Source organism: Variovorax sp. UC74_104 (assembly GCF_044055375.1).
In the GTDB taxonomy this organism is placed as follows: domain Bacteria; phylum Pseudomonadota; class Gammaproteobacteria; order Burkholderiales; family Burkholderiaceae_C; genus Variovorax.
Map to the genome: position 1 here is coordinate 449190 of NZ_CP171979.1, position 55424 is coordinate 504613.

Annotated in this window: 56 protein-coding genes and 1 pseudogene (2 of these 57 cut by a window edge); 24 read left to right on the plus strand and 33 right to left on the minus strand. The window is 64.4% G+C overall.

The window, feature by feature from the left end:
• The 9 genes from ACHMXA_RS32780 to ACHMXA_RS32820 form a co-directional block, all read right to left on the minus strand.
• On the minus strand, positions 1 to 70 hold the 5' end (the start) of the coding sequence (locus ACHMXA_RS32780; RefSeq protein ID WP_176666518.1) for a GNAT family N-acetyltransferase. It extends 269 nt beyond the left edge of the window; the window shows 70 of its 339 coding nt (coding positions 1–70); the start codon lies at positions 68 to 70; the stop codon falls past the left edge of the window.
• 27 nt (positions 71 to 97) lie between these two features.
• Entirely contained in the window at positions 98 to 751 is a 654-nt protein-coding gene (locus tag ACHMXA_RS32785) for an AraC family transcriptional regulator (protein ID WP_395321493.1), read from the minus strand.
• Positions 752 to 869: 118 nt separating this feature from the next.
• Entirely contained in the window at positions 870 to 1445 is a 576-nt protein-coding gene (locus ACHMXA_RS32790) for a Dps family protein (protein ID WP_395321495.1), read from the minus strand.
• Positions 1446 to 1492: 47 nt separating this feature from the next.
• On the minus strand, positions 1493 to 3106 hold the full coding sequence (locus tag ACHMXA_RS32795) for an MFS transporter (protein ID WP_395321496.1): 1614 nt from the start codon (positions 3104 to 3106) through the stop codon (positions 1493 to 1495).
• Positions 3099 to 3497, minus strand: a complete 399-nt coding sequence (locus tag ACHMXA_RS32800; protein ID WP_395321498.1) for a DoxX family protein — start codon at positions 3495 to 3497, stop codon at positions 3099 to 3101. The genes ACHMXA_RS32795 and ACHMXA_RS32800 overlap by 8 nt, the downstream gene beginning before the upstream one ends.
• Positions 3498 to 3508: 11 nt before the next feature.
• Positions 3509 to 5404 (minus strand): amidohydrolase, encoded by a 1896-nt coding sequence (locus ACHMXA_RS32805; protein WP_395321500.1) that lies wholly within the window; start codon positions 5402 to 5404, stop codon positions 3509 to 3511.
• 104 nt (positions 5405 to 5508) lie between these two features.
• Positions 5509 to 5802 (minus strand): DUF1427 family protein, encoded by a 294-nt coding sequence (locus tag ACHMXA_RS32810; RefSeq protein WP_176666512.1) that lies wholly within the window; start codon positions 5800 to 5802, stop codon positions 5509 to 5511.
• Between the two features lie 25 nt (positions 5803 to 5827).
• Positions 5828 to 6481: a hydrolase gene (locus tag ACHMXA_RS32815; RefSeq protein ID WP_395321502.1), complete on the minus strand. Its 654-nt coding sequence runs from the start codon at positions 6479 to 6481 to the stop codon at positions 5828 to 5830.
• Positions 6482 to 6614: 133 nt separating this feature from the next.
• Positions 6615 to 7334 (minus strand): pirin family protein, encoded by a 720-nt coding sequence (locus ACHMXA_RS32820; protein ID WP_395321504.1) that lies wholly within the window; start codon positions 7332 to 7334, stop codon positions 6615 to 6617.
• A 179-nt stretch (positions 7335 to 7513) separates the two neighbouring features.
• On the opposite strand from ACHMXA_RS32820, the gene ACHMXA_RS32825 reads away from it, so the two are divergent.
• The gene (locus ACHMXA_RS32825) at positions 7514 to 8431 is read left to right on the plus strand and encodes a LysR family transcriptional regulator (protein ID WP_395321506.1); all 918 of its coding nucleotides are present in this window, start codon (positions 7514 to 7516) and stop codon (positions 8429 to 8431) included.
• Between the two features lie 25 nt (positions 8432 to 8456).
• On the opposite strand, the gene ACHMXA_RS32830 is transcribed toward ACHMXA_RS32825, so the two are convergent.
• Together ACHMXA_RS32830 and ACHMXA_RS32835 are read right to left on the minus strand one after the other, a co-directional pair.
• Positions 8457 to 9374, minus strand: a complete 918-nt coding sequence (locus ACHMXA_RS32830; RefSeq protein ID WP_395321508.1) for an AraC family transcriptional regulator — start codon at positions 9372 to 9374, stop codon at positions 8457 to 8459.
• Positions 9375 to 9859: 485 nt separating this feature from the next.
• Positions 9860 to 10381 carry a helix-turn-helix domain-containing protein gene (locus ACHMXA_RS32835; RefSeq protein ID WP_395322664.1) on the minus strand — a complete coding sequence of 174 codons (522 nt, stop codon included), beginning with the start codon at positions 10379 to 10381 and terminating at the stop codon, positions 9860 to 9862.
• A gap of 329 nt (positions 10382 to 10710) precedes the next feature.
• On the opposite strand from ACHMXA_RS32835, the gene ACHMXA_RS32840 reads away from it, so the two are divergent.
• Positions 10711 to 10950, plus strand: coding sequence for a helix-turn-helix domain-containing protein (locus ACHMXA_RS32840; protein WP_395322666.1), 240 nt, complete (start codon positions 10711 to 10713; stop codon positions 10948 to 10950).
• 345 nt (positions 10951 to 11295) lie between these two features.
• On the opposite strand, the gene ACHMXA_RS32845 is transcribed toward ACHMXA_RS32840, so the two are convergent.
• The 5 genes and pseudogenes from ACHMXA_RS32845 to ACHMXA_RS32865 form a co-directional block, all read right to left on the minus strand.
• Entirely contained in the window at positions 11296 to 12120 is an 825-nt protein-coding gene (locus ACHMXA_RS32845; RefSeq protein ID WP_395321510.1) for an SDR family NAD(P)-dependent oxidoreductase, read from the minus strand.
• An 81-nt stretch (positions 12121 to 12201) separates the two neighbouring features.
• Positions 12202 to 13203, minus strand: coding sequence for an NADP-dependent oxidoreductase (locus tag ACHMXA_RS32850; RefSeq protein ID WP_395321512.1), 1002 nt, complete (start codon positions 13201 to 13203; stop codon positions 12202 to 12204).
• A gap of 49 nt (positions 13204 to 13252) precedes the next feature.
• A complete protein-coding gene (locus ACHMXA_RS32855) occupies positions 13253 to 14083 on the minus strand; it encodes an alpha/beta fold hydrolase (protein ID WP_395321514.1) in 831 nt (276 codons plus the stop codon).
• Positions 14084 to 14135: 52 nt separating this feature from the next.
• On the minus strand, positions 14136 to 14924 hold the full coding sequence (locus ACHMXA_RS32860) for an SDR family NAD(P)-dependent oxidoreductase (protein WP_395321516.1): 789 nt from the start codon (positions 14922 to 14924) through the stop codon (positions 14136 to 14138).
• 56 nt (positions 14925 to 14980) lie between these two features.
• Positions 14981 to 16076 (minus strand): annotated as a pseudogene (locus ACHMXA_RS32865) (alkene reductase).
• A 189-nt stretch (positions 16077 to 16265) separates the two neighbouring features.
• On the opposite strand from ACHMXA_RS32865, the gene ACHMXA_RS32870 reads away from it, so the two are divergent.
• A complete protein-coding gene (locus ACHMXA_RS32870; protein WP_395321518.1) occupies positions 16266 to 16850 on the plus strand; it encodes a TetR/AcrR family transcriptional regulator in 585 nt (194 codons plus the stop codon).
• Positions 16851 to 17102: 252 nt separating this feature from the next.
• Here the strand turns inward: ACHMXA_RS32870 and ACHMXA_RS32875 are convergent, their stop codons facing one another.
• Positions 17103 to 17531 carry a Bug family tripartite tricarboxylate transporter substrate binding protein gene (locus ACHMXA_RS32875; RefSeq protein WP_395321520.1) on the minus strand — a complete coding sequence of 143 codons (429 nt, stop codon included), beginning with the start codon at positions 17529 to 17531 and terminating at the stop codon, positions 17103 to 17105.
• Positions 17532 to 17652: 121 nt separating this feature from the next.
• Between ACHMXA_RS32875 and ACHMXA_RS32880 the strand changes: the two genes are divergently transcribed.
• On the plus strand, positions 17653 to 18468 hold the full coding sequence (locus tag ACHMXA_RS32880) for a DNA-binding transcriptional regulator (protein WP_395321522.1): 816 nt from the start codon (positions 17653 to 17655) through the stop codon (positions 18466 to 18468).
• A 216-nt stretch (positions 18469 to 18684) separates the two neighbouring features.
• Here ACHMXA_RS32880 and ACHMXA_RS32885 read toward each other — a convergent pair whose 3' ends face one another.
• Positions 18685 to 19773: a helix-turn-helix domain-containing protein gene (locus ACHMXA_RS32885; protein ID WP_395321524.1), complete on the minus strand. Its 1089-nt coding sequence runs from the start codon at positions 19771 to 19773 to the stop codon at positions 18685 to 18687.
• On the opposite strand from ACHMXA_RS32885, the gene ACHMXA_RS32890 reads away from it, so the two are divergent.
• The 3 genes from ACHMXA_RS32890 to ACHMXA_RS32900 all read left to right on the plus strand — a co-directional run bounded on the left by ACHMXA_RS32890 (position 19741) and on the right by ACHMXA_RS32900 (position 22826).
• A complete protein-coding gene (locus tag ACHMXA_RS32890) occupies positions 19741 to 20610 on the plus strand; it encodes a fumarylacetoacetate hydrolase family protein (protein WP_395321526.1) in 870 nt (289 codons plus the stop codon). The genes ACHMXA_RS32885 and ACHMXA_RS32890 overlap by 33 nt on opposite strands.
• 11 nt (positions 20611 to 20621) lie before the next feature.
• A complete protein-coding gene (locus ACHMXA_RS32895; protein ID WP_395321528.1) occupies positions 20622 to 21410 on the plus strand; it encodes an alpha/beta fold hydrolase in 789 nt (262 codons plus the stop codon).
• Between the two features lie 75 nt (positions 21411 to 21485).
• The gene (locus tag ACHMXA_RS32900) at positions 21486 to 22826 is read left to right on the plus strand and encodes an amidohydrolase family protein (protein WP_395321530.1); all 1341 of its coding nucleotides are present in this window, start codon (positions 21486 to 21488) and stop codon (positions 22824 to 22826) included.
• A gap of 232 nt (positions 22827 to 23058) precedes the next feature.
• On the opposite strand, the gene ACHMXA_RS32905 is transcribed toward ACHMXA_RS32900, so the two are convergent.
• Together ACHMXA_RS32905 and ACHMXA_RS32910 are read right to left on the minus strand one after the other, a co-directional pair.
• A complete protein-coding gene (locus ACHMXA_RS32905) occupies positions 23059 to 24294 on the minus strand; it encodes a Bcr/CflA family efflux MFS transporter (protein ID WP_395321532.1) in 1236 nt (411 codons plus the stop codon).
• A complete protein-coding gene (locus tag ACHMXA_RS32910) occupies positions 24291 to 24728 on the minus strand; it encodes a helix-turn-helix domain-containing protein (RefSeq protein WP_258350071.1) in 438 nt (145 codons plus the stop codon). Before ACHMXA_RS32910 ends, ACHMXA_RS32905 begins: the two co-directional genes overlap by 4 nt.
• 103 nt (positions 24729 to 24831) lie before the next feature.
• Here ACHMXA_RS32910 and ACHMXA_RS32915 point away from each other — a divergent pair, with 103 nt between their 5' ends.
• Both ACHMXA_RS32915 and ACHMXA_RS32920 read left to right on the plus strand, forming a co-directional pair.
• Entirely contained in the window at positions 24832 to 25635 is an 804-nt protein-coding gene (locus tag ACHMXA_RS32915) for an SDR family oxidoreductase (RefSeq protein WP_395321534.1), read from the plus strand.
• 11 nt (positions 25636 to 25646) lie between these two features.
• A complete protein-coding gene (locus ACHMXA_RS32920) occupies positions 25647 to 25943 on the plus strand; it encodes a YciI family protein (RefSeq protein WP_395321536.1) in 297 nt (98 codons plus the stop codon).
• Positions 25944 to 26331: 388 nt separating this feature from the next.
• Here the strand turns inward: ACHMXA_RS32920 and ACHMXA_RS32925 are convergent, their stop codons facing one another.
• The 6 genes from ACHMXA_RS32925 to ACHMXA_RS32950 form a co-directional block, all read right to left on the minus strand.
• The gene (locus ACHMXA_RS32925) at positions 26332 to 26679 is read right to left on the minus strand and encodes a hypothetical protein (RefSeq protein ID WP_395321537.1); all 348 of its coding nucleotides are present in this window, start codon (positions 26677 to 26679) and stop codon (positions 26332 to 26334) included.
• 193 nt (positions 26680 to 26872) lie between these two features.
• On the minus strand, positions 26873 to 27778 hold the full coding sequence (locus tag ACHMXA_RS32930; RefSeq protein WP_395321539.1) for a LysR substrate-binding domain-containing protein: 906 nt from the start codon (positions 27776 to 27778) through the stop codon (positions 26873 to 26875).
• Between the two features lie 38 nt (positions 27779 to 27816).
• Complete coding sequence (locus ACHMXA_RS32935; protein ID WP_395321541.1) at positions 27817 to 28623, minus strand: oxidoreductase; 807 nt, start codon at positions 28621 to 28623, stop codon at positions 27817 to 27819.
• 41 nt (positions 28624 to 28664) lie between these two features.
• Positions 28665 to 31742, minus strand: a complete 3078-nt coding sequence (locus tag ACHMXA_RS32940) for an efflux RND transporter permease subunit (RefSeq protein ID WP_395322668.1) — start codon at positions 31740 to 31742, stop codon at positions 28665 to 28667.
• An 8-nt stretch (positions 31743 to 31750) separates the two neighbouring features.
• Positions 31751 to 32875 carry an efflux RND transporter periplasmic adaptor subunit gene (locus tag ACHMXA_RS32945; protein ID WP_395321543.1) on the minus strand — a complete coding sequence of 375 codons (1125 nt, stop codon included), beginning with the start codon at positions 32873 to 32875 and terminating at the stop codon, positions 31751 to 31753.
• An 82-nt stretch (positions 32876 to 32957) separates the two neighbouring features.
• Positions 32958 to 33575 (minus strand): TetR/AcrR family transcriptional regulator, encoded by a 618-nt coding sequence (locus ACHMXA_RS32950; RefSeq protein WP_395322670.1) that lies wholly within the window; start codon positions 33573 to 33575, stop codon positions 32958 to 32960.
• A gap of 106 nt (positions 33576 to 33681) precedes the next feature.
• Between ACHMXA_RS32950 and ACHMXA_RS32955 the strand changes: the two genes are divergently transcribed.
• Together ACHMXA_RS32955 and ACHMXA_RS32960 are read left to right on the plus strand one after the other, a co-directional pair.
• Complete coding sequence (locus ACHMXA_RS32955) at positions 33682 to 35139, plus strand: efflux transporter outer membrane subunit (RefSeq protein WP_395321544.1); 1458 nt, start codon at positions 33682 to 33684, stop codon at positions 35137 to 35139.
• 50 nt (positions 35140 to 35189) lie between these two features.
• A complete protein-coding gene (locus tag ACHMXA_RS32960) occupies positions 35190 to 35384 on the plus strand; it encodes a hypothetical protein (RefSeq protein ID WP_395321546.1) in 195 nt (64 codons plus the stop codon).
• An 83-nt stretch (positions 35385 to 35467) separates the two neighbouring features.
• On the opposite strand, the gene ACHMXA_RS32965 is transcribed toward ACHMXA_RS32960, so the two are convergent.
• Complete coding sequence (locus ACHMXA_RS32965; protein WP_126472218.1) at positions 35468 to 36163, minus strand: Crp/Fnr family transcriptional regulator; 696 nt, start codon at positions 36161 to 36163, stop codon at positions 35468 to 35470.
• 149 nt (positions 36164 to 36312) lie between these two features.
• Between ACHMXA_RS32965 and ACHMXA_RS32970 the strand changes: the two genes are divergently transcribed.
• Complete coding sequence (locus ACHMXA_RS32970) at positions 36313 to 37848, plus strand: tannase/feruloyl esterase family alpha/beta hydrolase (protein ID WP_395321548.1); 1536 nt, start codon at positions 36313 to 36315, stop codon at positions 37846 to 37848.
• A gap of 151 nt (positions 37849 to 37999) precedes the next feature.
• Here ACHMXA_RS32970 and ACHMXA_RS32975 read toward each other — a convergent pair whose 3' ends face one another.
• From ACHMXA_RS32975 to ACHMXA_RS32985, 3 genes are all read right to left on the minus strand, one after another.
• The gene (locus ACHMXA_RS32975) at positions 38000 to 38491 is read right to left on the minus strand and encodes a DUF421 domain-containing protein (RefSeq protein ID WP_395321550.1); all 492 of its coding nucleotides are present in this window, start codon (positions 38489 to 38491) and stop codon (positions 38000 to 38002) included.
• An 11-nt stretch (positions 38492 to 38502) separates the two neighbouring features.
• Positions 38503 to 39045 carry a DUF421 domain-containing protein gene (locus ACHMXA_RS32980; protein WP_395321552.1) on the minus strand — a complete coding sequence of 181 codons (543 nt, stop codon included), beginning with the start codon at positions 39043 to 39045 and terminating at the stop codon, positions 38503 to 38505.
• Positions 39046 to 39423: 378 nt separating this feature from the next.
• Positions 39424 to 40359 (minus strand): LysR family transcriptional regulator, encoded by a 936-nt coding sequence (locus ACHMXA_RS32985; RefSeq protein WP_176666493.1) that lies wholly within the window; start codon positions 40357 to 40359, stop codon positions 39424 to 39426.
• A gap of 92 nt (positions 40360 to 40451) precedes the next feature.
• Here ACHMXA_RS32985 and ACHMXA_RS32990 point away from each other — a divergent pair, with 92 nt between their 5' ends.
• From ACHMXA_RS32990 to ACHMXA_RS33015, 6 genes are read left to right on the plus strand one after another with little or no spacing between them, the layout of a single operon-like run.
• A complete protein-coding gene (locus ACHMXA_RS32990; protein ID WP_395321555.1) occupies positions 40452 to 41105 on the plus strand; it encodes an RraA family protein in 654 nt (217 codons plus the stop codon).
• A 13-nt stretch (positions 41106 to 41118) separates the two neighbouring features.
• Complete coding sequence (locus ACHMXA_RS32995; protein ID WP_395321557.1) at positions 41119 to 42363, plus strand: aminotransferase class I/II-fold pyridoxal phosphate-dependent enzyme; 1245 nt, start codon at positions 41119 to 41121, stop codon at positions 42361 to 42363.
• Positions 42356 to 43177 (plus strand): ABC transporter substrate-binding protein, encoded by an 822-nt coding sequence (locus tag ACHMXA_RS33000; RefSeq protein ID WP_395321558.1) that lies wholly within the window; start codon positions 42356 to 42358, stop codon positions 43175 to 43177. The genes ACHMXA_RS32995 and ACHMXA_RS33000 overlap by 8 nt, the downstream gene beginning before the upstream one ends.
• Positions 43178 to 43202: 25 nt before the next feature.
• The gene (locus ACHMXA_RS33005) at positions 43203 to 43898 is read left to right on the plus strand and encodes an amino acid ABC transporter permease (protein WP_176666489.1); all 696 of its coding nucleotides are present in this window, start codon (positions 43203 to 43205) and stop codon (positions 43896 to 43898) included.
• A 6-nt stretch (positions 43899 to 43904) separates the two neighbouring features.
• Complete coding sequence (locus ACHMXA_RS33010) at positions 43905 to 44654, plus strand: amino acid ABC transporter permease (RefSeq protein WP_395321561.1); 750 nt, start codon at positions 43905 to 43907, stop codon at positions 44652 to 44654.
• A 20-nt stretch (positions 44655 to 44674) separates the two neighbouring features.
• A complete protein-coding gene (locus ACHMXA_RS33015) occupies positions 44675 to 45403 on the plus strand; it encodes an amino acid ABC transporter ATP-binding protein (RefSeq protein WP_395321563.1) in 729 nt (242 codons plus the stop codon).
• 51 nt (positions 45404 to 45454) lie between these two features.
• Here ACHMXA_RS33015 and ACHMXA_RS33020 read toward each other — a convergent pair whose 3' ends face one another.
• On the minus strand, positions 45455 to 45916 hold the full coding sequence (locus ACHMXA_RS33020) for a tetratricopeptide repeat protein (protein ID WP_395322672.1): 462 nt from the start codon (positions 45914 to 45916) through the stop codon (positions 45455 to 45457).
• A 51-nt stretch (positions 45917 to 45967) separates the two neighbouring features.
• On the opposite strand from ACHMXA_RS33020, the gene ACHMXA_RS33025 reads away from it, so the two are divergent.
• Positions 45968 to 46867: a hypothetical protein gene (locus ACHMXA_RS33025; protein WP_395321565.1), complete on the plus strand. Its 900-nt coding sequence runs from the start codon at positions 45968 to 45970 to the stop codon at positions 46865 to 46867.
• Between the two features lie 27 nt (positions 46868 to 46894).
• On the opposite strand, the gene ACHMXA_RS33030 is transcribed toward ACHMXA_RS33025, so the two are convergent.
• A complete protein-coding gene (locus ACHMXA_RS33030; RefSeq protein WP_395321566.1) occupies positions 46895 to 47812 on the minus strand; it encodes a LysR family transcriptional regulator in 918 nt (305 codons plus the stop codon).
• 120 nt (positions 47813 to 47932) lie between these two features.
• Here ACHMXA_RS33030 and ACHMXA_RS33035 point away from each other — a divergent pair, with 120 nt between their 5' ends.
• From ACHMXA_RS33035 to ACHMXA_RS33050, 4 genes are all read left to right on the plus strand, one after another.
• Positions 47933 to 48637, plus strand: coding sequence for a type 1 glutamine amidotransferase domain-containing protein (locus ACHMXA_RS33035; protein ID WP_395321568.1), 705 nt, complete (start codon positions 47933 to 47935; stop codon positions 48635 to 48637).
• 190 nt (positions 48638 to 48827) lie between these two features.
• Positions 48828 to 50042: an L-dopachrome tautomerase-related protein gene (locus ACHMXA_RS33040; RefSeq protein WP_395322674.1), complete on the plus strand. Its 1215-nt coding sequence runs from the start codon at positions 48828 to 48830 to the stop codon at positions 50040 to 50042.
• A gap of 123 nt (positions 50043 to 50165) precedes the next feature.
• Positions 50166 to 50996: an AraC family transcriptional regulator gene (locus tag ACHMXA_RS33045; protein WP_395322675.1), complete on the plus strand. Its 831-nt coding sequence runs from the start codon at positions 50166 to 50168 to the stop codon at positions 50994 to 50996.
• Positions 50997 to 51073: 77 nt separating this feature from the next.
• Complete coding sequence (locus ACHMXA_RS33050; RefSeq protein ID WP_395321570.1) at positions 51074 to 51499, plus strand: cupin domain-containing protein; 426 nt, start codon at positions 51074 to 51076, stop codon at positions 51497 to 51499.
• A gap of 86 nt (positions 51500 to 51585) precedes the next feature.
• On the opposite strand, the gene ACHMXA_RS33055 is transcribed toward ACHMXA_RS33050, so the two are convergent.
• Complete coding sequence (locus tag ACHMXA_RS33055; RefSeq protein ID WP_176666578.1) at positions 51586 to 52548, minus strand: LysR family transcriptional regulator; 963 nt, start codon at positions 52546 to 52548, stop codon at positions 51586 to 51588.
• 307 nt (positions 52549 to 52855) lie between these two features.
• Between ACHMXA_RS33055 and ACHMXA_RS33060 the strand changes: the two genes are divergently transcribed.
• A protein-coding gene (locus ACHMXA_RS33060) for an endo-1,4-beta-xylanase (RefSeq protein ID WP_395321572.1) crosses the window boundary here: on the plus strand, positions 52856 to 55424 show its 5' portion. 197 nt of this gene lie beyond the right edge of the window; 2569 of the gene's 2766 nt are visible here — the first part of the coding sequence; its start codon is at positions 52856 to 52858; its stop codon lies off the right edge, out of view.

Sequence of the window (55424 nt, forward strand, 5' to 3'; positions counted from 1 at the left end):
GTTTCGCCGGGTTGTCTTGAACCACGGGAGAAGCAGGAAGGGAAGGAGAGGATGAAGAAGCAGTGGTCATGAAAAGTTCTCGGTAGGGGCGGTTCGATCAATGCAGGTGCTGCAGGTGCTGCAGCTGCAACGGCCAGCGGGACGCTGCGGCGGTGACGTCGTCATTGTTCCCGAACCGGTGCACCAGGTGGGCGCAGATGGCCAGCGCCAGATGCTGCTGCACGCGCGAGCCGGCGCGTTGCGGCCGCTCGAACAGGGCCAGCACGGCCGCGCCCAGGCTGCACATCACCGGGTCGACCAGCCCGGGCGCGCACGCCAGGCCGCTCACGTGCGCCATGCCCGCCGCGCGCGCCACGGCGCGCACCAGTGCGTACGGCACGTAGAACTGCAGCGCGTCCAGCGGGTTACCCAGGTAGCTCGCGACCTCGTCGCGCAGATCGACGATGCCGAGCGCGCCCGGCACATAGCCACGCACCACCGACGGCCGTCCACGCACCCAGGTTTCGTGGTGGCGCATGCCGACAAGGTGCAGCGTGACAAGGAAGGCGTCCTCGGGCGGGATCTCCCGCTTCATGCCCAACTGGTTGGGCAGGCAGGTGATGCGCGTGACGACGAAGGGCGCCATGAAGGACTCCGCGCCGGTGGCCGGCGCGTCGAGCGCCGGCAGCATGACGAGCGAGGGCGCGGATGGCAACTCGAAGTACCGTCCCAGCAGGTCGCCGTAGGCGCCCTCGCGCGTCACGGAAAGCATCGGCCCTCGATGAACGCCGGCGGACCGGCGTTCACGCCCGAATCCCGTTCCTTGCAGGAACGCTCGCTGCCGTCACGCCAGGCAAGGGTGGTCACAGAGGGAATAAAACGCAGGGGACTCAGCCTTGGCGCACCGACTCGAACAGGAACCACGTACGGCGCTCGGCCTCGTCGATCCAGTTCTCCAGCACGCTGGCCGTGGCCACGTCGCCGTACTCGTCGCACACCGCGTGGGTGGCGCGCATGAAGCCGGCCAGGCGCTGGTTGTCCTCGCGCAGTTCGGCCAGCATGCCAATGGGGGTCACGAAGTCGGCGTCGTTGTCCGAGAGGCGCTGCAGGCGCACGGCATGGCCGGTGGAACGCAGCGTGGTGCCCCCCACCTTGCGCACGCGCTCGGCAATGGGGTCGACCGTGGCGAAGATCTGGTCGGCCTGCTCATCCAGCAGCAGGTGGTAGTCGCGAAACGACGGGCCCGACATGTGCCAGTGGAAGTTCTTCGTCTTGAAATACAGCGCGAACACGTCGGCCAGCAGCACATTCAGCGCGGCCGAAATGTCGCGCGTGGCATCGGCGCCCAGGTCGCTCGGCGTGTGCAGCGACGCCACGCGGCGCGCCTTGGTGCTGTCGGCCAGGGCCTTGACGGCTTTGGCCGTGTTTGCGGTCTTTGCAGGCTTGGTGGACTTGGATGTGGCCATGTGTCTTCCTTGGAAAGTGCTGTGGGTTGGCGAAATGCCGTGTGTCGTCAAAGGGAAAGAAAGTGATGCACCGTGGGCTTCTCAGGCCCGATGTGGAAACGCAGCGCCTCGCTCTGCAGGTCCGCGTCGGCGTGCGACACGCGGTGGTGCTGGCGCAGGTGCTCCGCCCACGACTCGACGAGGAACCACTCCATCACCCGCTCCGGGTCGGCCGTGTGCTCGTGCACGCCCCAGGCGTAGGCGCCATCACGGCGGCGTTCGAGCGACAGGCGCTTCATCGCGGCCAGGAAGGCCTCGCGGTCCTCCTTGCGGATGCGGTACTCGACCTGGATCATCACCGGCCCGCGGTCATGCGCCACCGGCTCGGCCAGCAGCGGCTCGGGCCAGTGGTGCGAGGCCTGCAGGTCGGCCTCGCCGGCCGGCAGCCGCACGCGGTGGAAGACGACGCCCGCCACGACCAGCCCGATCGCACCGGCCACCAGCGTCATCGGCACCCCGATCTGCTGCGCCACCAAGCCCCAGCCCAGGCTGCCGGCGGCCATCGCGCCGTTGAACACCGTCAGGTACACCGCCAGGCCGCGCCCGCGCACCCAATTCGGCAGGATCGACTGGGCCACGCTGTTGAGGGTGGTCAGCGCCACGATCCATCCCAGGCCCAGCACCAGCAGCAGCACGATCGCCAGCCACTTCGGCGGCGCGAAGACCAGGCTGCCCATCACGGCCGCCGTGAGCAGCGCGGCCAGCAGCAGCATGCCGTCGGCATCGAGCCGCGCGCGCAGGCGCGGCATCACCAATGCACCGCCGATGGCACCCGCGCCCACCGCGCCCAGCAGCACGCCGTAGAAGCCGGCCGAGCCGCCAAGCATCTGGCGCGCCACCAGCGGCAGCAGCGCCCACACGGAACTGGCGAACAGGAAGAACACCGCTGCGCGCAGCAGCACCACGTGCAGTTCCTTGCTGGCGCGGGTGTAGCGCAGGCCCGCGCGGAAGGCGCCGAGGAAGTTCTCCGACAGCGCGGTGTCTTCGGCCGGCGGGCGCTTCCACCACAGCAGCGCCGCGATCACGAACACGTAGCTCAGCACGTCGACGCCATAGGTCGCCGCCGCGCCGAAGCTCGCCAGGATGAGCCCCCCCGCGGCCGGCCCGATGGAGCGCGCGATGTTGATGCCCAGCGAATTCAGCGCCACGGCGCCCTTGAGGTCGGACCGAGGCACCAGCTCGGGCACGATCGACTGCCAGGTCGGGCCCATCAGCGCCGCGCCGATACCGCCCACGAAGGTCAGCGCGATCAGGTATTGCACCGTGAGCGCGCCGGTGTGCGAGAGCACCAGCAGCGTGCCGCTGACCGCCGCGAGCACCAGCTGCACGAAGATCAGGAAGCGCCGCCGGTCGAGGATGTCCGACAGCACGCCCGCCGGAATGGCCAGCAGGAAGATCGGCAGCGTGGCCGCCGTCTGGATCAGCGCCACCGCCGTCGGGCTGGCCGACAGGTCGGTCACCAGCCAGGAGCTGGCCACGTCGCGCATGAAGCTGCCGATGTTGCCCAGCACCGTGGCGGCCCAGAGCACCGCGAAGACCGGCTGGCGAAGCGGCGCGAAGGCGCCGGGCTGGTTCGGCGACGGTGGTGCCGGCGTGGTCGCGCCGTGCGAGGTGTCAGACATCTGCACGCTCCTTCAGGTCGAGCCAGGCGACGAGCAGGAAGCCGCCGACCAGGCCCAGGTGCTCGAAGAAGGAGTTCGCCGCCATGAAGCGCTCCTGCCCCACGGGCATCTGCCAGAAGCGCAGCGCCACGAAGGTCGCCATCAGCGTGAAGCCGGCCAGGGCCAGCGCGCCGAGCCAGCGCAGCCGGCCCGTGAGGATGAGCGCCGAGGCGCCGAGCTCCAGCACGATCACCGCCACGCCCAGCGGGCCGGCCGGCGACAGGCCGAAGTGGTTCATCTCGGCCAGCGCCGCATCGAAGTCCATCGCCTTGTTCAGGCCGCCTTGCAGGTACGCCGCGCACAGCAGCAGCAAGGCGACCCAGCGCAGCACGGGGGAGGTTGTCCAGCGCATCGTCATCTTCCTCACACCGCCCAGCAGGCGCAGCCGAGCGCGCCCCAGAAGCTCTTGAGGTCGGCCACGGGCAGCTTGCTGCTCCAGGCCGTGGCGTGGCTGTGGCCGTGCACGTTGCAGTCGTTGGCGCAGCCGCAGGACATCGCTGCTTTCCTCATGACCTTCTGCAGCGGCGCCCCCTCCTTCTTGTCGGCCCAGCCGGCATAGCCGCCGAAGGTGCGCGCGGGCGACCAGTCCGGCATGGCCGGGGGCACCGAGCCTTCGTCGTGCGAGGCGAAGGGGCCCGCGCCGTAGACCACCTTGCCGCCCACCATCGTCAGCAGCGCGGTCGTGTCGGCGATGTCCGATTCGGGGCAGGCGAAGAAGTCGCGGTCGGGCACCACGAGGTCGGCGAGCTGGCCGGCCTGGATGCGGCCCTTCTTGCCCTCCTCGTTCGAGAACCAGGTGACGTTCTCGGTCCACATGCGCAGGGCTTGTTCGCGGTCGAGCAGGTTGCGCTGCGGCGTGATCTGCAGGCCACCCACCGTCTTGCCCGTGACCAGCCACGACAGCGACACCCACGGGTTGTACGAGGCCACACGGGTCGCGTCGGTGCCGGCCGAAACCTTCAGGCCGCGCTCCAGCATGCGCCTGACCGGCGGCGTCGCCTCTGCGGCGGCGGCGCCGTAGCGCTCCACGAAGTATTCGCCCTGGTAGGCCATGCGGTGCTGCACGGCCACGCCGCCGCCCAGTGCGGCGATGCGGTCCATCGACTTCTCGGAAATGGTCTCGGCATGGTCGAAGAACCAGTTCAGGCCGGCCAGCGGGGTGTCCTTGTTGACCTTCTCGAACACGTCGAGCGAGCGGCTGATGGTCTCATCGTAGGTCGCGTGCATGCGCCAGGGCCAGCGGTTCTGCGCCAGGATGCGCACCACCCCTTCGAGGTCGCCTTCCATCTCGGGCGCCATGTCGGGGCGCGGCTGGCGGAAGTCCTCGAAGTCGGCGGCCGAGAACACCAGCATCTCGCCGGCGCCGTTGTGGCGGAAGTAGTCGTCGCCCTGCTTGTACTTGGAGTTGGCGGTCCAGTTCAGGAAGTCTTCCTTCTCCTGCTTGGGCTTCTGCGTGAACAGGTTGTAGGCCAGGCGGATGGTGAGCTGGCCATCGTCGGCGAGCTTCTGGATCACTTCGTAGTCGTCGGGGTAGTTCTGGTTGCCGCCGCCCGCGTCGATGGCACCGGTCACGCCCAGGCGGTTGAGCTCGCGCATGAAGTGGCGCGTGGAATTGAGCTGGTAGTCGAAGGGCAGCTTGGGGCCCTTGGCCAGCGTGGCGTAGAGGATGGCCGCGTTGGGCTTGGCCAGCAGCAGGCCCGTGGGGTTGCCGGCGCTGTCGCGCACGATCTCGCCGCCGGGCGGCGCGGGCGTGTCCTTGGTGTAGCCCACGGCCCGCAGCGCGGCGCTGTTGAGCAGCGCCCGGTCGTACAGGTGCAGGATGAAGACAGGCGTATCGGGCGCGACCGCGTTCAGCTCGGCGATGGTCGGCAGGCGCTTCTCGGCGAACTGGTGCTCGGTGAAGCCGCCCACCACGCGCACCCACTGCGGCGCGGGCGTGATCGCCACTTGGCGCTTGAGCATGTTCATGGCGTCGGCCAGGCTCCTCACGCCGTCCCAGCGCAGCTCCATGTTGAAGTTCAGGCCGCCGCGGATGATGTGCAGGTGGTTGTCGATGAGCCCCGGCAGCACGCGCTTGCCCTGCAGGTCGATCACGCGGGTGGCGCCGCCGGCCAGCGGCAGCACGTCTTCGGCGCGGCCCACGCGGGTGAAGCGGCCGTCCTTGATGGCCACGGCGTCGGCCACCGGGTTGGCGCGGTCCAGCGTGGTGAAGCGGCCGTTGTGCAGGATCAGGTCGGGGGTTTCGGTGGTGGTGGACATGTTGTCGGAGAAGGAAGCGACCGCAAGGCCGGGAGCTGCGAGGGTGGCGCCGAGCGCTCCGAGAGAGCCAAGGAGCCGGCGGCGGTTGGAGTCTGCGGATGATTTCATGCGTCGTGCCTGCCGCGGGACGGTGCCTCTGCCTTGTTAGCCGCCGTGGGCTGGGCGCACGTCGGCAGTTCGCCGAACACGTGCGGCTTGACCTGGTGGTGCAGCCACGAGGTGGCCACCGCATCGGGCTTGATCACGCTCTTGATGAGCGGCGGGATCTGCTCGCCGAGCAGGATCCCCAGAAGGCCCACCAGGGCGATGACCGGCGGCGCCGGCGAGCGCACCTGAAAGAGTGCGTAGATCACGCCGACCAGGAGGCCGAGCGCGAGCGAGAGGACATAGGGCTTCATGATCTCGTCGGCCTCGCTGTTGTGATCAGCCTTCGTGCGCGCCGAACATGGTCTTGGCGTAGGTCACGCCCAGGCCGTAGGCGCCGCCGACCTTCTTCGCGATGCCAGTGGTCAGCTCGTAGGTCTCGCCGCGGGCCCAGTCGCGCTGCAGCTCCAGCAGGTACTGCAGCGAGGTCATCGGCTGCGCGCCGGCCTGCACCATGCGCTCCATCGCGCGGTTGTGCGCTTCGGCCGAGACGTCGCCGCAGGCGTCGGCGATCACGTACACCTCGAAGCCCTGGTCGAGTGCCGACAGCGCCGGGCCCACGATGCACACGCTGGTCCACAGGCCCGCCAGCACGATGCGCGGCTTGCCGATCTGGTTCACGCGCTCGATCACGGCCGCGTCTTCCCAGGTGTTCATCGAGGTGCGGTCGAGCATCTTCTGGCCCGGGAAGGCGTCGGTGATCTCGCTGAACATCGGGCCCGAGAAGCTCTTCTCGGCCACGGTCGTGAGGATGGTCGACACGCCGAAGCCCGCCGCCGCCTGCGCCACCAGCGCGGCGTTGTTGCGCAGGTTCACGGCGTCGATCGAGTGCGTGGCGAAGGCCATCTGCGACTGGAAGTCGATCATCACCAGCGTGTGATCGGTGGGCTTGAGCAGCTTGGAACCGGCGGTGGGGGTGGCTTTGATGGACATGAAATGACTCCGTGATGAGGTAGATGAGAGATAGAAAAAGTGGGGGTCGCCCCGTCGAGCGCATCCTCGCTGCAGCGGGGGGTGCGTGTCTTGTCGATTAATGAGGCCGTTTGGACATTTGCCGTCGCGGCGCTCAAAGCACGGGCAGCTCGTTCGGGCGCAGGTCGAACACCAGGACCTCGGCGCCTTCGCCGCGGGCCAGCGCGAGCTGGCGCTCATCGCGCACCCGCGCACCGTCGCCCTCGTTCAGGCGCTGGCCGTTGAGCTCCACGCTGCCGCGGGCCACGTGCACATAGGCATAGCGGTCGGCGTCGAGCGTGAGCGTGGCCTGCTCGGCGCCATCGAACAGCCCGGCGTAGACGCGGGCGTCCTGGTGCACCGCGAGCGAGCCGCCGGTGCCTTCCGGCGAAATGATCAGGCGCAGGCGCCCGCGCTTTTCTTCAGGTGCGAAGTGCACCTGCTGGTAGCGCGGCGCCACGCCCTTCTTGTCCGGCACGATCCAGATCTGCAGGAAGTGCAGCGCATCGGTGGCCGAGGAGTTGAACTCGCTGTGGCGCACTCCGGTGCCGGCACTCATCATCTGCACGTCGCCCGGGCGGATGATCGAGCCCGTGCCCATCGAGTCCTTGTGCTCGAGCGCGCCGTCCAGCACGTAAGAAAAGATCTCCATGTCGCGGTGCGGATGGGTGCCGAAGCCGCGGCCGGGCGTGACGCGATCGTCGTTGATCACCAGCAGGTCGGAGAAGCCTTCCTGCTCGGGATCGTGGTAGTGGCCGAACGAGAAGGTATGGCGGGACTTGAGCCAGCCGAAGTCGGCGAGGCCGCGGTCGTTGGCGCTGCGAATTTCCAGCATGATTCACTCCTTGGCAAGGGTTTGAATTCGATTGAATTCACAATTGGCGTCGGAGGTATTTCCGAGGCATGGGATGAATCATCCGGCTTTGCCTGGGGTCTGTTGGCGAAACCTTTTGCCGTTTATCATCGGATTTTTCGAACATTGATTCGAGCCCCTTTCCCTGCAGGAAGCACCGCATGCTCAAGCTCAGCCTGGAAGCCATCGAGGTGGTCGATGCCATCGACCGCCACGGCTCGTTCGCGGCCGCCGCCGCGCGCCTGAACAAGGTGCCCTCCACCATCTCCTATGCGGTGGGCAAACTCGAGGAGCAACTGGGCATGCGGCTCTTCGAGCGCAACGGACCGCGTATTGCGCTCACCGCTGCTGGCAGCGAGATGCTCAAGGAGGGGCGCTGGCTGCTCGGTGCGGCCAACGATCTCGAATCGCGCATGCGGCAGATCGCCACCGGCTACGAGTCGGAGATCCGCCTGGTGCACGACTCGCTCATTCCCACGCACGCGCTCATCGACGACATCCGCGCCTTCGAGGACCTGCGCTGCGGCACACGGCTGCGCATTGGCTGCGAGGCGCTCACTGGCAGCTGGGAGGCGCTGCGCGAGGGGCGTGCCGACATCGTCATCGCGGCGGGCGACGGCCCGGCCGGCGGCGGCTACCAGGCCGTGACCGTGGGCAGCCTCGATTTCGCCTTCTGCGTGGCACCTTCGCACCCGCTCGCGCGCCTGGGCCGCCCGCTGCAGCGCGGCGACCTGCTGGAGTGCAACGCCATCGTGGTGGGCGACAGCGCCCGCACGCTCTCGGAGCGCACCGTCGGCCTGCTGGCCGGCCAGCCGCGCATCACCGTGCCCTCGATGCCCGCGAAGATCGCCTGCCAGGTCGCCGGCCTCGGCCACGGCTTCCTGCCACGTGCCTGCGTCATGGACGAGCTGAAGCGCGGCACGCTGGTCGAGCTGCCGACGGAAGAGCAGCGCCCGCCCGAGGCCTTCTGGCTGGCCTGGAAGACCGGCGCGCAGGGGCGAGCGCTGCGATGGTGGGTGAGCCAACTGAGCAGGCAATTGGTGCCCGCCCTCCTGCCGCGCTCGACATCGATACGGTGAACAGCAATACGAAGCGGTGTGCCGATCAACCGGAGCTCAGACGACGCCAGCGGGCCGGAGAGGTTCCGATGTGCGCGGAGAACACGCGGGTCAGATGGCTCTGATCGGCGAAGCCGCAGGTCGCAGCGATCTCCGAGATGGGAAGTTCAAGCTGGCGCAGCAGGCGGCACGCGGCATCGATGCGCTGCGTCACCAGCCATGCATGTGGCGCTTGGCCCGTCGTCTGCTTGAAGGCCTTGCTGAAATGGCTGCGCGACAATGCGCACTCGCGCGCTACGTCCGCCAGCGATACATCACCAGCCAGGTGCTCCATCAGGAAGGCCTTGGCGCGGCGCTCCTGCCAAGGCGCCAAGCCCCGTGAACCGGCATTGGCCGTGCCTGCAACACCACCATAGGCATGCAGCACATGGGCCTTCAATGCCAACGTGAGGTGATCGACAAACAGCGTGCTCGCATCGCCAGGCTGCTTCAACACCGGCAACATCGCACGGCCGAGGCTCGCCACCACCGTGTCGACCGTGCCTGCGTCACAACGCAACGCGCCGACACGGGGCATGTCCATCTCTTCCGAGAACGCGTCGAGGGCTTCGCGCGGCACGTGGAACAGCATCGAATGGAATGGACTGCATACATAGGCAGCGCTGCATTCGGACAGGTCGGCGATGCGAAAGGCCCCTTCCTGCTGCAAACCCAACCGCAGCATGGTGCCACCGCTGGAGACTCCCCGACAGCCGCCCGATGCGATTTCCACGCTGAGCAGGAAAGCATCTTCCGTCGGCAACGGCGGCAGCACAAAAAGATGCGGAAGCTCGTGGCACATGTACGCGATGCCGAGTTGCGAGCCCCAACGCGACGTGGCGACAAGCGACGGGACGCCGTCGACGCCATACTGTTGCGCCAAGCGCTGACCGAAACGATTGTCAGAGCAATGGGTGATCGGCATCTGTGAGCAAGAGGGTGTGGTACCTGTCCCGGCGAGAGCGGGTATCTTAATTCGCGGCGTACCACTCGCTTCGAATCGCGGCCGACGCGGAACAACGACACCTGGGATGCGTTGTAGAAACGAGGTCATACCCCACCGCCAGCCAGATCTTGGAGGTAGGCGCACACAGCATCGCCCTCTCGCCCCGGCGCACCACATCCATGCCGCCGCGCCAGCGAAACCGACCACCGGAGGAGGCCCTCTCCGCCCCACGGCCATCCCCCGCAGCCAGCAGATCCGACCAGCGCACCACCGGAACCGAGATCCGCGGCAACGAAGAAGTCGCATGCATGACAAACCGTTCTGCAAGCGCACCCGGGCTCGTCAACCGAGAGAACCTCCAGCGCCGCACTCGCCTCGACACCGGGTTCTCGCGTACTGCAACTGACAAACAAAAAGAAGAAAGAAGGGCGCGTGCCAAAGACAGCCGATCCGCCTCTACCGCCTCACTCCCTGAGCGTGAAGACCACCGAGAGGTACGACACCGGCCCTGAATGGATCGCCTCGATCCCATGCAGCGCCGTCGCATCGAACAGCAGCGTGTCCCCTGCCCCTACCTCCACCGCCTTCGCACCATAGCGATAGGTGACCGCTCCCGACAGGAAGTACAGGAACTTGAGTCCCGGATGCTGGAAGGTCACGTACGGCCCCGCCTCCGGCAACAACGTGACCAGGTAGGGTTCCACAAAGAGATTGCCCGACAGCGAGTGCCCCAACAGCTCATACCGGTAGCCCGCCACGGCGCCGATGCGATCGACCGCGAGCCCCTGCCCTGCCCGCACATGGCAAAAGTCCGTGCGCCGCGCCTGGTCCCCGAAGAAGCGCGAGACCGGCACGTGCAACCCCTGCGCGAGCCGCTCCAAAGTTTCCACTGAAGGTGACACCAGCCCGCGCTCGATGCGCGAGAGCATCGAGGCCGAGATCTCCGACGCCAGCGCCAGTTGACCTGCAGACCGCCCCGCCGCCATGCGCAGCGCCCTCACCTGCGAGCCGATGCGTGCCGCGGACAGGCTACGCACGACAGGTGCAGGTCGCCGGGACCGCACACGCGTCACGGAGACCGGCAAACGCAGCGGGCGAGCCGTCGGCAAAGGAGAAGCAAGCGTTCGATGCGTCACGAGTAGCAGCCTAGCGTCGATATGACTCACCCAAATTCTACGTTAAACGTAGAGACGCGTGAAGCCGATCTTACGAGTATCGTAGAGTGAAATCTGGCCCATCCCCGTCTCGCTCCGTCTTTGGCGCTCGTTTGCGACTTGCCAGGCTGGCGGTCGGGTTGCCACAAGACAAACTCGGCGTGAAGGCAGGGCTTGACGAAGGGACAGCAAGCGCACGCATCTCTCGGTACGAGAGCGGAATACACGAGCCGAACGTTTCGTTTGCGAATCGACTGGCAGAGGAGCTTGGTGTGCCGCTTGCCTATTTCTATGCAGCCGATGACGACCTGGCCAAACTTATCCTCTGGTTCGGTCAGTTGGACACGAAACAGCGGAAGTCACTCCTCGAATACGCCAGCCGGCTCAAATCGGCCGTTTAGGACTTGAGTGGGATCGAGAGCCACAGGACTCGGTCTCAGGAGTACTCGAGAAATGAAGAGCCAAACCCGGCTTGCGTTCTCAGCACGCGCAAATCGCAGCGGCAACCACCCAAGACATCTACTCGCAAGGATGCCCCCCAGCTGCAGAGACATGGCACTCATGCTCATCGCGCGTAAACGTTTTAAAGCCTCCAGTGCCTGCTTCGCAGGGCGGATTCAACCGGCCCGTCGCCGATTCACCTCTTATGACCGCTTCAGCCTGGGCCGCTGGCTGACGACAGCGCTCGGTGGACGGAGCCGTGACAGCCTGGTCTTCGACCATGGGAAGAGGCTCAGTCGCCTCTCTCAAATCCCTCTTCGTGCCGGCAGCTCGAACCGCGGCTTGCCAAGCACTTGGGTTGCCACGCGCGAGGCAAACCGCCGCGTCAAGAAGCGCACGCCGAAGCACGACACCTTATTGAAGAGGCCGGGCACAACTGTTCGCTTGCCGCGCAGCATCGCGCGGATCGCGGCGTGCGCGACGAACTCCGCGCTTTTCGTCGACGCATTCGCGATCCACGAGTAATCACCTCCGCCGGACGCGGCATGAAACGCGGTTTCGGTGCCACCAGGGCAGATGCAGGTCACTGAAAGCGGCGTGCCACGGTGCTCGTCATGGAGGGCTTCGCTGAAGTTTCGAACGAACGCCTTCGACGCGGCGTACAGCGCCATGTTCGGTACTGACTGGTAGGCGCCGGTCGACGCGATGTTCACGATGTTCGCGGGTTGGGTACTTGTCTTGTGCGCATCGACGAAACACCGCGTGAGAGCGACCAGCGAAGTCATGTTGAGCTCAATGAGTTCCGCATCGCGTGCCCAATCGACCTCGTCGAACCGGCGGAAGTAGCCGAATCCGGCGTTGTTGATCAGGATGTCGATCGGACCTCCAGCGATCGTGGCCTCCCACAGTGCGCGCGCTGCATCGGGCTTGCCGAGATCCGCGGTGACAATCTCGACCTTCACGCCCTCACAACTCGCGGCGACCGCATCGAGCGCATCGCGGCGCCTTGCCGTCAGCACAAGATCAACGCCGAGCGCCGCGAGTTCACGCGCGATGGCCGCGCCTATGCCGCTGGACGCGCCGGTCACCAGGGCGCGCCTGCGCGTGTCAGTGCTCGTGGATGGACTCAAGATCGTTCTCCTATCTCCTGAACATGCGGACCGTGCGAAGGCCAGGGCTTGATCGAAGGCACTGGCACAGGCATGCGGCCGCTACGCCACTTGCACCACGGCCTTGCCTTTGGCGCGGCCACTGTCGACGTAGGCCAGGGCCTGGTGGGTGTCCTGGAAGGGGAATACTTTGTCGACGACAGGATGGATGGCGCCCGATTCGATGAGGCTGGTGATCTCGCGCAATTGCGGCCCATTGGCCCGCATGAAGACGAAGGTGTATTGCACCCTCTTCTTCTTTGCCTTCGTTCTGATGCCGGAGCTCAGCAGTCGCAGCACTTGCCTGAGCGGCCAGGCCAGCCCTCGCGCAAGGCCGAACGCCGGGGTGGGCGGTCCCGAGATGGAGACGAGGTGTCCGCCCGGCTTGAGAACCTCGAGGGATTTGAGCAGCTCGCCGCTTCCGAGGCTGTTCAGCACGACGTCATAGTCACGCAGCACTGTGGCGAAGTCCTGCTGCTTGTAGTCGATGACGACGTCCGCGCCCAACGCCTTCACCCATGCGATGTTGGCGCTGCTGGTGGTCGTGGCCACGAACGCGCCCAGATGCTTCGCGAGCTGGATGGCGATCGTGCCGACGCCCCCGGAGCCTGCATGAATGAAGACCTTCTGTCCCTTTTTCAGCTTGGCGGTTTCGACCAGCACCTGCCAAGCGGTCAGGGCCACCAAAGGAACGGAGGCGGCTTCGACCATGCTGAGATTCGTGGGCTTGAGCGCCAGTGACGATTCCTTGACGGCAATGAACTCTGCAAAGGTACCAATGCGGTCATCGTCGGGGCGCGCATAGACCTCGTCGCCAGGCTTGAAGCTGCGAACGCGAGCACCGACGCGAACCACCGTGCCGGCCACGTCATTGCCCAGGATCAGGGGAAGGCGGTAGGGAAGGATCAGTTTGAATTCGCCGCTTCTGATCTTCGAGTCCAGCGCATTGATGCTCGCCGCGTGGATCCGGATCAGGACGTCGTCGTCCCGCACCACGGGTTCGGGCACTTCGCCGATGCGGCCGACTTCCTTCTTTCCGTAACGATCAATGATGAAAGCTTGCATAGAAATTTTCTGAGTTCTTGGTTGAAGTCGGTCGCAAAAAAGCCGCCATTCAGTCATTGAGAAAAGCGAGGGCCTTGGGCACGAATTCGCCGTGGTACTGGAAGATCCCGCCATGCCCGGCGTCCCTGTAGATGACCAGTTGCGAGCCGGGAATGCGACGCGCCATGTCATGGCTGTTCGCGGTCGGCACCATGATGTCGTTGTCGCCATTGGCGATCAGCACAGGGATTCGGATGCCGCCCAGATCCTGGGGCGCCTGCCGACCCCAGGCCTGGATCGCCTTCAACTGCCGCAGGAAGGCCCTGGGCGTCGGCCCTTTGTCCCGACCCGTCTTGCGCTCCGCCAGTCGCTTCAGGAAGTCCCTCGCGGCTTGCCGGCCGTTGGCTGTGGAGGTGAAAAACAGGTAGGTCTTGGGATCACGCCGTGTCAACAAGCCCTTGACGATCAACGGCCAGGAAACCGCTCCCACCCTGGCTATGCCTGTGCCGCCTGCGGGCCCCGTCCCGGTCAGGATGAGGCGTCGCACGAGGCCAGGTGCTTTCAACACGATGTCCTGCGCCACGAACCCTCCGAGAGAGAAGCCGAGCAGATCGACCTTCTCGAAACCCAGTGCATGGACCAGCGCGATCGCATCCCGTGCCATCACATCGATGGTGACTGGCGCGGTTCCGCCCGAAGCGCCGATCCCGCGGTAGTCGATGACAATGACACGATGCCTGCGGGAAAGCCCGTCGACGATGCGAGGGTCGAAATTGTCGAGAACCGCGCCCCAGTGGTTGAGCAGTACCAACGGCACGCCGCCGCGCGGCCCGAGATCGCGGTACGCGAATGCAGTCCCGTCGAGATCGATCGATCGAGTGGAGGTGTCTATGTAGGACATGTGCGATCCGCGGTCTTTTCGACCGCGTTGCCGGTCTGGATTTCTTCTGGCTTCAGGCGGCGGGGCGATAGCGCTCTGCCACATGCGCCTGCCGGATGTCCGCGATCAGTGTCTGCCGGGCGGCGTTCAGTGCGTCCCAGCGCGCAGCCTCGTGCAGGGGCGGGATGGTCACGAGTTCCCGGCGGTCGAATCCGACCAGCGCGGCATCTACCAGCTCATCCACTCCCATCAGATCGGGCATCGCATTGACATCGATGCCCGCGCGCTCCCAAATCTCGGTACGGGTTCCGGCAGGCAAGACCGCCTGCACGTAGACCCCTTTGGGCGCGAGCTCCAGGCTCAGTCCTTGTGAAAGGAAGAGCACGAAGGCCTTGGTCGCACCGTAGACCGACATGCCGAACTCGGGCGCCAGGCCCACCACCGAGCCGATGTTGACGATCGCGCCCTTGCCGACGTGCACCAGGCGCGGAGCGATGGCGCTGGCCAGCCTGACCAATGCGGTGGTGTTGAGGGCAACCAGGCGGGCGACATCGTCTATCGACTGGTCGACGAAGCGACCGGACAGCGCCGCTCCGGCGTTGTTGATCAGGGTTTCGATCCTGGTGTCCTCGCGCAGGCGCGCCTCGACGGCGGCCAGATCGCCGGGTTGGGTCAGATCGGCCGGAAGGACTTCGACGGCAGCGCCGGTCTCTGCTCGCAGGCGCGCTGCGAGCGATTCCAGGCGTGCTTTGTCTCGCGCCACCAGCACGAGGCTGTGCCCGCGACGTGCGAAGCGTTCGGCGTAGGTGGCGCCAATGCCGGTCGAGGCACCAGTGATAAGAACTGTGGAATGGGTGGTCATGGTTGGGTCTGGATCAAAAAATGGGCCGATGCGCGATATGCAGCATGGGAAAGTGACTACCGAGCGCTGGAACCTGCGAAGGTCGGATAGTCGATGTAGCCCTTGGCGCCACCGCCATAGAGCGTGGCGGGATCCAGCGCGGCCAAGGGGGCACCGATCCGCAGCCGTTCGACCAGATCCGGGTTGCTGATGAAGGGGCGGCCGAAGACGAACAGGTCAGCCTTGCCTTGCAACAGCCTTGTGTTGGCCAGCTCGCGGTCATAGCCGTTGTTGGCCAGGTACGTGCGCTTGAAGCGACTGCGCAAGGCATCGAAATCAAACGGCGCGACATTGCGTGGACCACCCGTCGCGCCTTCGACCACATGCAGGTACACGATGCCCAGCGCACTGAGTTGCTCGGCGATGTAGTCGTACTGCGGCTGCGGGTCGCTGCAGGAAATGGCGCCGGCGGGCGACACCGGCGAGAGGCGCACTCCAGTGCGTTCAGCACCGATCTCCTTGGCGACGGCAGCGGTGACCTCGAGCAACAGACGCGCACGGTTCTCGATGGAGCCGCCGTAGGCGTCTGTCCGGGTGTTGGCGCCGTCTTTGATGAACTGCTCCAGCAGGTAGCCGTTGGCACCATGGACCTCGACGCCGTCAAACCCCGCAGTGATCGCGTGGGCTGCGGCCTGGCGGAAATCCTCGACGATGCCTGGAATCTCTTCCAGCGTCAGGGCACGTGGCTCGGAGACATCGTGAAAGCCGTTGTTGACGAAAGTCTTGGTTGCAGCGCGGATCGCGGATGGCGCCACGGGGGGCGGTGCCGCCGGGCCGCAGGTCGACGTGCGAGATGCGCCCCACGTGCCACAGCTGGACGAAGATCCGCCCGCCCTTGGCGTGAACGGCATCGGTCACTTTGCGCCATCCGTCGATCTGTTGCTGCGTGTAGAGACCCGGCGTGTCCTGGTAGCCCTGCGCATCGGCCGAAACCTGGGTGGCCTCGGAAATGATCAGGCCAGCCGAGGCCCGTTGACTGTAGTAGTCGGCCGCGTGTTCGCTGGGGACCAGGCCCGAGCCCGCACGGTTGCGGGTCAGCGGCGCCATCACGATGCGGTTGGACAGTTTGAGCGGGCCGAGTGTGTAGGGCTCAAAAAGCGTTTTATCAGTCAGGCCGTTCTCGCCGTTTGCCTCGATGAAGCTGACGCGGGTCAGGTGGGTATCGCTCATGTCCAGAAGCCTTTCAAGCTAATCTGACGCAATGATGTCGATCATCATCTTTATTGTCAAGGGTTTTGATGATAGTCAACATCAATGTATAGTCGAGGCCATCTTTGATGGGACTTCCAGAGAGATCCGGACATGAAGGTCACTAAAGCTCAGGCCCAGGCGAATCGGGCACATATCGTCGAGACGGCCTCCACGCTGTTTCGCGAGCGTGGCTATGACGGCGTGGGGATTGCGGACTTGATGGCAGTCGCCGGGTTTACCCATGGCGGGTTCTACAAGCACTTCGGATCCAAGGCCGACCTGCTCGCGGAAGCGGCGACCTGTGGTTTTGCGCAGTCGGCAGCGAAAGCCGAGGGGGCCAATGCGGCAGAAGTCGTCAAGCAATACCTGTCTCGGGAGCATCGCGACGCTCGAAGCGAAGGTTGCACGATGGCCGCGCTAAGCGGAGATGCTGCACGTCAGCCGGAGTCGATCAAGGCGGCTTTTGCGGACGGCGTGGAAAGCCTGCTCGATACCCTGGCAAACCAGCACGGCGCCCCTGAGGGCGGCAAAGAGGAAGGCGACCTTCGCGCCAGGCGCATCGATGTTCTTGCGCAATTGATCGGGGCCATCGTGCTGTCGCGGGCGTGTCCTGATGACTCACCCCTCGCCGATGAAATTCTGGATATCTGCCGCACATCGGTGCTGTCGAGGCTTTCCTCCCCGACTGGTGGCTGATCCCCTGCCCAGGCCAGCTAGTCCCATTTCTTGCACCCGCTGAAAGAGGGGATGCGGATAAAGCCCCGGACGAGTTCCATGCCGCTGGTCCAAGGCTCTCTCGGTGTTCGGCGGCGCTGAGAGAGCCGAGCGATATCTCGCAGTTCAAGTTTTCCGCCGCATCCCACCGGTCGAACTTCCGGTCGACACCACCCGTTCCGGTTCGAAAGCGATTGTGGTGTCCGAATGTCAAATCACGTGCCCGAGGCCTCACTAGAGTGCCTGCCAAAGCGTCGGAAAGCGAGTTGCTCGCACCGCGGATCGCCCAAGAAGCCTCCGCCACAAATGATCAACACGCAGGTCGAAGGGGCTGTCCGCGGCCTTGGGGTTCTTCGCCATGACCTGGTTGATGGCGTGCGAGTCCGAGACCACGCCAATGGTGAGGCCGTCCGCCGGCGCGCGGCTGACGAGCTCGGTACCAATGATCGAAGAGGCGCCGGGGCGGTTGTCGATCAGGATCGTCTGCTTCAGGCTTTCGGAGGCCAGGTTGGCCACCGCACGCGCTGCCGAGTCTGCGTTGCCGCCCGCTGGGTACGGCACGATGATGCGAATGGGTTGCTTGGAGGGCTCCTGCGCGAAGGCAGGCGAGAAGGTGAGGCCGAGGGCCATCGAAGTGCACAGGGCGCGTCGGGTGATGCTCATTTCATGTCTCCGGGTGGTGGCCTCTTGGGGCCGATGCGGTTCTTTGCTGACGTGGGGCAGTGTCCGAGCGCAAGTCGGCGACGTATAGTCGGTGCACCTGGTGCACCAAACCGAAAACGAAATGGCGACGTCCGCACGCGCTCCGCAGGAGCATCTCTATCGGGAAGTCAGAGGCCTGAGCCGAGGGCTGGCCGTGCTGCGGGCGCTGAATGCGCTGCCGGGTGGAATCGGCGGCGTCGTCGAGCTGGCCCGGATCACCGGCATTCACCGAACCACCGTCAAGCGGCTGCTGGAGACGTTGAGGTCAGAAGGCCTGGTTCACCACAAGGACGATGGCGCTTCCTACGCGCTGGGCTTCGAGGTGCGCCGGCTCTCCGAAGGCTACGTTGGCGCGGACTGGATTGACCGCGTAGCGGCACCTGCCATGCGTGCACATTTGCGGGCGCTCTCGTGGCCCAGCGACCTGGCCACGCCGGACGCGGGCTTCATGATCGTGAGGGAGTCCACCCATCGGGTCAGCATGCTCTCGCAGCACCGGGCCACCATCGGGATTCGGATCCCGATGCTCGTCTCTTCGCTGGGTCGAGCGTGGTTGAGTTGGTGCGCCGAGGAAGAGCGTGTCGCCACGCTGGCGTTGTTGGCGCAGCGCACGGATGCCATCGGCGAGATGGCACGCGACAGCAGCTATGTGAAGCGGGTCATTCGTGAGACTCGGCGCCGCGGCTACGCAATGAACAGGGGCGAATGGGCTTCTGAATCGAGCGTCACTGCGATCGGGTTTCCGATCCGGATCGGGGAGCATGCCATCGGCGCGATCAATCTCGTTTTGCAAAACAACGTCGTCTCGGACCGAGAGGTCGCGACACGCTATGTTCCGCTCCTGCGTCAATTGGCGGAAGGCATCTCCGAGGCGACCAGTAGCGCGCCGCGGGGCTAACCACGTCGGCATTGAGGATTACGGGATAACCCTCGGTCTCACCGGCCACGCCATTTCGACCGCTATCGGTAAATCGTGGGAACGCCCCGTCGGCTGTAGTGGCCCCGTCCAGGCAACCCTTTTGACTGCAGTCGGCGGCAAGCTGGCGATGCTGCTTAGCTTTTGGCGATGCACGGCCATGGGAAGCCCGGGTTTTCACGCTCAAGAGAATTTCGTCTAAGACGACTGGCCTTCTCGCGGTATTCCTGTGACAGTGACCGGCGAAGGCGCGCGCGTGGCGCGCTTGAAGATCGAAGGCGAAATCCCCGTGTGCTCCTTGAAGAAGCGCGAGAAATTCCCCGGGGCCGAGAACCCAAGGTCGAGCGCGACGTCGGTCAGCCTGCCGCCATCGCTCACCCTGCGCATCGCCTCCTCGACGCGCACGCCGCTCCAGAACACCTGCGGCGTCGTGTGCAACTGGTCGCGGAACAGCGCGAAGAAATGCGCGCGCGAGAGGCCGACCTTGGCGGCGATTTCGTCGATCGTCGTTTTCTCGGAAACATGCGCCCGCATGTGCGCGATGGCGGCACGCAGCCGGTGGTCGAGCGTCACACCGATGCCGCCGGCCACCGGCGCCGCATCGCCGCCCGTGGCGGAAGCGGCAATGGCCGCTTCGAGCAACCGCTCGACCTCCTTGTCGATGTGCTCGCGTGCCGCGCCGGTGGAGATCATCAAATCCAGCACCCGCCAGCACGAACGCCGCAGCGCATCGCCGATGGGCACGCGCGGTGACGGAAACCGAAAGCTCCGGTCCTTCGCCAGGCCGAGTTCGTCGAGCCAATCCTTCTTGATCATGAAGACGATGAACAGGCTCGATCCGTTGTCCTCCAGGCGAACCATGTCGTGCGCCTCGAACGCGTTCACGCCGAGCGCCACGCTTTCGCTGTAGTCGACGACTTCGGTGCCGACATGCGCGCAGGCCCGCGCGCCGCCCAGCCAGAGTGCGAGCTGTGTTTCGGAGTGCGCGTGCGCCACCAGGTTGGCGCTCGCCTCCAGGACGATCGCGGTGCCGAACGCGCCTTCGTGGAGTGCATAGGCTTCCTGCATCTGTCGCGCTTCATCGAGTTGGTTTCGGGCGATTGTTCTCCCGTGCGGAGCCGGCCCGCGCAGCGCATCGGGTAAGTCCTTAGAAGCACACCAGACGATTCGATACGCCGCCGGATCGGCCGATAAGCGCCGCCGGCCCGCGATTTCTAAAGTTGGCGCATCGCTAAAACACAGGAGCAAACCTTCATGCGAATCGCCACTTTCACGAGCGAAGGCCACCGCAAGGTGGGCCTCGTTTCCACCGACGGCAAGACCGTCACGCCACTGCAGCTCACGCCGGAGCAGGCAGACAGCGGCGTGCTGACGCTGATCGAAATTCTCGCCAGGGGCGGATCGCTTCCGAAGGCATCGGGGCCCGCAGTCGACTTGGGCGAGGTGGTGCTCGATGCACCGCTGCCCAAGCCGCGGCGCAATCTGTGGTGCGTCGGCCGCAACTACCACGCGCACGCCAAGGAGCTGTCGGCCTCGGTGTTCAAGGACAACGCCGCCAAGACCGACGAGTGGCCCATCGTCTTCACCAAGGTGCCCGAGTGCGTCGTGGGCCCGCACGACGAGGTGCTGGTTCCCGCCGGGGTGTCGGCGCAGATCGACTACGAGGCCGAACTGGCCGTGGTCATCGGCAAGGGCGGCAAGAACATCGCGCGCGATGCGGCGATGTCGCATGTGTTCGGCTACACGGTGGTCAACGACGTGACGGCGCGCGACGTGCAGATGCGCCACGGGCAATGGGACCTGGGCAAGTCGTTCGACACCTTCTGCCCGATGGGCCCGTGGATCGTGACGGCCGACGAGTTCGACGGCACCAAAACGCGCGTGCGTTGCTGGGTCAACGGCGAGTTGCGTCAGGACGGACCGACCGAGAACATGATCTTCGACATTCCCACGCTCATCGAGACGATCTCGCGCGGCATCACCCTCTACCCCGGCGATGTCATCGCCACGGGCACGCCGGCCGGTGTGGGCATGGGCATGAACCCACCGCGCTACCTGCGTGCCGGTGACGTGGTGCGCGTCGAGATCGACCGGCTCGGCGCCATCGAGAACAAGTTCGTCTGAAGGTGCCGCACATGACGACTCAAGTATTGAACGGGCTCGCCGTCGAGATCGATGGGGAAGGCGAGGCGCTGCTGTGCATCCACGGGCTGGGCGGATCGTCGAACAACTGGACGCCCGTGTTGCCGGCGCTCGGCGGTTTTCGGCGCATCAGGCCCGACCTGCCGGGCAGCGCGAGGTCACCGCTGCCGGCGGACGGCAAGGCCTTGTCGATCGACGGCTACGTCGATGCCATGCTGCGGCTGCTCTCGGCGCTCGACATCGCATCCGTGCATGTGATGGCGCATTCGCTCGGGACCATCGTCGCGCAGCACCTCGCGGTGCGCAGCCCCGGCACCGTGAAATCGCTCGCGCTGTTCGGCCCGCTGGCGGCGCCACCGGATGCGGCGCGCCCCAACATCGCGGCGCGTGCAAATGCAGCGCGCGGCGGCGCGGCTGCCATGCAGGAAATCGCCGATGCCATCGTGAAGGGCGCGACGAGCACGCAGACGAAGGAACAGCAGCCGGCAGTGCTCGCCCTGGTGCGCGAGAGCGTGATGCGCCAGCCGCCCGAGGGCTATGCGCAAAGTTGCGCGGCGCTGGCCGATGCGCAATCGGCCGCGCTCGAACGCATTGATGTGCCGACGCTCCTGGTCACCGGCGACCAGGACGGCGTGGCCCCGGTGGCCAACGTCCAGGCGATGCAGGCACGCATCGCCGGCAGCCGTGTCGTCGTGCTCGAGGAATGCGGCCACTGGACCACCTTCGAGCAACCGCAGCGCTGCATGCAGACGCTCGAAGTCTTCTACGCAGCGCTTCGTTGAGACGCAACCCGTTCGATTGAACCGCCCGATTTCTATAACCCAATGCCGGCCCGCCACGCGCCGGAGGAGACAACAATGACCCGTATTGCATTCACCAACGTCCGCATCTTCGACGGCTCGGGCGAGGAGCCCTACACCGGCGATCTTCTCGTCGAGGGGAAGCGCATCGTCGAGGTGGCGCGCTTTCCCCGGCGCGTGAGCACCGACGACGCGCGCGTGATCGATGGCAAGGGCCGCTTTCTCATGCCGGGCATGACCGAGGCCCACACGCATTTCTCGTGGAACGACCAGCCGTCGCTCGCGGCCATCCAGTTCATGCCGCCTGAGGAACACATGCTCTGGTGCGTGCGGGTGGCCAAGCGCTACCTCGACATGGGGTGGACATCGGCCATCGGCGCGGCCGCGGCGAAGCCGCGGCTGGACGTGGTGCTGCGCAATGCCATCAATGCGGGTGAGTTCCCCGGCCCGCGCTACCTTGCGGGCAGCCAGGAGATCACCACCATCGGCGCCCTGGGCGACAACACGCTGCCGCACATGAAGTTCGAGGAGCTGAGCTTTGGCAGCGTGTGTAGCGGGCCCGAAGAGATCCGCAGGTCGGCGCGCACCTTCATCAAGTACGGGGTGGACCATCTGAAGATCAATCTGTCGGGCGAGTACATCGCGGGCTTGCCGGCCGAGATGTCGCCCTTTGCCGAAGACGAAGTCGCCATGCTCGCGCAGGAGGCCAAGCGCTACGGCAAGCGCATGGCTGCACACGCGCGGTCGAGCGAGTCGGTCAAGCAGTGCGTGCGCCACGGCATCGAGATGGTCTACCACGCGAGCTTCGCGGATGCCGAGGCACTCGACATGCTTGAGGCCGCGAAAGACAAGCACTTTGTCGCGCCCGGCATCGGCTGGCTGATTCGCACGACCTACAACGCCGCCGAGTACGGCATCACTGAGGCCGTGGCGACGCAGATGGGCTACAAGCGCGAGCTGGAAATCGCATCGGCCTCGCTGCGCGAGATGCACAAGCGCGGCATTCGCATCCTACCGGGTGGCGACTACGGCTTTGCATGGATGCCGCACGGCACCAATGCCAACGACCTTCAGTACTTTGTCGACTACATCGGCATGACGCCGAAGGAGGCGTTGATGGCGGCAACGCGCTTGGGCGGGCAGATCATGCTACGGCCCGACGATCTGGGGCAATTGAAGGCGGGCTTTCTTGCCGACATCGTCCTCATCGACGGCGACCCGCTGCAAGACCTGTCGTTGCTGACGGACCCGGCCAAGGTGCAATTGGTCATGAAGGATGGCGTGATCCACAAGGACTGCGCGACGCCCGTGCCATCGAATGCCGCGCTGCATCTGGAGGGCGGTGACACGCCGTTGCAGGAGCAAGGCGTCAAGGAAGCATTGGCAGAGATGCACTGACTTCGACTGATCCGGCTGCTCGTTCATGCTTGCGGCGGGCGGCCGCTTTCACAGCGATTGCAGACGCTCTCGAAGACAAGTTGAATGACGGCTTCGCGGTCGGAATCGGTCTCCCAGCAAACATTGCCTCGCGTCAATTCTGACGGCAGCAGCAAGCGGTGCGATGAATCGAAAAGATCGTCGGCAGCCGCCTTAAGAGCTTGGTTTACCGAATTGCTGCGTGAACGCAGCACTACCTAGCGTATGGCTTCGGCGGTTGTTGGCGGAGGAGCGCGAAAAGCGCGATCGAAAGCACTTGCGATGCAACGACCACCAGGCCCAAGGCCGCCATAGGCGACAACCCTGCAAGCTTCGTCACAAAGGTTGCGCCCAGGGCTGCCCCCGACATCTGCATGAAGCCCAGCATGGCCGAGGCGGCGCCCGCTTGAGCCGCAAATGGCGCGAGAGACAAGGCGGTACCCACTGGGTTCGCCATGCCCATGCCAAAAAGGAAAACGCAAAGGGCTGCGGTGAACCCGACCAGATTGGTTGGTGCTTGAACATTCACGCCGCAAATCAGCATGCCACCGGCGAGCGAGAGCATGACGCCGAGTTGCAGTGTCTTTTGGGGGCCCCACCGGCCCGACAGTTTCGGAACGAGCAGCCCCGCAGCGAACACGACTGGGACGGTTGCTGCAAAGAAGAATCCCAGTAGGAGCGAGCTCAAGCCGAGAGCACCGATGAGCACGGCAGGCGCGGCGTCGAAGAAGCCGTAAAGCGCCCCCGTCACACACGCGACGACGGTCGCTGGCCGCATGAAGCGCGCGTCTCGAAGCAGCTGGGTGTACGCCGCGAAAACCGGCCCGATCGCCAGCGGCGTGCGCCGTGAAGTCGCGTGAGTTTCCGGCAGCCGCAGCGCGTACCAGCTCGCCAAAATCAATCCCAGTGCGCTGACCGTCGCGAAGGTCCAACGCCAGCCAACGAATTGCTCGGCCACACTGCCCAATAGCGGAGAGAACCCGGGCGCCGCGGCCATCGCCACAATTACCATCGCAAGCACCTTCGAAAGCGTCTCGCCTTCGAACAGGTCTCTGGCAATCGCGCGTGCGAGCACGGAGGCGGCACACACGCCCGCTGCCTGAGCTGCCCTGCCCAATACCAACCAGGTTAGATTGGGGGACAGCGAGCAGATGACGCCGCCTGCGGCGAAGAGGAGCAGGCCGCCGATCACCAACTTGCGTCGCCCGTACCGGTCCGACAGCGGACCAACGATGAGTTGGCCGATCGCGAAGACAACAAAGAAGATGCTCAACGTCACCCCGAGCTGCGCGTCGGACACGCCCAGCCCTGCGCCGATGGCCGGAAACGACGGCAGGATGATGTTGGTCGACAAGGCGCCGATCGCCGCGAGGGCCGCAAGCAGCGACACCATGCCGCGCGTTGGGACCGGACGACCTGCTGCCAGCGTCTGGACCGGGGCGTCTTTCATTCGGGGATCAGGACACGGATGGCGCGTGTCCCGATTTCCGCGCCAGTCACGGCATCGATCGCGGTAGGTTTGATTTCCGTTCCGTTCTCGGCGTCAAGAAAGCGCGTCAACCGACCTTCGCCTCGATGCTTTCGACCCCACTCGGCAATCATGAAGAGGACCGGCAGAAAGTCTCGCCCGGCAGCGGTCAGCACGTACTCCTCGCGCGGCGGGCGTTCCGAGTAGAGCTTTTTCTCGAGCAAGCGCTCGTCCGTCAGCGTCGCCAGTCGCTTGGTCAGCATGGTCGGTGCGATACCCAGATTCTTCTTGAACTGATCGAAGCGCGTCACACCCGCATTGGCGTCTCGCAGGATCAGCATGGTCCAGCTGTCACCCAGAAAGGCAAGGCTGCGCTCGATGGGGCATGTAGGTTGGGCATCGGTTTTCGAGTTCATATCGTTTTGATATTGACTTAGTACTTAAACGATACTAACCTGCGGCCCGCGGTTCGTCCAGACCCGTGAAATGCCTCGATCGATTCTTGAATTGGAAGCACACATGAAAAAGACAGTACTGATCACAGGCGCGTCGTCGGGTTTCGGCTTGATGTTGGCGACGCGCCTGCACGCACAGGGCCACAACGTCGTGGGTACGAGCCGTACCCCGGAAAAATACGCAGCGCAGGTGCCTTTCAAGCTGCTGCGTCTCGACATCGACGATGACGAATCCATCGCATCGTTCACTCGCGAACTGGCCCGATCCACCGAGCGTTTGGATGTCCTCGTGAACAACGCCGGCTACATGGTGACTGGCATTGCCGAAGAAACGCCCATCGGGCTGGGCCGCCAGCAGTTCGAGACGAACTTCTGGGGAACCATCAAGGTGACGAACGCGTTGCTACCCCGTCTCAGGGCCCAGAAGTCCGGGCAGATCATCACGGTGAGCTCGATCGTGGGGCTGATCGGTCCACCCAATCTGTCTTTCTACGCGGCCTCGAAGCACGCGGTGCAGGGCTACTTCAAGTCGCTGCGGTTCGAGCTGGACCAGTTCAACATCAAGGTCAGTATGGTGGAGCCCGTGTGGTTCAAGACGAACCTGGGCCACAACGCGGTCGCCGCGGCGAGCGGCGAGATCGCCGACTACAACGCCTACCGAAAACAGGTGCAGGCCGCGACGCAAAAAGGCATCGACGGAGCGGAATCGCCGGACGCCGTCATCCAGACTATTTCCGGTCTCATTGAGGCGCCGGCACCGAAGTTCAGCAATCCCGTTGGAAAGATGACCGGAATGATCCTGTTCCTGCAGAACTACATCCCGACGATGTTCGAGGGCTCCATTCTCAAGAGCGTGAAAGCAGCCTGATAGGAGAGGTCATGAAGTTCTATCTTTGCAAATTCATCCCGCCCCGTGCGGACTTTCTTGCCACGATGTCAGCAGATGAAAAAACCTGGATGGGCGAGCACGGCGCTTTCCTGAACGACCTGCTCGCGAAAGGCATCGTTGTCGCTCACGGTCCGGTGATGGACCCGGCCGGCGGTTATGGCGTGTCGCTGTTCCAGATCGAAGATGGGCAAGACATCGATGCCCTTACATCGCAGGACCCGATTGTCAAGAATGGGGTCGGGCACTATGAGCATTTCAAAATGCTTGGCCTGAAGTCGCGCTCTTGATTGCGTCGCTTCGTGTGCAAACGCTGTTGAAGCAAGCGGGAACTCCACATTGCGCTTGATAGCCGAGCAAGACTTTGCAGGCATGTGGACGACGAACCGTACCAACGAAGAGCTATTGCCTAGAAACAAAAAAGCCGCAGTAGTTTCACTGCGGCTTTTGATAGTAGCTTTGCTAGTCGATGAGTGGTAAGCTAAAAAGCTTTTATTAATCAACCACTTGCAAGCATTTTTGGCGGAGAGTGTGGGTATCGAACTCGAGCAACTTTGTGCCTAGATGTCCCTGCACCGCGGCCGCCGGCTCGCGCTCCGGCGCCGAGCAGCGGGCCCTTTTGGCGCGCTGTCGTGCGTCCACCTTGGGTGCCGGCAAAAGTGCGACGCCATCGAGCGTTCACTTTGCAGCATTGACTTGCCGCGGCTGATTCACATACTGGGAGGGAATAGCGTCTCTGTAGTAGGCCTTTCCGGTGAGATTCTGATTTGCCGAATGCGCCTCTTTGACTGCTTCGGCATTGACGGTATCCCGGGACTTCGAATACCCGAGCGGCGCAATGACTCTGCTGGATGCAGCCTCCCGATAAGGGTCTTCCTTTTGCGCAACGGCTGCTGCCTCTGCATCGACTTCCGTCCGAGAGCGAACGCCAGAGCTCTGGAGTACGCCGTCGTAAACCTCCGCCTGGGCAGTTGACGCAAACATGAGCGCAAGAATCGCGCTCTGAGCAATTTGAAACTTCTTCATGGGGGTCCTTGAAAATTGTCGGCCAGTACTTCCTCGACTCAAACTTTCATCAATCTGAAAGTTGTCGTCCGGGGAACGCAATTTTCTGGTGCTTGGTTACCGTCTGAGTACGAGTACGCAGCAACGCCGCGTTTTCAAAGAGGAAACCTCATCCCTCTTCGCCTGGCATGTCGAGCAGGTCGGCCGCTCTCGCTCAAGCACCGCGAGCATTCTTGAGAGCCTTGATCCGGCCCTCAAGAAAATTCAGGAAGGCGCGCTGTACGGCCGTACTGTGCCGCCTCTGCAAGTAGACAGCCGACAACCACATGTCGCTGCGAACGAAGTCCGACAACACCGGCACCAGCCGTCCGCTCTCGATGTAAGGCGCCAGCATCGCCGTAGGCAAGTAGAGAACCCCCGCGCCCAACAGTGCGGCCTGGATCAGAGGCGCTGCCTCCGTTGCATTCAGGCGTCCGCTCACGGGAACATCCAATGGAGCACCGCCCACTTCAAAACGCCACTTTGGTTGAGGGTTCAGATGTGTACTGACCAGCGCGTTGTGACCCGCAAGTTCGCTGGGGTGAACTGGCATGCCGTGCGCTGCCCAGTACATTGGCGCCGCACAAACGCTCAAGTCCATCGCAAGCAGTTTTCGAACAATGAGGTTCTCATTGGCCGTCGGCGCAAACCGCAGTGCGACGTCAATGCCGTCCTCCGCCAGATCGACGATCCGGTTGGTGAGGACCATGTCGATGCTGACTTCCGGATAGTGGCTCAGGAAGGTGTTGATGAGCGCTGGAAGCTGCGTCTGGTCTATGCCATGCGGCGCGGAAATGCGCAGCCGTCCTCGGGGAGTCAACGCCCGATTCTGGAGTTCTGCTTGAGTTTCCTCCACCAGCTCCAGCATTGGCTTGCTTCTTTCGAGCAGCAACACGCCGGCGTCCGTCAGACTGACAGCGTGGCTGGTGCGGTTCAGCAGGCGGACACCGAAGCGACTTTCCAGCGTCGCGATGTACTTGCTGACAGTTCCTCTGGACAGCTTCAGCTGACTCGCGGCGCGGGAGAAGCTGCCGGAGCCTGCAACTTCGCTGAAGGTTCTCAAGAGATCCAGGCTATCCAAGGGTTTCTCCTGACTGTGCGAACCACAAGACGAACTCTTCAGGTGAGGCCGAGTTTCTTCCTGAGGCTTGCATCGACGGGCCCCGCGGGCATGAAGCGACGCAGCTTCGTCAAGAGCGACGCCTGCCCTGGCGGCGTGCGGCGCATGCGCCAGGGGCCGAGCGCCGCCTCGACGATGGTGTTGGCCACGCTCTGCGGCGGCGGCGCGTTGTTGACGCTGTCGGCCACCGAACGCTCGACCAGGTCGCGTTCGCGGTCGTAGTCCGCGATCGGCGCCTTGGCTCGGGGCGCGTTGGCGTCGAGGTTGGTCCGGGTGAACGCCGGCTGCACCAGCGTCACGCGAACGCCGAACTGGCGCACCTCGTGGTCCAGCGACTCCGAGAGCCCCTCGACCGCGTGCTTGGTGGCCGCATACATGCCCATGTAAGGCGCCGGCAGCACGCCGAACAGCGAGCTCACGTTGACGATCCGCCCTCGATGCTGCTTGCGCATGTAGGGGAGAACGGCACGCGTGACACGCAGCACGCCGAAGACGTTGGTGTCGAACAGCGCCGCGGCCTCGGCCGTCGCTGTCTCCTCCACCGCGCCGAGCATCATCATTCCCGCGTTGTTGACCAGCACATCGATGCGCAGGCCCTGCTCGATGATGGCGTCGATGCCAGCCTGCACCGACTCCTCCTCCCGGACGTCCATTTCGACGAACTCGACACCGGGCACCACGGGCGCCTTGCGCAGGTCGCGCACGGTGCCGAACACCCGGCAGCCTCGCGCGGCGAAGACTTCCGCAGCGACGCGCCCGATGCCCGACGACGCGCCGGTCACGACGACAACCGATGAAACCGACATGATGTTTTCCTTCGATCTGAATGAATTGGTGAAGAGCGTTGTCAATGTGGCGCGGGATTGCCATTGCCCGGCCTGATCCTGAACCAGATGGAATACATGGCCGGCAGAAATACCAGGGTCAGAACCGTGCCCGCCAAGGTGCCACCGATCAGCGTGTAGGCGAGCGCTCCCCAAAACACCGAATGGGTCAAGGGGATGAAGGCCAGGATCGCAGCCAGCGCCGTCAGGATCACCGGCCGCGCACGCTGCACGGTGGCTTCGACGACCGAATGGAACGGGTCGAGCCCCTCCTGCTGGTTATGGTGGATCTGCCCGATCAGGATCAGCGTGTTGCGCATCAGGATGCCCGACAGCGCCACAAGGCCGACCAACGCGTTGATGCCGAAAGGTTGCTGGAAAAGAAGCAGGGTCGGCACCACGCCGATCAGCCCGAGCGGACTGGTCAGGAAGACCATGACCATCGCCGAGATGGAGCGCACCTGGAAGATGATGAGCAGCAGCGTGACCGCCAGCATGATCGGGAAAAGCGGCAACATGGCCTTGGTTGCTTTTTCCGATTCCTCGATGGAGCCGGCCTGATCGATGCGATAGCCGGCCGGCAGCTTGTCGACGAGGGGCTGCAGCTGATGGGTGATGGCCGTCGATACGTCCGGCGGCTGCAGGCCATCGGCGATATCGCCGTGTACGGTGATCGTAGGCATGCGGTCGCGCCGACGCACGACGGGTTCTTCCATGCGTATGTCGACCTCACCCACCTGCGACAGCGGGATGCGTTGCCCGTTGGCACCGGACAGCGTGAAGTCCGCAATTCGCGCAGGGGCGAGCCGGGTGACGCCAGCCGAACGCGCCACAACCTGCACCGTGCGGATGTCCTCGCGCACGGTGGTGACCGGCACGCCGCTCAGGAAGAACTGCAACTGCTGTGCCACCGCGGTGGAGGTCAGCCCCACGGCCTGCAACCGATCCTGGTGCAAGGTGAAGTGCAGCGTGGGCGTGCGCGTACCCCAGTCGGAGTTGACCGTGCGCATCATCGGACTCGCATCCATGACCTTCTGGACCTCGGCCGCAATCTGGCGCAACTTCTGCGGATCCGGTCCCGTGACCCGGTACGCGACCGGGAACGGCGAATACGGGCCGAACACGAGTTGGGTGACGCGCACCCGCGCCTCGGAAGCCAGCCCATCGGCGATCGCCTGGCGCAGCCGGTGCTTCAAGGCCTCACGCTCTTCCTGGCTGGCGGTGCGGACCACGATCTTGGCGAACGACGGATCGGGAAGCTCCGGCCCCATCGCGAAGAAGAAGCGCGGCGCGCCCTGCCCGATGTAGGCCGTGACGATATGGGCCTCCTCTTGCTTGGCCAGCCAGGCCTCCACCTTCGCCGCGGCGTCGCTGGTCTGCGCGATCGACGTGCCATAGGGCATCTGCACCTCGACCAGCACCTCGGGGCGATCGGAGATCGGGAAGAACTGTTTCTTGACCAGCCCCATGCCAAGAATGGCCGCCACGAAAAGGCCCACCACCGCACCGGCGACCAGCCACTTGCGCGCAATGACGCGCCCCAGCACCCCGCGCAGGCGGTTGTAGCGCGGCGTGTCGTAGATCGCGGCATGGCCACCTTCGACCTTCTTGAAGTCGGGCAGCAGCTTGACGCCCAGGTAGGGAGTGAACACCACCGCGACGACCCAGGACGCAATCAGCGCGATGCCTACGATCCAGAACATGTTGCTGGTGTACTCGCCCGCGGTCGATGGCGCGAAGCCATTGGGCATGAAGCCGACGGCCGTGACCAGCGTGCCCGAAAGCATCGGCGCCGCGGTATGGCTCCAGGCGTACGCCGAGGCTGCGACGCGGCTGTAGCCCTCTTCCATCTTCACCACCATCATCTCGATGGCGATGATCGCGTCGTCCACCAGCAGGCCCAGCGCAAGGATCAGCGACCCGAGCGTGATGCGATCGAAGTTCTTGCCGGTCGCGGCCATCACCACGAAGACAATCGCCAATGTCAGCGGCACGGCGGCGGCAACCACCAGGCCCGCGCGCCAGCCCATGCTCAGGAAACTCACGAGCATCACCACCAGCAGTGCGGCGAAGAACTTGACCATGAACTCGTCGACCGAGGCGGCGATGTTGACGGCCTGGTCCGTGACCTTGGCCAGGCTCATGCCCAACGGCTGCTCGGCATTGATCGCTGCGACCTCGTGGTCCAGCGCCTTGCCCAGGTCAAGACCGTTCCAGCCTTCTCGCATGACGACGCCCAGCAGCAGGGTCGGTTCGCCACCGTTGCGGATCATGAAGGTCGCCGGGTCTTCATAGCCGCGCTTGACCGTGGCGATGTCCGACAGCTTCAGGGTGCGGCCCTGCGCCACAACCGGCGTGTCCCGGATCTTCTGCAGTTCATCGAAAGAGCCGTCCAGGCGGATGAACACCTGGGGTCCCTTGGTTTCGACGGAGCCCGCCGGCGTCAGGGCATTCTGGCCATTGAGCGCACCGAACACGTCCTGCGGACCAATGCCCAAGGTTGCCAGGCGCTCGTGCGAGAACTCAACATAGATGCGTTCGGATTGCTCGCCGGCGATGTTGACCTTCTTGACGCCTGGCACATGCAGGAGGCGCTGACGCAGCGTCTCGGCGTCGCGCACCAGCAGGCGCGGCGCTTCGCCCTTGGCCTTGAGCGCGTACAGCGCAAAAGTGACGTCCGCGTATTCGTCGTTGATCATCGGCCCGATCACGCCGGCTGGAAGGGTTCCCGCCTCGTCGCCGAGTTTCTTGCGGGCCTGGTAGAACTGCTCCTGCACCTGCGAAGGCGGCGTGCTGTCGAGCAGGGTCAGGGTCGTGAAGGCCAGCCCGGGCCTGGTGTAGGTCTCGGTGCGGTCGTAGTAGCGCAGCTCCTGCAGGCGCTTCTCGAGTTTCTCCGCGACCTGATCCTGCATCTCCTGCGCGGTGGCGCCGGGCCAGGCAGTGATGATGGTCATCACCTTGACGGTGAAGGCGGGATCTTCCGCGCGGCCCAGCTTGAAGAACGCAACAAGACCCGCCAGCGAGATCAGGCAGATCAGGAACAGGGTGATGGAGCGCTCGCGCACAGCGAGCGCCGACAGGTTGAATCGGCCTTCGCTCACCGACGCGCTCACGGACGCACTCCCGGCTTTGCCGCATCAACGGCAACGACCTGGTCTGCCACCCGCACCTGCTCGCCCTCGTGCAACAGGTGAGCGCCGAGCGCGACGATCCTGTCGCCTTGCTTGAGTTGGCCGGCGGTGATGCGTGCGCCGTCGTCATCCAGGTGCTCGACCACGACCGACCGCCAGTTGACCTTGGCCGGCTCGCCGCCGATGACCCACACGCCTGGCCCCTTGCCAGCATCGAACAGGGCGCCGATCGGCACCTGTACGCTCCCTTGCGCAGAGGAAAGCCCGTCCGGAACCCGGATGGTGACCGTGGCGCCGAGCGGCGCATTGGCAAGGTCGCCCTTGAGCACGTAGCGCGCCTCGAAGGTGCGCGTCTGCCGATCCGCGGCCTCCGAGAGCTGCCGCAGCGTGGTCGGCACGGTCGCACCCTCCTTGCCGAAAAGCGTGGCCTGTCCGGCGGAACCGACAGCCGGGCGCAGGGTTTCCGGCAGCTGGACAACGGCTTCGCGCGGACCGGCGCGGGCCACGCGCACCACGACCTGCCCCGCGCTCACGACCTGGCCGGGTTCGGCCAGCGTTTCCATGACGACGCCATCGCCGTCCGCCACGAGCTCGGCATAGCGGCTCGCGTTGCGGGCCACGTCGGCCTGAGCCTCGGCCGCGCTGAGTTGGGCTTTGGCGGCATCCGCGGCCGCCTTGATCTGGTCGTAGGCCGATGCCGAGATCGCACCGGTGCCGCGCAGATCGCGGTAGCGGGCTTCATCCTCCGCCGTCTGCTGCGAGCGCGCCCGCGCGGCGGCGACCGCCTCCAGCTGCGCATGGGCTGCGAGCTTCAGATCGGCAGGATCGATGCGCATGAGCAATTGGCCGCGCTTGACGGCCTGCCCCGCGTCCACCAGCCGGTCCAGCACCTTGCCGGAAACCCGGAATCCCAAGTCACTCTGGACCCGGGCGGCTACGGTGCCGGTGAAGGCGCGCGATGTGACACCAGCCCCCTGGACGGTGGCGATGCGCACCTGCGGCGCCTGGGTGCGCGGATCGGGCGGCGATTTTTCGCCACAAGCGACCAGCGCGAACGGCAATGCGCAGATGACTGCAGAGGTGGCAAGGCGGCGCCAAAGCATGAGGGTCCCAGTGACGAAGTGATCAGGACCCGCATTCTGATACCAGTGACCATTTTAGTCAATGGTCACAAACAAATTTAGTTCATGGCGAAAGGCTGCGCAGCACGAGGCTGGACAGCTGCACCGGCGCCTGCGCCGCGTGATCGAAGCTGTATTGCAGGAGCAGCGGATTGATGTAGGGGTGCATGACGAGGTAGATGGCTCCCGCCGTCTCGTCCAGCGGCGTCTTGCGCTCGAACTCACCCATTTCCCGACCTTCGCGCAGGATGTCCTGGAGCAATTGCCGAATGCGCTCCTCATAGACGACCACGGTCTGCCAGCGCTCGCTGGCGGCCGACATCGCGATTTCGTAGAGCTTGCGATCCTCGGAGAACAGTCGAAGGGTCGACTCGACCACCGACTTGAACATCCGGCGCAGTTTCTCGGGCGGGCGGTCGGCAGCATCGACCGCCGCCCGGACCTCGGCCTCGATCTCGCGCAGGCAGTTTGCGCAAATCATTTCGCCGATCGCTTGCTTGGACTCGAAGAACTTGTAGATGTAGGCCTTGGAAAATCCGATGGCCTTGGCGAGGTCGGAGACGGTCGTCTTCTCGTAGCCATACCGGCCGAAGTGCTCGGTGGCTGCGGCAACGATCTGGTCCCGTACGTCGTGGTCGGCGGGGCCGCGTGCCACAGCCGGAGAAAGAGGTGCATTGCTCATGCCTGACAGCTTACCGCGAGCAGGGGAAATCAACAACGAGTGACCATTTTGAATTATAGTCACATCGATCTGACGTTTTCTTCCCCCTTCTTTCCGAAAGAAGCCCATGCTCCAGCGCATTCTTGTCCCGCTCTTCGCTGCCGGCCTCGTCTCAGGTTGCGCAGTCGGCCCCGACTATGTCCGCCCCGAGACGCCCCTGCCGCCGCAGTACCTCGGCCAGGCGGCCGTCGATGCACGACCTGCTTCCACCAGCGTCGACCGAAACGCGTGGTGGACAGGTTTCGGCGACCCGCAGCTGGCTCGGTTCGTCACGCTTGCGCTGGCGCAGAACCTCGATCTTGTGCAGGCGTCCGCGCGCATCGATCAAGCACGCGCCGGGCTGGGCGCGGCGAATGCCGCTTTGCTGCCTTCGGGAAACCTCAGTGGGCAAGCCGCCCGGGCCTATCAGTCCGTTGAAACGCCGCTGGGACAGGTCTTGAACTCGAGGCCCGGCTTCGACCGCCACGGCAGTGCCTACGAGGCAAATCTCAGTGCAAGCTGGGAAGTGGACGTTTTCGGCGGCCTGCGCCGTGGCCGCGAAGCGGCACTTGCCGAGTACCAGGCCTCGGAAGCAGGCGCGGCCGCCACGAGGTTGACCGTGGCGGCGCAGACCGCCGACATCTACATCAGCATCCGCGGACTGCAGACCCGGCTGGACGTGGCGCGCCGGCAGGTGCGCACGCAGCAGGAGCTGCTGTCCAAGGTCCATCTTCTGTACGGCAAGGGGTTGGCGGCCGAACTCCAGGTGCGGCAGGCCGAAGGCGCGCTGGCCCAGGTCCAGGCATCCGTCCCGGCGCTCGAGGCGGGGCTGGACGCGGCGATGAATGCGCTGGATGTGATGCTGGGCTCGCCCCCGGGCACACATCGGGCGGAATTGGCCGACCCGGGCGCCATCCCCGTCGCCCCGCAGATCGCGGACGCGGGAACGCCGGGCGACTTGCTCAGGCGGCGGCCCGACCTGATCGCGGCCGAACGCCGCATCGCCGCATCGAATGCACGCATTGGTGTCGCCATTGCCGAGTACTACCCCAAGCTTTCCCTGAGCGGCCTGATCGGCAGCGCGACGTCGGTGTCCGGCGGCAACCTGTTCACCAGCGGCGCAAGCCAGGCCGCCGGCATGCTGGGCCTGCGCTGGCGCCTGTTCGACTTTGGCCGCATCAACGCGCAGATCGATCTCGCCAAGGGCCAGGATGCCGAATTGCTGGCCGCGTATCGGCTGGCCGTGCTGCGCGCTACAGAAGACGTGGAAAACGCTTTCTCGACCCTGGTCAAGCGCGAGGAACAAGCCAGCGTTCTTGCGCAGGGCGTCGACTCGCTCGGCCGCGCGCGAGGCGCGTCATTCGCCGCCTACCAGAAAGGCGTCGTCAGCCTGATCGAGGTGCTGCAGGCAGACGAGAACCTGCTGCGCGCTTCCGACGCGCGAGCACAGGCGCAGACCGAATCGGCACGCGCCGCGGTCACCGCCTTCAAGGCATTGGGGGGTGGCTGGCAACCAAGCGGAACCGACACGGTTGCAACCCGATAGGGGCCGTCCGCGCACAACCGTTCGTGCGCACTTGAACTGGGGAGATCCAAATGAGCGACGACCGCGGTGCTACGGAAAAACCCGCGCCAGGTTTCTGGCGGAAATTGATGCTGGCGTTTGAAGGTATGGACGAATCCTGTGTCGCGGACTTGGAATCGCGCATTCGCATGCTCGAAGTCGAGGTAGCTCGACTGAGTGACATCGAAAGAAGGCGCGGCAGCGCCTCGCCGCACGACGTTACCTGAAATGCTTCTGAAGCCTCCGGTTCGATGACGTCCTGACCCGAAGGCACGAGGTCTTGGGCGGCCACCCGAATGGCACGAGGCCCTCACTCCGAGTGCTCGCGCGCGTACACACGCAGGCCATCGACGTTCAAGACGTCGATGCTCCCGTAGCGGATGTGAAGCAGGCCTGCTTCCTCCAACTCGTGCAAGGCGCGATGGGCGACCTGCCGGGAAATTCCGGCCAGCCGGCCGATCTCCTCCTGCGAGATGTGCAGGACTCGTTGGGTCCGGGGGTTGAGTTGAGGATTGAAGAGTTCGGCCAGGCAGCCTGCCACGCGCGAACTGATGTCGTGCATCCGGTAGCTCTCGGCCAGCGCAATGAATTGACCCAGCCTTGCGTTGAGCTGATCGATCATGAAATGGCAAAAGCTCAAGCTGTTGGCGACCAGGTAGTGAAAGGTCTGGCTCGGCATCAACGCAATGCGGGTGTCGCGCAGCGCGACAACGCCGTAGGGACGCAACTCCCCCTTGAGCACGGAACCTTCCCCGAGCCAGCCGCCATTGGTGACCCCGGTCAATGTGGTGCTTCGGCCGTCCGCCGACAAGACGTCCACTTTGACCATCCCTTCGACGATTCCGATCCAGTGCGTCGCCGCGCTTGATTTGTGGCAGACGATCTCACCGGCCGAATAGAAGCGGTCCTGCGTCTCCAGTTCGACACGCTGGAGTTGCTCGCGCGTCAGACCGCCAGCCCAAGCAGCCGCTCGCAACATCGAGATGGTCTGCGCGTGATTTGTCATCGGAAAGACTTTCTTCCCCGGCCTTAGTGCCTAGCATGCGCTGCGCAGGCGATGGCCTGAGTCGTCTGAGTTTATGTGGCAGTACGAACAGGAGACAAATCATGAGAAACCCTCTCTCGATGGCAGGCTACGCGCTGCTGAGCATTCCCATGCTGCTGACCGCCTGCGGCGGCGGAGGTGACGGCGCAGGCGGCTGGCCGGTGCTGTTCCCGCCGCCGGCGCCAACGCAAACACCGCCACCGGCACCGGTTGCGACAACGCAGGAGAAGTGCGCGATCTTCGCCGGCGCTTCGCTTGCCGGCGCAGCGCTCAAAGAGGCGACACTCGTCCCGGCTGCAGCAGGAGCCGCGGAGTACTGCAAGGTCACGGGCACCCTTCATGGCACGCTCAATTTCGAAGTGCATCTGCCTACCGTGTGGAACAACAAGCTCCTGTATGCCGGCGGCGGCGGTTGGGACGGCAGCATCAACATCACGCCCGTCTCGCCAAGCGGTGCAACTGCGGGTTACGTACTCGTGGCCTCGGATGGCGGGCGCCAGGGAAATGCCCTGGACGCTTCGGCCTTCCTGAACAATCCCACGGCCCAGGCGGACTTCGGCTATCTCTCGATCCATTCGGTCCATGAGGTCACCAAGGAGATCGTTCGCAAACGCTATGGCTCGGATGCCGAGTTCAGCTATTTCGAGGGCTGCTCCAACGGCGGCAGGGAGGCATTGATCCAGGCCACGCGCTTCCCGAACGACTTCGACGGCATCGTCGTGCGTGCGCCGGCCTACTCCTTCACCGAGTTGTTCCAGGCCTTTGTGGCGAACGGAAAGGCGCTCGCCGCGCCGGGCGGGCAATTGAACGATGCGAAGGTCTCGCTCATCGGCAAGGCCGTCACCACGCAGTGCGACGCCCTGGACGGTGTGTCCGACGGCATCGTGAGCAACCAGGAAGCGTGCACGTTCAACCCGGTGGCGTTGCGCTGCACCGCAGGCGATGCCGACACATGCCTGACCGACGCGCAGATCGCGACTGCCAACACGATCTACTCCGAACTCAAGCGCAAGGACGGGACAACCGTCTACCCCGGCTGGGGACCTGGCGGCGAAGACCAAGGCTGGCCCCTGTGGGTGACAGGCTCCGCCATCGGCGGCACCGGCCTCCAGTTCCAGTTCGGGAGCGGCCTCGTGAAGTACTGGGTCACGGGCGATCCGGCCTCCGACGTGCTGGGCTTCGATCCGGAGTTCTACTCGGCGGGGCTGCGGCTCGCGGCCACCACGCTCGATGCGACGCCGGACCTTCGCTCCTTCTTCGGCCAGGGCGGCAAGATGATCCTCGCCCACGGAACGAACGACTGGGCCATCAGCTACAAGGGCTCGATCAAGTACTTCAGCGATGTAGCGACCACGGTCGGCAGCGCGTCCACGCGGGATGCCTCGATGGAATTCTTCCTCCAGCCGGGCGTTCAGCATTGCGCCGGCGGTGTCGGTCCTGACACCGTCGACCTGGTGGACGCAGTCGCGAAGTGGCGAGAGGGTGGCGCCAAGCCCTCCATGCAAAACATCGTGGCGACGAAGCTGGATTCGACGACCAAGACGCCGGTACTCGCGCGCCCCCTGTGCAAGTACCCGACCTTCCCGAAATACAAGGGTAGCGGCGACGTGAATTCGGCGGACAGCTACAGCTGCCAGAGCTCTTGAGCGTCTTCGTCTGCTGAGTTCGCCCTCCTTTCCCGCGTGTCCGGTCGCCACCTCCTGCGGCCGGTTCACGGCGAAGTACCAGACTGCCGCGACATTCACGGCACTGCGCGCCAGCGGAGAAAGAAGGGGCGGGCAGACAAAAGAGGGTCTGTCAGGACCGCCGCCTGATGATGCTCAGCTTGCCGTCGCGTTCGAGCACTGCGCGCTCCACCTCGTCCAGCCGCACGCCGCCGGCCTGCTGGCGCAGAGCTTCGTCGAGGTCCTTGCGGGACACCAGTGCGTGACGCATGGCGTCCTCGTCCATCCGGCCGTCGCGCACCAGCGTGATTTCGTGGCCGTTGATCAGGTCTTCGAAGCCTTGCCAACGCATGCTGACCAGGGCGACCAGTCGGTGCGTGACGACGAGCGCAACGCCGGCCGCCATGGTGCTCCAGAAGGGAGAGGCACCGACCACCGCGCGGCTCAGTACCGCGCCGAGCAGTACCGTGATGCAGGTGTCGAACGGACTCTGCTGCCCGAACGAGCGGCGCCCCGATGCGCGGATCATCGCCAGCGCGAGGAAGAAGACCACCAGCGCCCGTGCGCCCATCTGCCAGGCAGCGAGTTCCGACCCTTCGCCGAAGAGCCAGTCGATGAACTGCATCGGCTTTGCCATCATTGGGCTGGCGGCTTGGAGGTTTCGGGTGGCTGGTGCTGCTCGGAGGCTTGCTCGCTCTTCTCCTTCTTGAACACACTGAGCGTCCCGTCGCTCTCCAGCCGCGCGACGCGCACCTCCGAGAAATCAGCCACACCTTGCTCTCGCAGCTTGCCCCTCAATTCGTCCGTCGTGATCATTTCGCGCCTGAGCGCGCGTCGGTTCAGGCGGCCATTTCGAATGAGCACCTCGGGGCGAGGCTCCAGGAAGCGCACAACGGGCTCGAAATGAAAGCTGAGCCAGTCGAGCGCAAAGTTCCACGCAACCAGGGTAGCGAGCAACACGAAGCCGTCGTCGAGGGACTTGTATTCACCCTGCATCGCATTGCTCGATGCATCGGCGACCAGCACCACGAAAAGCAGATCGGCCACGCCCATCGAGCCGATGTCGCGCCGCAACACGAAGCGAAACACGAGGAGCAGAAACCAGTACACGAGCGTGCCGCGCACCACCATGTGCCACACGGGAAACTCGCGGGCGAAAAGTTCGGCGACCTCGCTCATGGTTGTATGAATTCCTGGAACTTGAAAATCGACCGACGCCCAACTTAGGGCGAAATGCGGTGGTGCCATGTCAGAGAGTGCTTCAGCGGCTTGTAGGCGCCGCAGATGCGGACCAACGAGCAGGAACCACGGGATCTACCGGGTTCACATATCAGTTGGATGGCGGGCTAGCCGTGACGTCGGGGCCACGGACGGTGGCCTGCACAGACCCGTTGCTCTCACGATGAAAAGGAGAGACACCGGTTCGCGCCGCAGGTCCAGGGCAGTCAGGTCTCTTCCGACCCGCCTGCCCCACGCGTGATCGGGCAACCCAAGAGCCTGACACCAGGAAGTCATCCGACATGTCGTGGTTCATGCATACGGCCTCAGGTTGCCCTCTTAGCTGAGACTGGACCGACGACCGACTGCCGTCGCCGTCTGGTAGAGGCGGGTGAAATCGCAAGTCTCCTGCGCCAGTCGGAGCACCGAGGCCATCAGTGAACTCCGCTGGTCGCGCCGGATCACCGCAGCGTAGGGCGCGTCGGGCAACGCGGGGCGCACTTGCAGCACCTCCAGCAATCCCTGCCCCACGAGGTTCTGCACGGCGGCGGGCGGAAGGTAGCTCACGCCGAAGCCGGAGACGGTGAGCCCGATCAGCGCGATCAGGCTGTTGCTCACCACCAGGTCTGCCGCCTTGAGCCCGTGCGACTGGAACCAGTCATGGAACAGGATGCCGGTGCCGGACTGCGGGCCTTGCGTCAGGATGCGGTAGTCCGCCATCGCCTGCACTTTCAGCGGCTTGCCCCCATGGGCCACCAGTCCCGGCTTGCACATCCAGCGCAACCGAAGCTTGCCGACTGGCGACACCTTGAATCGTTCTTCGCGGAACGTGTCGGCGACGATCATCAGGTCGATTTCACTGGCCAGCAGCTTGTCGCGCAGCCGAGAGCCGGTGTCCACCTCGGGATCGATGATGACGCCGGGATGGGCTTGGTAAATGCGCTCCACGAAGCGCGGCAGCCAGGTCATGGCCGTCACTTCGGTCACGCCGATACGCAAGCGCCGCTCGGGCTCACCGGACTCGAGCGCGCCTCGCATCAGCTCTTCGCGCCCCTGCAGCAGGCGGTCGGCCAAGGCGAAGACTTCCTCGCCCTTGGATGTCAGGCGCGCCGTGCGCAACGAACGATCGAACAGCGGCGCGTGGAAGAGCGCCTCGAGTTCCTGCACGCGCTTCGACACGGCCGACTGGGTCGTGTGCAACTTCTGCGACGCACCCGAAAAGCCGCCCAGTCGCACCACCCAGTAGATCGCCTCCAGCTGCTTGAAAGTCACCATCGGTGCCGCCCTCGGGGTTAGAAAAAAAGTGATGCTAATTGAATCGCAAATATCGCTTTTATTTGCTCTTTCGACTGTCCAGAATTCGCCTCATGCCTGCCTCCGACCTGATCATCCACCCCGCCCCGCCGCTCGCACCTTCCGCTCTGGTAGACGCATTCCGCGGCGTCGTCACGCCGCACCTGAGCGACAACCTGGCCCGCCTTGCCGGCATCGTCGGCCTACACCGGTTCCATGGGAACCGCAAGCTCGTCGGCACCGCCGTGACCGTCAAGACGCGTCCCGGCGACAACTTCGCCATCTACAAGGCGGTGATGGACATGCAGCCCGGCCACGTGCTGGTGGTCGATGGGGGTGGCGACCTGAACAATGCCCTGGTCGGCGAGTTGCTCCTGCAGTACGCGCTGCTGCGCGGCTGCGCCGGCTTCGTCATCGACGGCGCGATCCGCGACAGCTCGGCCTTCCGGGAGCGGGACTTCCCCTGCTACGCACGGGGCGTCACGCATCGCGGTCCTTACAAGAACGGCCCGGGGTCGATCAACGTCCCGGTCACCGTCGGTGGTCAGGTCGTGCATCCCGGTGACATCGTGGTTGGCGACGAGGACGGCGTTGTCAGTTTTCCTGCCGCGCAAGCCTCCCGCCTGCTGGAGGCCGCGCGCCTCAGCGCGGCCAAGGAAGCGGCGATCCAGCAGGAGATCGCCACCGGCCGCGTCGCGCAGAGCTGGTTGACGGCCATCGGGCTGTAGGGAGGGAGCCACCATGACCCAACTCCTTGCCCATCGCCTCGACGCCATGAAGCCGTCCGCCAGCATGGCTGCGAAGCAGCGCGTCGACAGCCTTCGCGCTGCCGGTCGCCCTGTTGTCGATTTCACCATCGGCGAGCCGGACTTCCCCACGCCGCCGCACATCGTGCAGGCGGGCATCGAAGCCCTGCTCGGCGGCCAGACCCGCTACACCGCCACGGCCGGCACCCCGGCGCTGCGCCAGGCGATTGCCGCGAAGTTCGACCGCGAAAACGGCCTGGCGTATGCGCCCGAACAGATCGTGGTGGGCAGCGGGGCCAAGCAGATCATCTTCGAGGCGTTGGCCGCGACGCTGAATCCCGGCGATGAAGTGATCGTGCCCGCGCCGTACTGGGTGTCGTATCCCGACATGGTCGTGCTGCACGGGGCCGAGCCCGTGGTGGTGCGCTGCGGCGAGGAACAGAGGTTCAAGCTCGGTGCCGAGGCCCTCGAACAGGCCATCACGCCGCGAACACGCTGGCTCATCCTCAATTCGCCCAACAACCCGAGCGGCGCGGTGTATTCGCGCGAAGAACTCGAAGCGCTGGCCGGTGTGCTCGCACGGCATCCGCAGGTCTGGCTGCTCACCGACGAAATCTATGAGCACTTCGTGTTTGGCGAAGCCCGCCATGTGTCCATCCTTGCGGTGGCGCCGGAACTGCAGGACCGAACGCTCATCGTGAACGGGATGTCGAAGGCCTATGCCATGACAGGCTGGCGCATCGGCTACGGCGCAGGCCCCCTTCCCCTGGTCAGGGCGATCGCGCTGCTGCTGTCGCAAAGCACAAGCTGCGCGAGCAGCGTGGCACAGGCCGCGGCATCGACGGCGCTGCAGGGCGACCAGACCTGCGTCAACATCGCATCCGAGGTGTTCGAGCAGCGGCGCGACAGGATGGTCGGGCTGCTGCGCCAAGTGCCGGGTCTGCGGTGCCTGTCGCCCGACGGTGCCTTCTATGTGTTTCCCAGTGTCGAGGGCCTGCTCGGTGCCCGCACGCCGGAAGGCAAAGTGCTCGCGAGCGACCTCGACGTCATGATGTACCTCCTGGACGAGGCGCAGGTCGCCACCATCGACGGCAGCTCGTACGGCATGCCCGGATACCTGCGGATGTCCTTCGCCACGTCCACCGCGCAGATCGAGGCGGGCTGCGCCGCGATCGCTCGCGCCGTCGACCTGCTGCAACCCGCCACCGCTTCTTCGCCCAAGGAAAACGACCATGCCTAAGTTCTTGCCGCTCGCCCTGCCCTTGCTCGCCGGCCTCACTCTGGGCGCCGCGGCGACCCACGCCGACCAGTTGGAGGACATCAAGAAGCGCGGCACCCTCGTGTGCGGCACGCTCGGCATCGCGGAGCCCTTCAGCTTTGCCAATCCCCAGACGCGGGAGACCCAAGGGTACGACGTCGATTTCTGCGGTGCCATCGCAAGGAGTCTCGGTGTGAAGCTGGAGCTGAAGCTCGTGGCCGTTCCTGCGCGCATCCCCGAATTGCAGCAGGGCCGCGTCGACGTGCTGGCGGCCAACTTGGGCTGGACCGCCGAACGCGCGGAGCAGATCGCCTTCAGCGACAGCTACTACGTGAGCCTGACCAAGGCCGCCACCCGGCGCGCAGACAAATTCGCGGCGGTGAACAACCTGTCGGGCAAGCGGGTGGCCACCGCCAAAGGCTCGACCTCGGAGGCCGCGGCGCGCAAGGCCATTCCCGACGTCCAGGTCATCACGTACCAGGATCCGCCGTCGATCTTTCTCGCGCTGCAGCAGGGAAAAGCGGATGCTGCCGTGGCGTCGGAGCTGGTGCTGGTCAAATGGAAAACGGAGGTCGAGGCCAGTGCCCCGATCGACATCCTGGAGCCGGCACTGCTGAACGAGAGCTGGGGCATCGGCATGCGCAAGAACGAGACGGCTCTGATCAAGCACGTGAACGGGGTGCTGGAGAGCATGGAGAAGTCCGGCGAAGCTGCGAGGATCTTCGACAAGTGGCTCGGGACCGGCACGCCCTACAAGCTGAAACGCGGCTTCCAGAGCGCTCCCATCAAGGGCTGACGCATCCACTGCAAGGCGAGTTGCCGTGAACCCCATCGACTTTTCCGTGCTGTTGCGGGGCGACAACCCGCAGTTGATCGCGAAGGGACTCGCCACCACGTTCGAGCTCACGGCGGCGGCCTGGCTGCTGGCCGTCGTACTCGGCACGCTGCTCGCCCTGCTGCGGATGGCGCCGAACCGCGCAGCGCAAGGCTTCGTGGCGGGCTACGTCGAGTACCACCAGAACGTTCCGATGCTGGTGCAGCTTTTCCTTTGGTATTTCGGCATCCCGACCCTGCTGCCGGGCGATTGGCAGCAATGGATCAACCGGCAGGGAAGCGAGTTCTTCTTCGCCTTCCTCGCAATCGCCCTGGCCATGGCGGCCTACATGTCCGAAGGACTGCGCGGCGGCATCCGTTCGATCCCCAAATCGCAGCTGGAGGCTGCCCGGGCTCTCGGGCTCACCTACTTGCAGTCGCTGCGCCAGGTCGTGCTGCCGCAGGCAGTCCGGATCGCGCTGCCCACCTTCGTCAACCATACGGTGCTGCTGTTCAAGAACTCCAGCCTCGCCATGGCGGTCGGCGTCGCGGAGCTCACTTACGTCACCCGCGACATCGAGAGCCAGTCGTTCCGGACCGTAGAGGTGTACCTCTTCACGACCCTCGTGTACCTCGGGTTCTCGTTCCTGATCATGGCCGGCGGCAGCCTGGCCGAGCGCCGCCTGCGCATTCCGACGAGGTAACAAGGCATGAACGATTTTCTGGCCATCCTGCGCGACCACGGCATGCTGCTGCTGGTCGGGCAGTATCCGAACGGTCCGCTCGGCGGGCTCGCGATCACGTTCGCGCTCGCGGTGCTCGGCATCGCGCTGGCCTTTCCGCTCGGGGTGCTGCTCGCGCTGGCGCGCATCAGCCCCTTTGCCGTGCTGCGCTGGCCTGCCACGGTGCTCGTCTACGTGGTGCGCGGCGTGCCGCTGCTGATGTTCATCTTCTGGGTCTACTTCTTCCTGCCGATGCTGATCGGGCGGCCGGTGGGCGGTTTCGCCACCATGCTGGCCACGCTCGTGATCTACGAGGCGGCCTACCTGTCGGAAGTCGTACGTGGCGGCATCGAAGGGCTGTCGAAGGGCCAGATGGAAGGCGCGCGCGCCGTGGGCCTGAGCCACATGCAGGCGATGCGGCTGGTGATCCTGCCGCAGGCGCTCTACAACATGATCCCTGCGATGCTGGGCCAGTTCGTCTCCACCATCAAGGAAACTTCGCTCGGCTACGTGATCACCGTCAACGAGCTCACGTTCGCTGCCAACCAGGTCAACAGCGCGCTGATGACCAAGCCATTCCAGGTGTTCGTGCTGCTTGCCGTCATCTATTTCATCCTGTGCTTCTCGCTGACGCAGCTGGCGCGGCACCTCGAGCGGCGCATCGCGACCCGGCGCGCCGGCCCGCCTGCCGTGTCGGCCTTCCGGCCCGCCCACCCCGTTCCAGTTCCTGCCGAGTGAACCCCATGAACACCTCTCCCATGATTGCCTTCGAGGCCGTCGACAAGTGGTACGGCGAATACCATGCGCTGCAGCACGTGACGGCGGAAGTCGCCCGCGGTGAGGTGGTGGTCGTCTGCGGCCCTTCCGGTTCCGGCAAGTCCACGCTGATTCGCACCGTGAACAGGCTGGAGGAGATCCAGCAGGGCTGCATCCGTTTCGATGGCCGCGACATCCACGCGAAGTCGGTGGACGTCAACAAGTTCCGCAGCCAGGTCGGATTCGTCTTCCAGAACTTCAACCTGTTTCCGCATCTTTCAGTAGCTCAGAACATCATGCTGGCACCCACCAGTGTGCTCGGCCGCAGCCGGGGCGAGGCCCGCGATCGCGCCGAGGAGTTGTTGGCGCGCGTGGGCCTGGCGAACAAGGCCGATGCCTATCCGGGCCAGTTGTCAGGTGGCCAGCAGCAGCGGGTGGCGATCGCACGCGCGCTGGCCATGGACCCGCCGGCCATGCTGTTCGACGAGCCGACGAGCGCGCTCGACCCGGAAATGGTCGGAGAGGTGCTTCAGGTGATGAAGTCGCTCGCGCGCGAAGGCATGACGATGATGTGCGTGACGCACGAGATGGGCTTCGCCCGCGAGGTGGCCGACCGCGTCTGGTTCATGGACCACGGCGGCATCGTCGAGACCGGCTCGCCGGAAGCGTTCTTCGCCAATCCACAGAGCGAGCGGGCGAGGAGGTTCCTGTCGGATCTGCGAATGCACTAGGGTGTTTGGTCACTAGTCATTTCAACGTCGGCTTGTCCAGAAGGACATCAGCTATTGAGTCTCCAGAGACTCCAATGTAGCTTGCGCATTGGGGTATCCGCTGTCCTTTGCCCGTCTCGTCCAGTAGATGGCCCTCTGCTTATCGCCATCATGCAGATAGATCTGACCCAAGTTGTACTGCGCAGGAGCATGACCGAGTTCGGCGGCCATCAAAAGCCACTCCATGGCCTTCGTCTGATCATTCAGAGCAGAGCGATAGTGTCCGTAGACGTTGAAGGCAGCTCTTTTGTCGCCAGCGTTCGCCAGCTCCTTTTGACGCGCTAACTCTGCATCCGACATGGTTGCAATGCCCGCAACAAAGACATTGGGGTCATACCTGATCCCTGTTGGTGGAGGCGGGCGGTTGAAATGAGGAATGTTGGTACATGATGCTGTACTCAACACCGCGAACGACGCAATGACGATGTGCTTCATTGAAGACAAGAGAATATAGAAAAGGTTTTCCTGCAGCATTGCGGTCACGGAGTCGCGCCTGTTTGAACCGCTGACTAGGATCATGAGTGGGTGCCTCTGGCACTTGCAAAGATGCGCGGCGTGCCAAGCACGGGGGTTGCAACGCTCGAGGCAAACCGCCGCGCCAAGAGCAAGAACCACACCTTGGCGGTCGGCAATTCAAGCAATCCCATGCTCGAGAGACCGGAACCCATGATCCATCGCCACACAACGCAAGGAATCCCAAAAAGTCGGAATCGATGGTTGACCGAAGTGGTGACGTCGGGCGACGAATTCAACCGGTCGGGCGACTTTGAAGAGGCTGACAATGGCGAGGCCAAGTTCTCCCTCATGCATGCAGCCGGTCGGGAAACGAGTCGTCAAGACCTGATATCTTGCAATCCACCTTACATGCGTCCTTCGATGAAAAAATTGCTGCAGCTATTTCTTTGTGCCCTGTTCGCCTGCCACGCCCACGCGGCACCTCCGTACTCGGAGGATCAAGCGAGAGCGCTGCTCACGCATCTCAGCGCCCATGTGTTGATCATCAACTCCGATCTGACCTTGATCAAGAAGAAGCCGGCGAGCGAGTTCGACTTGTTGACTTACTACCCGCTGTCCAAAACCAAACTTGACGAGTACAAGCGCAATGGCCACATCGCCAATACGAACGACGACATCGCTGACTTCGTAACCTACAAGATCAAGGACTACGAGCTGACCAATGAGAAGAACGAGAGGCTGCAAGTAAAGGAAGGCAGCAAGGCGTCGTCGCTGCAGGATTTCGCGCTCTGGACCTACGACAATGTCCTGTGCAGTCAACGAGGTTTCCACGTGAAGCTGGACAAACCCTTCGAACGGGTCAAGGGGCACATCACACTGATGTTCGAGATGCCTGGAAGCATCACACGCGAAATTCGGATTCCGATCAATCTCGCCATCACGGACAAGGACCCGCGGCCCGAAATTTGAAAGTGCGCTTACTCAGGTCAGGCATCTTCATTCGTCATCCATTCCGACCACGGTCGCGACAAATGAATCGATCAGCGCTCTCGATGCCGACGACAGGCGCCGGTGCGGTGCGTAGATCACGGAAAACGGCCGCGAACGCCCACGTGCCTGTGTCAGCACCTCGACAGCTCGTCCCTGTGCAATGAGATCTTGCGCGATGAAGTCATAGGTCTGGCAGATGCCAAGGCCGCTCTGGGCAAGCGTGACCACCCCCAGTACATCGTCCGAGACCTGCAAGCCGCCTCGCGGCACCCAATCGATGTCGCGTCCATCCGCCCGCAGGATCCAGGGCGAGACGCGCCCCGTGCTGGGCATCACGAAAGCCAGGCAGCGATGACGCGCCAGGTCGCCGATGTCCGCGGGCGCACCGGCACGGGCGATATAGCTCGGTGCAGCGATCAGGCACATGGCTGCATCCTCGAGCTTGCGCGCGACCAACCCGCTGTCGGGCAGGCTGCCCATGCGGATGGCCAGGTCGTAGCCTTCCGCCACGAGATCCACGTTGCGGTTGGCGATGTTCAACTCGATACGCACCTGCGGGTGCTGAGCCGAGAAGCGCTGCAGCAGCCCAGGCAGCCGGTGATGGGCATAGGTGGTGGGGGCACTTAGTCGCACGCTGCCCTTCAACTCATCGCCTTGTCCCTGCATCGTGCGCTCGGCATCGTCGATCAGCGCGAAAGCCGCCCGCGCCTGCTCCAGGTACAGACGCCCCTGCTCGGTCAGGCTCAGGCGCCGGGTGGTGCGTCGCAGCAACTGCACGCCCAAGCGGGCCTCGAGGCGCGTGATCGCCCGGCTCAGCACTGACGGTGTCGTGGCCAGCGCGACCGCGGCCGTGGTCATCGACCCCTTCTCGACCACCGTGACGAAGGTCTCCACGTCACCAAGGTGATCAAATCTGCGACTCATTTGGTCCTTTCAAGAACAAATATTTTCCCCTAATGCCAGTTTATCCCCGAAGGTGCAATCAATACATTCAAGTCATCGCAGCACTGCGGTTCTGCACTTCCCCGCTACAGGAGCAACACGATGACTTCCACTGCCACGGCCCATTCGCTCAAGCCCGTGCTCATGGTCCTCACAAGCCACGGCACCAAAGGCACCACGGGTGAGCCGACCGGCTTCTATCTCGGCGAACTGACCCATCCCCTGGCCGAACTCGAAGCTGCCGGCATTCCCTGCGAACTCGCTTCGATCCAGGGCGGTGACCCGCCGGTCGACGGACTGGACTTCCAGGACGAGGTCAACGCTCGCTACTGGGCGGATCTCGCCTTCCGCGAGACCCTGAGCCATTCGCAGCGCCTGGGCGACGTCGACGCCTCGAAATACAGCGCCATCTTCTTTGCCGGCGGCCACGGCGCGATGTGGGACTTCCCCGCCAGCGCCGATGTCTCGCGCGTCACCCGCGAGATCTATGAAGCGGGTGGCGTGGTCGGTGCGGTGTGCCACGGCCCCGCAGCACTGGTCAACGTGAAGCTGAGCAACGGCACCTACCTGGTCGCGGGCAAGAACGTCAGCGCCTTCACCGATGACGAGGAGCGCGCAGTTCGACTCGACGAGGTCGTGCCCTTCCTGCTCGCCAGCACGCTCGAGCAGCGCGGTGCACACCACCATCCGGCGCCCGATTGGACGGCCAAGGTCATCGTCGACGGCCGCCTCGTCACCGGGCAGAACCCGCAGTCGGCCGCCGGCGTCGGCGCTGCCATGCGCGATCTGCTGCTGAGCCGGGGCTGAGCGTGCCGCAACCTGGCCGAAAGCAATCGATGAATCACATGCACAAGCACCTGTGGTCCCTCGCCGCCGCACTCTGGATGCCTTGCGCGCCAAGGCGGGGCCTCCGATCCGCGCCTTCGAATTGCTGCAGATGCATGCACCGGGTGGCCTGAGCTGCCGTCGGTTTTTTTCTTCCTGTTTCGAGCTTCTCATGACTCTTCACATGCCCAAACTGGCTTCCATCGCGCTGGCCGCGCTCGCCACTCTCTGCGCGGCGGCGCAAGCCGCCAATACCACGCCCCTTGAACGCTGGCGCAGCTATGCCGGCGTCAGCTGGGAACCGTCGAAGGACGGCGCGGACCCGGCCCCCTTCGCCGGCTCCGTCAGCGCACCGATCGCCGGGCTGCATTTCGATGCACGGGGCACCGCCTACGTGAGCACGCCGCGCCTCGTTTCTGCCGGCGCCCCGGCAACCCTCAGCAGGCTGGACACCCGCGCGCAAACCGGTCCGGCTCGGCTGACCGCGTTCCCCTCGGTGCAAGGCAATGCGGTCACGGCCGCGCCGGAGCAAAGCCTGCGCAATGTCCTGGGCTTCCATGTCGATCGCAAGAACGGTTGGCTGTGGGCGCTGGACATGGGCTTCGTCGCCGGGGAGACCGAGGCACCTGCAGGTGCTCAGAAGGTGTTGGTGCTCGACCTGAAGTCGGGTCGGACGGTCAAGCGCATCGCCCTTGACGGCGCGGCCGATCGCAAGGGCAGCTTCCTCAATGACATCGTGGTCGATGAGCGCCGACGCGTCGCGTATATCTCCGACAGCGGCATGCGCAGCGCGCCCGCCAACATGGTGGGCTTGATCGTGGTGGACTTCGCCTCGGGCAAGGCTCGACGCGTGCTCGACAAGCATTCGAGCCTGCAGATCGAGCCTGGCGTCAAGGTCGTTTCCCATGGCGCCGAAGTGTGGCCCGGCAATCCACTGCTGCTCGGCATCAACGGCATTGCGCTGTCGCCTGATGGCCGCACGCTGTACTGGACCGTGACGACAGGGACCCGCGCACGTGCCGTTCCGACTGCAATCCTGCGCAGGGCCGATGCGAGCGATGAACAAATCTCGGCAGCCATCCAGGACCTGGGGGCAGTGGGCGGCAACACCGACGGGATCGTGACCGACGCCAAGGGAGCGCTCTACATCACCGACGTCACACACAACGGCATCGTGAAATACGAACCGCGCACGAAGACGATGTCGCTGATTGCATCCGATGACGGTGTGCAATGGCCAGACACCCCCGCGATCCTTCCTGGCGGAGCTCTGATCTTCACGTCCAGTTCCTTGAACAACCACTTTGCGGGTTCGGTCAAGAGCGGGGACGAACGCTACGACCTGTGGCGCCTGCCACTCAACGACCGCAAGTCGAAGCTCCGCTGAGCGCCTGATCTCAGCGCAACAGGGGATGTGGATGAGCAGCAAGGTCGCTGGCGCATCGTGCATCGCTGCGGCAGCGACGGTTGTCCTTCTCGTCTGCCCGCGTGGTTCGATACCATACCGGCCATGAGTCGCGCACCAGCACCCGCCGCACCTGTCGAGTGGGTGAGGCATACCGAACCCATCGACGGAATGAAGCGCATCGAGGCGCGCTTTCACGGCAAGGCGTACGCGATGCACCGCCACGACACGTACGCGGTCGGCAGTACGCTGGCCGGCGTCCAAAGCTTCAACTACCGGCGCAGCCGGCGCGACAGCCTGCCGGGCCACACGATCGTGCTGCACCCCGACGAGGCCCACGACGGTCAAGCGGGTACTGACGAAGGGTTTCAGTACCGCATGATTTACGTCGAGCCCGCACTCTTTCAAGCGGTGCTCCAGGGGCGGGCCTTGCCCTTCATTGAAGGCGGCGTGACCACCGACTCGCGCCTTGCGGCCGCGACCCGGAACTTGCTGCAGGATGTCGAAGCCCCGCTCGAACCGCTCGAGTACAGCGAGGCAATTGCCGAACTGGCGCTCGCCCTGGAAACAGTGGCGGGTACACCCGCACGACGACCGAAGGGCGACTTTCTTGCCGCGCAGCGCGCACACGACTACCTGCACGCGCACCGGGCGCAGGTCATCACGCTGGACGACCTCGAAGCTGCCACGGGACGTGATCGCTGGAGCCTTTCGCACGACTTTCGCATGTTCTACGGCACAAGTCCCTACCGCTTTCAGACCATGAGGCGGCTCGACATGGTGCGCTGCATGCTGGTGCGCGGCACCTCGCTGGCCGACGCCGCGGCGGCGGCAGGGTTCGCCGACCAGAGCCACATGACACGGCACTTCGCAAAGACATTCGGGCTGACCCCCGGGCGGTGGTTGCGCATCGCGGCGAGCGTGCGCGGCGTTTAGCGATTGGCCACGAACGTTCAATACAGCTGCGGGAGCGCTGCTTATCTTCGACGTCATTCCCAATAACGGAGCGATCGATGTCCCTGCCCTCCAGCTCAACCACAACGCCAGCCGGGCGTGGCCAATGCCAGGCCATTGACCTGATCCAGAAGATCCACCGGATCGATGATCACTGGCAACCGCGCGTCGTCGCCGAAATGAACGACTACCAGTTCAAGGTCGTGAAGGTACAAGGCGAATTCCAATGGCATGTGCACGCCGAGACCGACGAGACCTTCATCGTGCTCGAAGGCGAACTGCACATCCATCACCGTGCCAGCCTTTCCGACGAAGGCGTCATCGTGCTGCGCGCGGGACAGATGGCGGTGGTGCCCAAGGGCGTGGAACACAGGCCTTCCGCGCACGCGGAGGTGAAAATGCTGCTGGTAGAGCCGCGAGGCGTGGTGAATACGGGCGATGGCGCGCCCGGGGTACGGACTGTCGAGAATGATCAGTGGATCTGAGACGGGACGTTCGTAGGGGTTCTACTGCCTCGGCGTAGAACTGCGAGCAGCGGCAATGTCGCTCGGCGGATGCGCGCCCCGGTGGCTCAGGACCCGGCGCCCGGCGTCGCCCTTTCAGCCAATGCCGCTTCGGCCTGGTGGTCCGCCATGTTGCGGATCACATCCATGAACGCCAGCGCGGCCGTGCTGGGAGGCTCTCCTTGCAGCGTGATCAGGCCGAAGTCGGGCATCCGGGTGGGGAGCTCGGTCGCGATGCGCGTCAGCAGCCCGCGCCTTACATACTTGTCTACCAGCGCGGCGGGCTGCAGCGACAGCATGGTCGTGCTCTGCAAGAGTTCCAGTGCGAACAGGAACGACGGCGTCTCGACGATGCCCGAGGTGAGCGACAGGCCCGTGCTGCGGAAGATGTCGTCCGACACCTTGCGCAGCGCCGTGGATGTCGGGTACAGAATCCACGGCCAGTTCGACAGCTCCCTCAGCCCAGGGGCGTTCGGTCCGCGCAATGGATGGTGCACGCCCGCGGTGATCTGCAACCTTTCACCGGTCAGGTTCTCGTAGTGGAACTGGTCGCGCTGGGATTCGTCGGTGAAGCGGCCGATCATCACGTCGATCTTGCGCTCGGCCAGCCACACGATGAGTTGGTCGCTGCTTTGCTCCAGCACCTTCACCACCAGCAGCGGCCGCAGGCGCTGCAGCTCGGCCACCGCGCCGGTCAGCAGATGCGCCGCACCTGAGACGGCGCCGATCGACAAATGGCCGTGCCCTCCCTGCTTCAGGGTGCTGAACTCGTCCACGAACTTGCGATAGCCGTCCAGTGCCGAGTGCGCGTAACGCAATGTGAAGAGCCCCAGCTCGTTGGGTTGCATGTCGCGCGGCAGGCGATCGAACAGGCGCGCCTCCAGCATCTCCTCGATGTCCATGAGCACCTTGGTGGCTGCCGGCTGCGTGATGTACATCTGCTCCGCAGTCAGGCGCAAGTTGCGCGTCTTCCCGAGGATGTCGAGGAACTGCAGGTGCCGGAAACGCAGACGCGAGACCTGCGCCAGCATCAGGGGTTTACCAGAGGTCTTGCCTGAACTCATCAGCATTTGGAATGGATGCTAGCGAAAAAGTCAGTGGACCGTCAGGGGGCCGTCACCTAGCCTTCGGGTCGGTCAACCAGGGCTCCGCAGAGAGCCGGCGAGTCGCGGCAAGTTCGCCGCACCCCGCATATTCCATTCCGGAGACATCATGCAAATCAGATCATCGGGTCTGGCGACCGCACGGCCGGCCGCATCGACCGGCCCCGTCTACAGATCGAGGAACACGCGCAGCACGAACCCTCCGATCCTCAGGACCGCCAGGAGGATCGGGACCATGTTCACAAGGCCTCGCATCAAGAGCCTCCTGATTGCGCTGCCAGCCGGACTTGTGATCGCGAACGCCGCCCTGGCGGCCGACCGGCCAACGAACCCCGACGAATGGCCGGCGCTCAAGGACGTGTACAAGAACCACTTCCTGATCGGCAGCACCAATCTCGACGCGCGCAACTTCGGCGCCGACGTGGTGCCGGGTGAGAACTCGGTCGCCGCCATGACCGTGAAGCACTTCAATGTGGTGACGCCCGGCAACGCGATGAAGCCGGAGTTCTGGAATGGGGGAATCAGCAATCCGACCCCGAACTTCCTCACCAACCTGACCTCGGGCATCAACGCCGACATCGGTGCGGCCAATGCGCGCGGCGTCAAGGTCACCGGGCACGTGCTGGTCTGGCACAACCAGTCGGCCCAGTGGCCCGCCCCCAATGTCCTGACGGCGAGCGGCGGATGGGAAACCCCGTGGGACTACGCGACGGCGAAGACGAATCTGGAGTACTACATCCGGACCGTGGCCGGCCATTTCGACCAGGAACCGTTCAAGACCTACGCCTGGGACGTCGTCAACGAAGCGTTCAAGGACAACCCCGACAACCCCGCCGACTGGAGGAACGCCCTGCGTACCGGCTACAGCCCCGAGGAGCGCCCCTCCCGATGGGCCCAGGCCTACGCCAAAGGCGGGAAGAGCTGGGACTACATGTATGACGCTTTCTACGCCGCGCGCCAGAACACCACCGCGATCCTGAACTACAACGACTTCAACGACAACGAGCGCGCCTCGAAGGCCACGGCGATCGCTTCGATGGTCAAGGAGTTCAATGAACGGTATGCGGCCGAATCGGCCGCGGGCAAGGGGCGGATCCTTCTGGATGCTAAGGGAAATCCAAGGCCGCTGGTCGACGTCATCGGTACGCAGGGGCACTGGGACATGAGGCTCAACCTCGACGCCTTCGAGAGGACCATCAAGACCTATCTCGAGACGGGGGTGAATGTCGATCTGACCGAACTGGATCTCGCACCCACCCTGGGCCTGGACAAGGGCCAGCGGATCCAGAACGGCCCGGAGATGGATGCCCTGTTCAAGGAGCAGGGCATCCAGTACGCGAAGCTTTTCAGCCTGCTCAAGGAATACGCCGCCGGCCCCGGAGGCCGTCACCCCGAGTACAAGGGCGGCGTGCACCGGGTGACCTGGTGGGGCATGACGGACCCGGGCTATCACACCAACGGCTATCCGTGGTCCGGCGTCGGCCAGCCGAAGGAGGCGTACTGGGCCACGACGAACCCCGAGCAGTACCTCATCGATGCGGGCTTGCCGCCGAACGGGGTCACCGCGACCTTCAGCTATGGTGGAGAAAGCTTCAAGGCCAGGACCTGGGGCGGCAAGAACGCTCAGGCGATGATCGACATCAACGTGCCGGTCGCAACGAAGAACGTCGTCTTCACCGCTGCCAACGTCTCGCTGCCCGCGGGGTTTGCCGTCGAGAGCATGAAGTTCAACCCGCCCGACTGCGCCGTGGTTCCCGGAAAGCCGTGCCATGTGACGGTGACCGCGCGCGGGCCCGCACCGGCCACTGCCTCCGTGGAGAACACGGCGACCTTCGTACTGTCCTTCGGCAAGATGACCGTGGGGTGGATGGATGCCGCCAACGCCCTGGAGGCACCCTTCTCCTATGCGGACGTTCGCTTCAGTGACGGCGTGACCGCATTCAAGCAATACAAGACCTCGTATGGAAGCGACGGCATGGCAAGAGCGTCCGGCGTCGCTGAAACGAAGGCTGTGCCGAAACATGGTCGCACCACGCTCGTCCTGCTGCCGCAAGACCCGATCGCCAGCCCGTTTGGACTGAGGTTGCAAAAGGATGCGTCGACGGAGAAAGCCTGGCGACTCGCCACGAGATTCGAACCCGGCAGGACATACATGGTCGTGTCCGGCGAGTCGGCTTTCAACGGACAGACGCAGGCCGCTGCGTTGACCAACAGGAGCAAGCCCGCAACCACGGCCTCGCCGGAATCGCTGTCGCGCACGCCCGTCGTCCTGCGTGGCGACATCCTCGTGCCATCGCGCAATTCGAATGCGCCCCCGGGCGAGCCCGCGCTGGCCCAGGACAACCTCAAGTTCGTCTTCGAGGAGGCGAAGAGCCCTGCCGCAGGACCGTACGCGGCCCAGGAAGGGCACACGATGCAGAGCTTCATCCATGGCACCAACGCCTACCCGCACATCGTCTTCCGAGGCAACGGTGCGACGGGCACCGTCGTGGCGGGTCAGAACTCGCTGATCACGCGACAGACGAACGGCCAGGAGGGTTCGCAGATCGCCGAAAGAGCGCTGGACCAGGCGGTGTGGTTCAGCACGCCCATCGACCCGAAGTCCGGCGAGATGAAGATGTTCCTGTACACCGAGAAGGACGGCGTCAAACAGCATCATGTCCTGAAGGAAGTGGGTGATGGCGAGACGCCGAGCAGGGACGCCGGGAACGCCATCAGCCAGCGGCAGGGATCCGTCGGCGGGTTCGTCGCCATGCAGGCGGAGAGCCCCAAGGAGGGCACGAGTGTCAGGCTCTACACCTACG

Coding starts and splice junctions, on each gene's coding strand:
- ACHMXA_RS32785 (WP_395321493.1), bottom strand. CDS start 751: ATGCTTTCCGTGACGCGCGAGGGCGCCTACGGCGACCTGCTGGGACGG.
- ACHMXA_RS32790 (WP_395321495.1), bottom strand. CDS start 1,445: ATGGCCACATCCAAGTCCACCAAGCCTGCAAAGACCGCAAACACGGCC.
- ACHMXA_RS32795 (WP_395321496.1), bottom strand. CDS start 3,106: ATGTCTGACACCTCGCACGGCGCGACCACGCCGGCACCACCGTCGCCG.
- ACHMXA_RS32800 (WP_395321498.1), bottom strand. CDS start 3,497: ATGCGCTGGACAACCTCCCCCGTGCTGCGCTGGGTCGCCTTGCTGCTG.
- ACHMXA_RS32805 (WP_395321500.1), bottom strand. CDS start 5,404: ATGTCCACCACCACCGAAACCCCCGACCTGATCCTGCACAACGGCCGC.
- ACHMXA_RS32810 (WP_176666512.1), bottom strand. CDS start 5,802: ATGAAGCCCTATGTCCTCTCGCTCGCGCTCGGCCTCCTGGTCGGCGTG.
- ACHMXA_RS32815 (WP_395321502.1), bottom strand. CDS start 6,481: ATGTCCATCAAAGCCACCCCCACCGCCGGTTCCAAGCTGCTCAAGCCC.
- ACHMXA_RS32820 (WP_395321504.1), bottom strand. CDS start 7,334: ATGCTGGAAATTCGCAGCGCCAACGACCGCGGCCTCGCCGACTTCGGC.
- ACHMXA_RS32825 (WP_395321506.1), top strand. CDS start 7,514: ATGCTCAAGCTCAGCCTGGAAGCCATCGAGGTGGTCGATGCCATCGAC.
- ACHMXA_RS32830 (WP_395321508.1), bottom strand. CDS start 9,374: ATGCCGATCACCCATTGCTCTGACAATCGTTTCGGTCAGCGCTTGGCG.
- ACHMXA_RS32835 (WP_395322664.1), bottom strand. CDS start 10,381: ATGGCGGCGGGGCGGTCTGCAGGTCAACTGGCGCTGGCGTCGGAGATC.
- ACHMXA_RS32850 (WP_395321512.1), bottom strand. CDS start 13,203: ATGCAAGCTTTCATCATTGATCGTTACGGAAAGAAGGAAGTCGGCCGC.
- ACHMXA_RS32855 (WP_395321514.1), bottom strand. CDS start 14,083: ATGTCCTACATAGACACCTCCACTCGATCGATCGATCTCGACGGGACT.
- ACHMXA_RS32860 (WP_395321516.1), bottom strand. CDS start 14,924: ATGACCACCCATTCCACAGTTCTTATCACTGGTGCCTCGACCGGCATT.
- ACHMXA_RS32870 (WP_395321518.1), top strand. CDS start 16,266: ATGAAGGTCACTAAAGCTCAGGCCCAGGCGAATCGGGCACATATCGTC.
- ACHMXA_RS32875 (WP_395321520.1), bottom strand. CDS start 17,531: ATGAGCATCACCCGACGCGCCCTGTGCACTTCGATGGCCCTCGGCCTC.
- ACHMXA_RS32880 (WP_395321522.1), top strand. CDS start 17,653: ATGGCGACGTCCGCACGCGCTCCGCAGGAGCATCTCTATCGGGAAGTC.
- ACHMXA_RS32890 (WP_395321526.1), top strand. CDS start 19,741: ATGCGAATCGCCACTTTCACGAGCGAAGGCCACCGCAAGGTGGGCCTC.
- ACHMXA_RS32895 (WP_395321528.1), top strand. CDS start 20,622: ATGACGACTCAAGTATTGAACGGGCTCGCCGTCGAGATCGATGGGGAA.
- ACHMXA_RS32900 (WP_395321530.1), top strand. CDS start 21,486: ATGACCCGTATTGCATTCACCAACGTCCGCATCTTCGACGGCTCGGGC.
- ACHMXA_RS32905 (WP_395321532.1), bottom strand. CDS start 24,294: ATGAAAGACGCCCCGGTCCAGACGCTGGCAGCAGGTCGTCCGGTCCCA.
- ACHMXA_RS32910 (WP_258350071.1), bottom strand. CDS start 24,728: ATGAACTCGAAAACCGATGCCCAACCTACATGCCCCATCGAGCGCAGC.
- ACHMXA_RS32915 (WP_395321534.1), top strand. CDS start 24,832: ATGAAAAAGACAGTACTGATCACAGGCGCGTCGTCGGGTTTCGGCTTG.
- ACHMXA_RS32920 (WP_395321536.1), top strand. CDS start 25,647: ATGAAGTTCTATCTTTGCAAATTCATCCCGCCCCGTGCGGACTTTCTT.
- ACHMXA_RS32925 (WP_395321537.1), bottom strand. CDS start 26,679: ATGAAGAAGTTTCAAATTGCTCAGAGCGCGATTCTTGCGCTCATGTTT.
- ACHMXA_RS32935 (WP_395321541.1), bottom strand. CDS start 28,623: ATGTCGGTTTCATCGGTTGTCGTCGTGACCGGCGCGTCGTCGGGCATC.
- ACHMXA_RS32945 (WP_395321543.1), bottom strand. CDS start 32,875: ATGCTTTGGCGCCGCCTTGCCACCTCTGCAGTCATCTGCGCATTGCCG.
- ACHMXA_RS32950 (WP_395322670.1), bottom strand. CDS start 33,575: ATGAGCAATGCACCTCTTTCTCCGGCTGTGGCACGCGGCCCCGCCGAC.
- ACHMXA_RS32955 (WP_395321544.1), top strand. CDS start 33,682: ATGCTCCAGCGCATTCTTGTCCCGCTCTTCGCTGCCGGCCTCGTCTCA.
- ACHMXA_RS32960 (WP_395321546.1), top strand. CDS start 35,190: ATGAGCGACGACCGCGGTGCTACGGAAAAACCCGCGCCAGGTTTCTGG.
- ACHMXA_RS32965 (WP_126472218.1), bottom strand. CDS start 36,163: ATGACAAATCACGCGCAGACCATCTCGATGTTGCGAGCGGCTGCTTGG.
- ACHMXA_RS32970 (WP_395321548.1), top strand. CDS start 36,313: ATGCTGCTGACCGCCTGCGGCGGCGGAGGTGACGGCGCAGGCGGCTGG.
- ACHMXA_RS32975 (WP_395321550.1), bottom strand. CDS start 38,491: ATGCAGTTCATCGACTGGCTCTTCGGCGAAGGGTCGGAACTCGCTGCC.
- ACHMXA_RS32980 (WP_395321552.1), bottom strand. CDS start 39,045: ATGAGCGAGGTCGCCGAACTTTTCGCCCGCGAGTTTCCCGTGTGGCAC.
- ACHMXA_RS32985 (WP_176666493.1), bottom strand. CDS start 40,359: ATGGTGACTTTCAAGCAGCTGGAGGCGATCTACTGGGTGGTGCGACTG.
- ACHMXA_RS32990 (WP_395321555.1), top strand. CDS start 40,452: ATGCCTGCCTCCGACCTGATCATCCACCCCGCCCCGCCGCTCGCACCT.
- ACHMXA_RS32995 (WP_395321557.1), top strand. CDS start 41,119: ATGACCCAACTCCTTGCCCATCGCCTCGACGCCATGAAGCCGTCCGCC.
- ACHMXA_RS33000 (WP_395321558.1), top strand. CDS start 42,356: ATGCCTAAGTTCTTGCCGCTCGCCCTGCCCTTGCTCGCCGGCCTCACT.
- ACHMXA_RS33010 (WP_395321561.1), top strand. CDS start 43,905: ATGAACGATTTTCTGGCCATCCTGCGCGACCACGGCATGCTGCTGCTG.
- ACHMXA_RS33015 (WP_395321563.1), top strand. CDS start 44,675: ATGATTGCCTTCGAGGCCGTCGACAAGTGGTACGGCGAATACCATGCG.
- ACHMXA_RS33020 (WP_395322672.1), bottom strand. CDS start 45,916: ATGCTGCAGGAAAACCTTTTCTATATTCTCTTGTCTTCAATGAAGCAC.
- ACHMXA_RS33030 (WP_395321566.1), bottom strand. CDS start 47,812: ATGAGTCGCAGATTTGATCACCTTGGTGACGTGGAGACCTTCGTCACG.
- ACHMXA_RS33035 (WP_395321568.1), top strand. CDS start 47,933: ATGACTTCCACTGCCACGGCCCATTCGCTCAAGCCCGTGCTCATGGTC.
- ACHMXA_RS33040 (WP_395322674.1), top strand. CDS start 48,828: ATGACTCTTCACATGCCCAAACTGGCTTCCATCGCGCTGGCCGCGCTC.
- ACHMXA_RS33045 (WP_395322675.1), top strand. CDS start 50,166: ATGAGTCGCGCACCAGCACCCGCCGCACCTGTCGAGTGGGTGAGGCAT.
- ACHMXA_RS33050 (WP_395321570.1), top strand. CDS start 51,074: ATGTCCCTGCCCTCCAGCTCAACCACAACGCCAGCCGGGCGTGGCCAA.
- ACHMXA_RS33055 (WP_176666578.1), bottom strand. CDS start 52,548: ATGCTGGCGCAGGTCTCGCGTCTGCGTTTCCGGCACCTGCAGTTCCTC.